The following is a 57671-nucleotide window of genomic DNA, read 5'->3' on the forward strand; positions in this document are numbered from 1 at the left end:
ATTATGAGTTTTAAAGCGAAAGTCTATATTATGCATAAATTCCATCCTCTCTTTATTCTCTTACTTCTATAATAATGGAATTTATGATAGATTTTTATACTTTATATTTGGTAAAATTAGTTATGCGAAATATGAGATATATTTATCAATAATGCTTATATACTACCTTTCTAGTTACTAGAAATTGATGAATGGGCACACCTAAGAGAACCCTCCAACAATTAATTAGTGGAGGGTTTAATCGGTGGAATCAGGTAATGTGAAAAAGTTTGTGTTCTAAAGAAAACAAACTTTTTTACATTACCTATTCTACGTCTATATTAATTCTAGATTTTTCATAACCTCTAACAATTTATCAATATCAATAGGTTTGGCTGCATAGGCATTTGCCCCTTTTTCAAAGGAATCATCAACCACTTCCCTTTCTGATAATGCTGTAGCCATAATTATTTTAGCCTCTTTTTCTACATTAAACTGGATTTCTATATCACGAATTGTTTTTAGTACCTTAATCCCATCCACTTTAGGCATCATAATATCTAAACATATTAAATCATAAGGTTCTTTTTCCTTTAAAGCTATCATATATGCATCAATTGCTTCAATACCATTAACCACCAAATCGCATTCCCCATATTCAGCCAATACTTTCCATAGTAATTTTCTACTAATCATATCATCTTCTGCAATTAATATTTTTAGCATACGTTCTCTCCTTTTCAATAATTTATTATACAATGGATATATGTAGTTATATATTAATATTTTGAATATGACTTTCATTCCAGCACTTTACACATATGGTAAAGAAAAAATCAGAGCCCCTATTTAGTTCACTGATAAATTTAAGTTCTCCACCAAATTTTTCAACAATATTTTTTGATATTGCAAGGCCTAATCCTGCCCCACCCTTTTCCCTTGTAAATGATCCATCTGCCTGAATAAAACTTTCGAACAACTTATGAGTATCTTCCTTATTAATTCCAATACCCGTATCCTTAATGTGGAATTCAATAGTCATTTTTTCACTATCATATTCTTTCACTTTATAATCAAGTAAAACTTCTCCCACATCAGTAAATTTAATGGCATTATCTACTAAATTCGTAAGTAATTGTTTTAATCGAACTTCATCTCCAATGATATACTTCCTCTCTTCAGACCAGAGTTTAACAAATAATTGAACATTCTTTTTTAATGCCTTTGGTTCATTTTCTTTCTTAACTTCATTTAATACCTCTCCTATATGCATTTTTTTGTGATTTAGCTCAAATTTACCTACTTCTATCTTAGATATATCTAAAACACTGTTAATAATTTGTAATAGGTTTAAACTAGAAACTTTTGCTATCTCTAAGTTTTCTCTAAGGTCATCTTCTTTAATCTCTCTTTTAGTTAAATCAATCATACCTATTATGCCATTAAGAGGTGTCCTTATTTCATGACTCATATTTGATAAAAACTCACTTTTAAGTCTATTTCCTTCTTCTGCTTCTTTCTTTGCTTTTTTAATTTTTCTCTCATAATTCATTTGTTCCGTAGTATCTTGAATCATGATTAATATATGTGCCTCAGCATTTCTATATGTTTTAACAAATTCCACTTGATAATCTCTAGGCACATGTTTACCATTAATATAATGTGAAAATTTCACCTTAATTCTATTAAGCCCTTCCTTATTCTCATTGAGTAAACGTATATTCCTTTTAAGTTTGCAATCTTTACATGCATGAGCAGAACCACAAATGGAATCTCTGGCATTACTGCATTTTAACAGGTTTCCAAGGACCTGTGTTCCTTCTTTCATACTTGAAACCCCAAATTTACACATCATAAATGGATTAGTCTTTAATACTTTTCCATTTTTATCTACAATCACGATACCTAATGGTAATGAATTAAATATTGATTCTAAATTATACTTTTGCTCTAGATTGTCCTTTTCTAATTTCTTCAATCTCGTAATGTCCCTAAAGCTAATTACTACATGGTCATTCATTTCCATTCTAATTAATGATACACTTGCTGAAATATATTTCTTTTCTCCTGGGGATATTACAAGATATGAATCTTTTTCTAATCCCCTTCCATTTCCTGTTAAACGGACACTTTTAATTACTTCCATAATGATAGACTCACTATTATCTGTTCTTATATTAAAAACTTGATTTACAGGTATCCTATCTTCTGAAATTATTCTTTTACCAATAATTTCAATTGCCTTTTCATTCATATATTCAATTTCATTTGACTCATTAAGACATATTACCCCATCACCTAGAGCCTCAAGTATCTTATAATAATCCATATTACCCTTCATATAGCATAACTCACCTCAAATACTTAACTATATAATGCCCCATTAACTCTAATGAAGATTGCTTCGTTATTCCATTCAAATCATATGCTGCCTTTGGCATGCCATAAACAACACTTGATTTTTCATCTTGTCCAAGGGTTATGGCTCCTTTTCTTTTCATAAGTTTTATACCTTTAGCTCCATCATACCCCATTCCTGTTAATATTACACCTAATGCCCTTTCTCCTGCTTGTTCGGCAATAGATTTAAATAGCACATCAACGGATGGACAATGACCATTTACCTTTTCCCCTCCAAATACTTTTAAAAAATAACCATCCTTTCTTTTTCTCACTTGTACATGTTTATCTCCTGGTGCAAGATAAATATGATTTCTTTTTATAATATCACCATTTATAGCTTCTTTTACATTAAAATGTGTCTGATTATGAAGGCGTTGTGCAAACATTTTAGAAAAAATTGGTGGAATGTGTTGCACTATTACAATTCCAGGTAAGCCCTTTGGTAATTGCTCCAATAGCTTATAAATTGCGTCTATCCCACCTGTTGAAGCACCAATACCAATAATTTCATGTTGCCTAATCTCCCTTGGCATATTGTGCCTTGCACTTTCCTTAGGCTCACCTATTAAAATATTAGCCTTTGAAGCCCCTTTAATCTTTCTAATAAGTTCTATAATGAATCTTTGAACATCCTTTGGTGAGTTGGCATCTGGTTTTGATACAAAATCAACAGCTCCAGCATCCATAGCATCAAAGACTTTATCACTTATGGAACTCACTACAATCACGGGTATTGGATACTGTGGTATGAGTCTCCTTACAAACTCAATCCCATTCATTTTGGGCATCTCAATGTCACAAGTAACTACATCTGGTTCAAACTCTAGAATTTTATCTCTAGCATGAAAAGGATCAATAGCTGTAGCAACCACTTGAATATTTGAATCCGTAGCTACTCCCTTTGCCAAAATTTGTCGAAAAACAATACTATCATCTACAACTAACACTCGAATAGGCATAATCCCCCCCCTATCACAACTTTCGGTAGACAGCTGGTTTCACATACTTAAACCTTGTCTTATTACGGTCTATAGATTCAGAATGACCAATAAACAGGTATCCTCCATATTCCAGACTATCATACATCTTTTCAACAAGTTCATTTTTTGTATCATTATCAAAATAAATCATAACATTTCTACAAAAAATCACATGTAGTTTTTTCTTAAAAGGAAAAACTGGTTCTAATAGGTTAAATCTTCTAAAGATAACTTCCTTCTTCAAAGTATCCTTTATTTCATATCTATTGTTTCCCACCTTATTAAAATAATTTAACACCCAAATTTTGGGTAATAAACTAATTTTTTCATTATTGTAATTACCCCTTTGAGCTTCTTTCAAAACACTTAATGATAAATCCGTTGCTAACAATTTCTTGTCCCATAGATGTTCTTCATTCTTGAAAAAATCCGCCATCAAAATTGCTAAAGTATAAGGTTCTTCACCTGTGGAACTTGCAGCACACCATATGCGAAGATCTCTGCTTGTTACTGTCTTTTTTAAGTAGGGTAAGACGATTTGACTAAAATAATTAAAATGCTCTGGTTCTCTCATAAAGTATGTATGGTTAGTTGTTACTTTATCTATTAAACGGCTAAGTTCTTTACCCCCTGTATCATTTTTCAGATACTTATAATATGCCATAAAATTATCTATTCCAAGTTCGTTTAATATACTACTGAGTCTACCGACTAGTAGTGTTTTTTTCTCATTTTTTAGATTAATACCACTATGTTCCTTAATATATGATGATAATAATCTAAATTCACCATCTGTAATCTTAATCATTTATACACCTACTTTTTTAAAGGGAGGTTTTACCTCCCTTTATCATTCTATATTTCCTCTTTATCTCTAGTACTTTTCAAAGTCAGAATCGCTTAGTAGTATTTTTTTTGTCTTCTTAAATTCTTCATTTTCCCCATTATTAGATTTCATATTTTCAATCATCCTTAGAACATCTGGATTAATACTTTCTTCACCGTATTCTCTCCCTGATTTCACTTCCTTTAATTTGAATATGGCCACTTGAGATTTCAACATATGTGCTTGACCTGATAATTCTTCACTAGCTGCAGCTGTTTCTTCCGATGTTGCACTGGTTGTTTGGACAACATGAGAAATTTGTGTAATTCCTTGATTTATTTGATCTACTGCTAAGGCTTGTTCACTTGATGCTATAGCAATCTCTCCAACAAGTTCAGTAGCCTTAGATACACCTTCTACAATTTTATTGAGTGCTTGTGCCGTTTCACTAGCTATCTTTGTTCCACATTCTACTTTATTAATAGACCCTTCTATCATTGCTGTTGTTTCCTTAGCTGCATTGGCAGATCTAGCAGCTAAATTTCGTACTTCTTCAGCTACAACTGCAAATCCCTTTCCATGTTGACCTGCTCTAGCTGCTTCAACAGCCGCATTTAATGCTAAGATATTTGTCTGGAATGCAATATCATCAATAACTTTAATGATCTTTGAAATATTGTTGGATGAATCATTAATTTCTCCCATTGCCTTTAACATATCTGTCATCTGCTCATTACCCTGTTGTGCATATTTTTGGGCTGACATGGACATCTCTTTTGCCTTATCCGCATTAGATGCATTTTGTCTTGTTTGAGAAGCAATTTCTTCTATGGAGGCTGTTAATTCCTCTATTGAGCTAGCTTGTTCTGTTGCCCCTTGAGATAAAGACATACTAGAATCAGACACTTGCTTCGAACCTGATGCTACTTGATCAGAGGCAGAATTAATATTTCTCATAACATGATTAATATTATTAGTCATCATTTTAAAGGCTTTAGCCAATGATCCTACTTCATCTTTAGAATCAAGATGAATATGAATGTCTAAGTTACCATCAGCAATACTATTTGCAGCTAGTACCATTTCATTAAGAGGCTTACTGATAATTTTAGCAATGAATATGCCCAGACTAATAGCAACAATCACTGCACTAGCAATTAAAATAGTCATTGTTTTAATAGATTTTTTTGTTAATTCCTCATTTTCTAGTGCCTTTTCTTTAGCATCTTCTACTTTCATAGATACTAACAAATCAATGGCATCTTGTTCTGCATCTGCTGCAATACGCAGATGACCCTTTATGAGTTTATAAGCTTCTTCATCTTTATTCTCAATACACAAATTATAATACTCTTCTAAATAGGAACCGAAATTAGCTCTTGCTTTCATAAATTCTGCAAAAGCCTCTTTCATATCTTCTGATAATGCCTTTTCTTTAAATCGAATAGATAAAGAATTTAGCTCTCCTACAATTACCTTAATATTTTCATATCTCGCATCAATTTTCTCTCGATCATCTTCTAATATCATTTCTCTCATATTCACACGAGCTTTTTGGAACAACTTAGCCATTTCCGCCGATTCACCTAAAGGCACAGTCATATTGGTATATAATATGTAACCATTTTTATCAACTTTTTTAATATTATTCATACCTATTACTCCAACAACCCCTGCCAAAATAGCTACAATAATAAATGCACTAATTAATTTTATTGTTATCTTCATATTTAAAAACCATTTCATCTTCATACCCTCCCTATTCATTTGAACTCTTCAATTCATCCATCTCACTTTCATTTAATAATTTCTCACAGTCTAATATGAGTATTACATTATCATTACATTTCCCTATACTCTTTATATATTTTTGACCGCCAGTATTTAAATTTGGTGGAGGAACAATATCCTCATTCCTAATAGGAAGTACTTCAGATACAGCATCTACAATAATTCCAATGGACAATTCTAAAACATCAATAACAATAATACATGTGCGGTCATTATATTCTTTTGGTTCCTTGTTAAATTTAATCCTTGCATCCATTACAGGTATAATCTTACCCCTAAGATTAATTATTCCTCTTATGAAATTTGGTAACTCTGGTATTAGGGTTATAGGCTGTATTCCTACTATCTCTGTCACATACATAATATCAATTCCATAATATTCATTTCCTAAGGAAAAAGTAAGGAATTTTCCCTTTTGTGTATCCTCTTCCAATTCGTAGAGGACATTATTCATCTCTTCACCCATATGTTCACCTTCCTTTTCTGAGTACAATTTAAAATTTATCTTTTATAAGTATAATTCACCCACATCTAGTATTAGACTAATGCTACCATCACCTAGTAATGTGCACCCTCCTAATCCTTTTATTTTTCGGTACTTTTTTATATAATTGGGTAAGGATTTTACAACCACTTGTTGTTGACCCAAAAGTTCATCTGCAAATATGCAAAAATTACATTCACCATCCTGTACCATAATGAGTATTCCATCATTGAAATCCTTTATTTCTGTAGGAATTTTATAAAAATCGTGGAGTCGTAAAATGGGATAACAACGGCCCCTTACCATAATCATTTCTTGTCCTTGTGTATCACAAATGATTTCATTATTCTCTGGTCTAAAGGATTCTTCTATTGTCATAATTGGAATAGTAAATCTTGTCTCTCCTACTTTTATATTCATCCCTTCAATAATTGCAATGGTCAAGGGGATTTTTAATATGATAGTAGTTCCATGGCCTAGTTCACTATCTACAATAACTGAGCCACCTATACTTTCAATATTCTTTGTGACAACATCCATTCCAACTCCCCTGCCTGAAAATTCAGTCACCTTCTGCTTCGTTGAAAAACCAGGATGTAATATTAAATTGTAAATTTCCCTATTACTCATTTCTTCAAAGGGTCTATTCACTAAACCATTTGAATCTGCTTTTTCATATAAAGCCTTCTTATGAAGACCTTTGCCATCATCTTTAATAATAATGAGAACATCACTTCCTGAATTTTTAGCTTCAAGTACAATTGTTCCTTGTCTATTTTTCCCGTTTTCTACCCGTGTCTGTTCATCTTCTATGCCATGATCAATAGCATTACGAATAATATGCATTAAGGGATCTGCGATTTTTTCAATAATATTCTTATCAACTTCAGTTTCTTCTCCATAAACATCTAGCTCAACGTTTTTTCCTAGTTTTCTTGTCATATCCCTAACAATTCGATGCATTTTCATAAAGGTAGTTGATAGTGGTACCATACGAATTGCCATAACTAGATCTTGCAGTTCTCCAGAAATTTTATGCAATTGCCTTGAGGCCTTATGAAAACTCTCTATTTCCAAACTTGTCACTTCTGGATTTTGAGTTACCATGGCTTGTGCAATAACAAGTTCCCCAACCATATCCATTAATTTATCTAACTTATCAACATTAACACTTATAATATTTTGTTTTGTTGACAAAGATACTTCTTCCTTCTTAGATTTCTTTTCGACATACTTTTTAGATGTTTCTGGTATCTTTATCTCTTCAGATATGTCTTTGTCTTCATATAACTTGGATAATTCTTTATAATCAGAATCATTTATTTCATCAAATTCAAGATTCTCTAGAAAAATAGTACTTTCTAGATACTCCTTAATCTTTTTACTTTCACTTTTAGACTTAATTGCTAATAGGAATCCTTTGGATCTAATCTCTTCTGCTGACTGCTCATTTTCAATAATATCATTTGGTTTATAATGAACTTCCTCAACTAAATCCACAATATTATGAACAACTGTATAAGACCTTATATTCTCCATTTCACAATCTTTTTTAAAATGAATCTTTGCCTTATAATACTTCACATTCTCCTCTTTACTACTTTGCCTTATATAATACTTTTGTTTTTCATCTATAGTTTTCTTATTCCCATTAGAATTTTTCTCTTCAATATGATTTTCCTTTTTTACCCTTTCAAGATATTGTGATACTTTTTCTATTAATTCTAAATTATCACCATCTGGTGTTTCCCCTTCGCTAATCTTCATCAATTCGATTTTAAAAAAATCAATGCTCTCTAATATAATATCTACTAATAAAGTAAAATCATATTTTACTTGTGGATTTTCACGTATGACAAAAAAGATATCTTCCATATGATGTGCTAAAAGACTCATATCATTAAACATCATCATTGCTGAGGACCCTTTTACCGTATGCATGGACCTAAAAATCTCATTAATACACTCTTGTGAAAATTCTCCTGATTTTTCACTGGTAATCATCAACTGTTCTAGGGTTTCTACTATTTGGGAAGTTTCATAGACATAAACTTCTATCATTGGCTCATCAATGTACCAATTGTTCATCTAACCTCCTCCTTTTAATTACTTAGCTACTCCATCCAATACCTTTACTAATTTGTCCCTTTCAAATGGCTTTACAATAAAAGATGACGCACCACTTATAATGGCTTCTTTTACCATGACTTCTTGGCCCAAGGCTGATACCATAATAACTTTTGCGTCTTTATCAATCTCTTTAATCTCTTTTAATGCTTCAATTCCTGTCATATTAGGCATAGTAATATCCATTGTTATAACATCTGGCCTATACTTTTTATATTTTTCTACTGCTTCAGCACCATCACACGCTTCTGCAACAATTTCATAATCATAACTTTCCAACATTTTTCTGATGGACACTCTCATAAATAATGCATCATCCACAATCATCAATCTTCTCACGGATATCCCTCCCATCCAGTTAGTTAGTACTAACTAACTGTATTTTACCATAAAAAAAAACGAACTGTAAAGAAACAATTCGTTTTTTGTCATATTATGGTGAATAAACAGGTAATCTCATAGTAACCATGTGAGCCTACTTGAGAAAAAAAATTTTAATATTTTTTCCTCAAGTAGGCTCACATAAAGCAAGTTTATAAATAATAAATCTATATTAGACATAATTTTTTTAATACCTCATTAAATTTTTCTATATCTATTGGCTTCCAAGCATAAGCTTCACATCCACACTCATATGCCTCTTTAACTGTTTCCTTATCATTTAATGCAGTAGTCATTATAATTTTAGCTGGTTCAAACCCTTCATCTAGGGAAGTCCTTTCTATCTTTCTAATGATTTTTAAAGCTTTAATTCCATCTACTTTAGGCATCATAATGTCCAAACAAATCAAATCATAAGGCTTCTTCATTTCAATAGAATTCATAACTAAATCAATTGCTTCCATCCCATTCATAACCACATCACATGTACCATACTCTGATAAATATTTTTTCATAAACAACCTACTAGTCAAATCATCTTCTGCAATAAGTATTCTCATTATTTACCTCCTTTGGTATTTTAACTATAAAAGTTGTCCCTATTTCCTCTTCAGATACGAAGGTTACATCCCCATTTAGGTACTTGTTTAATAATAGTTTAGAACCATAAATACCAATGCCACGACCTTTTCCTTTAGTTGAATGGCCCTTCCTAAACAATTCTTTTTTCACTTTCTCAGGTATAACTTCAACATTATGAACGTGAATCTCATAAAATCTATCTTCCTGTTTGATCTGTATTTCAATTCCTTGTCCCGTTTCATTGGCTTCAAGGGCATTTTTTAATAGGTTAATAAGGATACGTCTCAAAAGACTTTTATCAGTTTTAATGATTTTTTTTCCTTCAAAAGAATTTAGTTTAATGGGCACTTGATAAAATCTTTCATCTTTATTCATGAAATTAATCACATCTTCACATAATTGGCCTAGGTCAAAATCCTTAATAGAAGGTGATAAATCATCCTTCTCAGCATGGGTAATATTCCTTTGATATTCAATATCATCAATAATATTTTTCACATATACTTCAAGCATTTGAATTTCTTCATTTTCTCTAAATTTATCATTCCCTATACGTAGTAATCTAATCACATTATATAAACTTGAAGCAGTATTTAATATATCATGAAAGAAAACCCTCTCCATGTTATATTTCTCCACTTCTGAGCTCTTTTCTACTAATGCCACCATATAATAATTTTCATTACCTAATTTTAACTGTTTAACCTTTTCACTGAAGGTTGATTTAATTTCAAGGCCTTCTATAAGGGATATGATAGACACATTTCCTTCTTTGGACTCACCTAAATGAATTGCCTCTACCACTAGATTTCTAGCTGCACAGGAATCACATTCTTTTGCATATCCACATCCATATTCTGATATTTTAGAGTATTTACACTTTACTAGTTTTCCTGGTTTAATCCCTAATATTTCATTTGATGATACATTTAACTCCTTACATAAAACTTTATTCATAAATATAATTTGCCTATTTTCATTCAATATAAATACAAAAACATTCATACCATTTAGTACTTGTACTAACAAATCATTCTGTTCAATATTTTTAAGTTGTCTTTCAAGTTCATTGGTAGTTGATATTTTTTTATTTACTAATTTACTCATAATACACCTGATTTCCTCATACTAATTTTCCTATAAATTTAATTAATCTCTCATCAAGGGGATAACTCTTATCCATTATCCTCCACTCATAGACTTGGGAGAATATTGTTCCATTAATCAAACTTGCCATTTCTCTTTCATCATATTGGTTCATACAGCTAAATTCTGTGGAATCTTCTTTTATGATACTTTCTAAGAAGAAAATACGCCTCTTTACAATTTCCTGCATTCTCTCTTTAGTTCTTTCTTTATACTGGTACAGATCCATAGAAAACATAATCGTTGTAAGTTCTGAATAGTTTTGATATAACTCTGCAAATCTTTTTACATAAAACTCAATTGCCTCTTTACCCCTTAATCCTGATTCTTTAATCGTATTGATTATCTTCTCGTCGTAACTGGCATATTCCTCAATAATATGATTAAGAATATCCTGTTTACTTTTAAATTGTCTATATAATGCAGGCTCTGTAACTTTCTGAAGTTTAGCTAATTTCTTAGTAGTAACTCCATTTGTCCCTTCCGCATCTAATAATTCTATGGCACTAATTAATATTTTATCTTTCCTTTTTAACATCTTTCCACCTCGTTAGTCTTTACTAACCTAGTATATCATAAGTAAAAAAATATTACTATATTAAAATCCCCAATAAAAATACTCCTTACTGGCTTTAATTTTATTATTAATTATCGCCAATAAGGAGTATTTATTTCGTTATAGCACAAACTTTTTTACATTTCCTTACCCTACAATATAAAGATAATTATCCAAACTAGCATCTACTGCTTTTTCAATTATTTTTATAAAGTCATCATAATTATCTTCTACACTTGCTTTTTCTAAAGCATTCATATATTCGCCCCTATCTTCCATCTTTATTACACAGATGGGATATCCATTTTTCATTAATATTAAATTTGTAAGAAGTCGTGCACTTCTGCCATTTCCATCTATAAAAGGATGTATATAGGTATACTTATGATGAAATATAAAAAAAGGCCATGGCCATATTCGCAAAGAAATAAGCTCAGTATTTAAATTTATAGATGATAATAAAAGTATCCATGATATCAAATTAATGTGTACGGTGCTTAAAGTTTCACGAAGTTCATATTACAAATATCTTAATAAGGTAAAAAGTAATAGAAGCATTGAAAATAGAAAAAAGAAATAAATTAAAAATCCAGTATACTAATTTTAGAGTTAGTTATACTGAATTTTATATAAGACAAAACCAAATACTCATACAATTTAATTAAACTTATTTATAACTTCTAGTATGAAATTAAAATCTTCAATTTCCCTATTCTGTTTTTATTAATATCTTGAATTATAAATTTAATATTTTCATACTCTATAGTTTCTCCTACATCAGGTAGTCTACCGATTTTATCAATTACTAATCCACCAATAGAATCAAATTTATCTGATTGCAAATTAACTCCAATTAACTCATTGATAACATGAATTTTAGTACTACCATGGACCATAAATTCACCATCTTTTATTATTTGAAATTTCTCTTCATAATCACCATACTCATCTTCAATGTCCCCTACAATTTCTTCAACTAAATCTTCCATTGTTACAATTCCAGCAGTGCCACCATATTCGTCTAATACAATAGCTATAGGAATTCTGTTGTCTTTCATTTCTTCAAAAATTTCAATAGTTTTTTTGAATTCATAAGTGAAATATGGTTTCTTCATGATTTTTTTTATGTCAAACAAAGACTTGTCCTCTAAAAAGATCAAGTCCTTTACATTAAGAACTCCTACAACATTATCTGCACAATCCTTATATACAGGTATTTTAGAATATTGTTCCTTTCTAAATATTTCTATAACTTCATCATAACTAGCAACATCACTTACAAAACATACGTCAGTTCTATGAACCATAACTGTTTTTACATGGGCGTCTGTAAACTTGAAAACATTATGAATCATTTCTCTTTCTTCAATTTCTAAGACACCTTCTTCATGACTAACATTAATCATAGTTTTTAATTCACTTTCAGTAATAAGCACTGATTTTTTTTCAGTTTCTCCACCCAGTAATCGAACCAGAAAATCAGTTATTAAAGTAATTAATTTAGTAATAGGAGTTAACACAATCATGTTCATATACATAACTTTAGATACTTTTAATGCAACCTTTTCTGAATGCTGTGCTGCAAGTGTTTTAGGTGTTATCTCTCCAAAAATTAAAACGAGTAAAGTCATTATAATGGTAGAAATTGTGACACCAATATTTCCAAAATAGGATATAGCCAAAGAAGTAGCTAAAGCTGATGCTGCAATGTTCACAATATTGTTTCCTACTAAAATACTACTTAGAAGTCTATTTGGATTACTAATTAATTTGTGAACTAAATTTGCTTCTTTCATACCTTCTTCAAGCATATGTCTAATTTTAATTTTATTTAGTGACATTAATGCTGTTTCTGAAGATGAAAAGATAGAGGATGCTAATAACAGAATTATTAACAAACTAAAATGCCACATACTGTCTGCTTCCAATACTAACCCACTCCTTCATTTAATTAAATAATTATATAATAAAATGACTACATAATTTCTCCATTAGTATACCCTCCCTTTGTAAGAATATGTCTGATGAATTCCTTATATTTCTTTTCATCTTATGAAATCTTAGCAGTTATGGGTCTAAGCCAAGTATATTCTCCTAATGACCCAGGTGTACTCTTAGCTTCCTATAATTTTACTCAAGATGCTACTCCTTTAGGTAATATGGATATAGAAAAAGCTATCAAAATTGATAGCTCAAAAACTATATATTCAATTGTTTCGACAAAGCCTTCATGGCTAATAGAGTTTCCTCCATTAAGTAATTCATCTCCCAACCTAAATTCTTAGCCCCTTCCTTTATAACATCTCTAGAACAACCTGCTGCAAAGGATTTATCTTTAAACTTTTTCTTTACTGATTTCACTTCCATATCCGAAACACTCTTTGACGGTCTCATTAATGCTGCTGCACCAATTATTCCTGTAAGTTCATCTACAGCAAAAAGAATTTTTTCCATCATATGCTCTGGCTTTACGTCAGTTTTAGTTATACCATATCCATGACTTACTGTAGACCTAATAACAGATTCATCAATACCAAGTTCTTTCATCATATGAACTTGTTTTACACAGTGTTCTTCCGGATATAATCCAAAATCAAGATCATGTAAAAGTCCTACTACTTCCCAAAACTCAACCTTTTCAGGATCATGCTTTTGAGCAAAATACTTCATAACTCCTCCAACTATTTGTCCATGTAAAATATGAAAACTCTCCTTATTGTACTTCCTTAGAATTTCCAATGCCTCTTCATAATTTGGTATATATGCCATTTTTATCTCTCCTCCCTTTTAATCTTCAAAAAAATCTTTTCTCACTTGATCCATTGCCAACTCGTATTTGGTTCTTTCCTTTTGGGAAAGCACATTTGAATATACATTAATCATTAAATCATGTACAATATAATCTTCCATTATATCTATTACCCCAAAATCATTAGTCCAGGTAACTTGACTTTCTTCTCCTCTGGAAATTATACCAGTGATAGCCTCTTTCTTATCAATAATAATAATGATATAACGTTCATCCTTTTCTTTAAGGTATGTTTCTAATCTTCTGTGGATAAGTACATCCTTCAATTTGTTATCATATCCAAAATAAATGCCTTTAATTTTAATTCCACCATCTATGGCCCTATTAAAATATTCTTCCAAATCCTTATACTCTTCCTGCCAAATAGAAATATCAATACGTTCTCTTGCCTTTTCAAGCAACAATCCAATAAATTGGAAGATATTCTTTCTTCCTGTTATAACTTTAGAATCATATTGTTCTTTGCTCTTTACGAATAACTGTTTTGTTTCCTTCTCCACATGTTCAATAATGGATTCGTAGTTCTTCTTTAACTTTTTAACTAGCATATCAGGTTCTAAGGGATAATAGACTGTGCCATTTTCAGTGGTCTTTTCAAAAACTAGTTGTTTTTTTGTGAGACCATCTAGTACTTCATATATTCTAGACCTAGGTACTCCAGAATTTTTACTCAGTGTATAACCATTTACAGGCCACTCCTCTAGAAGTTTCAAATAAGCTTTTGCTTCATATTTGTTAAGTCCAAGTTGTTTCATTTCCTCTATTAAAATCAGCTGATCATCCATAATTTTCCTCCCTTCTAAATAACATAGAAGACCCCTCCTTCTTTTTAGTGTACACTATAGTAACTACTATAATGCACGAAGAATCATTTGTCAACTACTCTATTGTTGCTTCCTAATCTATTCCCATGCATTTCTTCCAGTTTTGTGTTTTAACATTCTGTTTATTTTGTTCATTCTCTTGTACAATAAAAAAGCTTGATCTAGGGCTGGTTTACAACCAACTCTATTATGCAAGGAAACTAACTTGTCAGCCCTATCCCCTAATTCACTCCAAAGTTTTTTCATGTGACTCATATTCATCTTCCTCCATGTAATTTGACAAATTTATCTCTTGAAGTATTATTTACAAAATTATCTTTAGTTGAAAAAAAGATGACTCCTGTCTAATATAGAAATCATCTTCTTAATTTGCATAATTTTTTCACTATTCTTGGAAAAGGAGGCATGTTATCCATCTAAAATTCTCCTTATCACATTTTGCTTTAATATTTTCAATATGTGCTTTTTAAACCAGTTCATCTACACATGTATATTTTTGTAGTTTTAAATATAGCTTATCCACTTCTTCAAAATTCCATATTAATACCACCCCTGATTTTTGCCCTTATGCTCTTTTGTTCTTGGTAAACTTATGTAGATATTTCCTTCGTCCTTTAGTATGGGTTATATAGAATTTAAATATTCTTAAATTTTATATAATATAAATTTCCTACACCATATACAGGAATGCTCCACATTCATCTTTACTAGCCTATCTAATACCCTTTAAAGGATGATGATAATACTATATAAAATTATTATCCCATATAAAATTATACCCCCTTTAGCAATAAAGAGGGTATATTAATTTACTATCTAATTATATAATTTTTCTATTTCTTCCCTAGATAATTTAGTTGCCTCAACTATTTTATCTATATTTAGTCCTAATCCTATTAAATTTTTAGCTATGGCTATTTGCATCTCAATCTTGCCTTTAATAATTCCCTTTTCAATTCCTTTTTCAATTCCCTTTTCAATTCCTTTTTCAATTCCCTTTTCAATCCCGCGTTTTTCTACTTCTGGATCATATAGTGTTTTAGTCATGGCTTTTACCTCCTCATCTAAGTTTTTGTTATTTCCATATTTATCATTTAAATATTCAAACAAATTTCCTATGGCCAGTAATACCTTGTGCAAATCCTCTCCATCCATCTCTTCTTTATCATAAAGTTCTTTGGCCTCTTTTGCTATTATTTCTGCCACTTCTTTAGCTTCTATTACTGTGTCCAACAATTCTTTTGTTATTGTATTTTTATTTTTTCTTTTTATTGAGTCCATCTTATATCTAAGTTTAAATATTTGAAGTGGTAATAAAGGATACATCTTCTCCTCTATTATCTTTTTATCATCATATTCCCAATACTTCATTACAGGTACCACATAACTAACCTCCTGCCCATCTGGGAATACTAATCTCATTTTTAATTCATCTTTTATATTTTTATTTTGTTCTATAAATATAACTAATTGTTTTGGAATATGAATTATCGTTTCACTAGATTGTTCATATTTAGCTAATTCTTTAGCTTTTTTAAATCCATATTCAAACATTCTTATTATCATTGTGCTATCATTTTTAGTTTGCAATTCTATATGATAATGATAAGGTTTTTTATCCTTAGATATTTTTAAAAATAAATCTCCCCTTATAATATCGTACTCATCTGATATGAATTCATTATTTTCAAAGGTTACTTCTGTTTTTTCTACTTCAAACTTCTCATGAAATAAACTATTCATCATTTGAACTAATACTTTTTTTGATACATTAAATAGTGATTTTAATACTTCATCTAATTTTACTCTATCTTCTACTCCATCCTTTGCCACATTATCACCTTCCTATTTATATTATATCAAAGCTAGCTATTTTCCACAATTCACATTCCCTATTATCATTAATATATGAATTGAATTTTTAAAAAAGATGACTCCTGTCTAATGTAGACATCATCATCTTCTTAATATGCATAATTTTTTCACTATCCTTGGAAAAGGACACAGATTATCTAACTGAAATTCTCCTTATTACATTTTTGCTTTAATATTGTCAATGTTTGTGGTAGGAACCTAGTTTTTCAAGATATGAAAAAGTCAAAACTTCTCCATAGTTCCCTTTATCTAATAATGTTTTAAAAAAGCTATTTCCACTAGCTACTTTATAGTCAGAATCCTTATACCTAATATATTTAGGTATCATCATCATTCCAAAGGCTAGTGAGAAATAAAATATCAAAATTCCCATATTAATATCACCCCTAATTTTTCCCCTTATGCTCTTTCATTCTTGGCAAACTTATGTAGATATTTCCTTTGTCCCTTAGTATGGGTTATATAGAATTTAAATATTCTTAAATTTTATGTTATATTAATTTCCTCCACAGTTTGCCTAAATAACTAACCCCTCTAATTTCCTGGTATTTCCTTTTTCACCTGTATTTTTAATTTATCTTTTAATTTCTTAGTACATTGAATAGCTAACATTTAAACAACTCCATTCTTAATTTTTCCATTCCAATGTTCTATATAAACCTCATAACTTTTCACAGAAGTAAGAAACGGAAATTCTTTATTATCCCAAGATCCATTATTCACTTTGTATTCTACTTAACGAAAAGAAAATACTCATTTATAGTTTAAAATATCTTTTATTATTTCTCCACAGTCAAAAGTTATTAAGTTATATCTAAAAAATATCCATATTTATTTTAATACATAAACATTTCACCCCATCTATCTTAACAACCATCTCCACATGTGCCTTGATAGATGATAATACTATGGGAAATTATTATGCCATATAAAAATACACCCCCTTGAGGAATAAAGAGGGTATATTAATTTAATAGCTAATTATATAATTTTTCTATTTCTTCCCTAGATAATTTAGTTGCCTCAACTATTTTATCTATACTGAGCCCTAATCCTATTAAATTTTTAGCTATGGCTATTTGCATCTCAATCTTGCCTTTAATAATTCCTTTTTCAATTCCCTTTTCAATCCCACTTTTTTCTACTTCTAGATCATATAGTGTTTTAGTCATGGCTTTTACCTCCTCATCTAAGTTTTTGTTATTGTATTTTTATATTATATCAAAGGTAGCTATTTTCTACAATTTAGGCTCACATACGGCAAATTTCCCTATATAGATTTCGTAACACTAAGATTTCTTTATACAGTAACTTGCCTATAAGGGAAAATATATTGAAAATCTTTGGAACCCTGGAACGTCACAACATCCTATGCTACTCCGACATGACTCATGAACCTATCTACGGAGATTCACACTTTCGCTTGTGACAAGGACTTGGGTGGAAAAGATTTTCAATATATTTTCCTGAAATAGGCCCGCATAAAGCAAGTTTATACACCAGAAATCTATAATACTTCTATACTTCACTTGTTTTAGAAAAACTAAAGCCCTAGTCAAAAGCTAGGGCTATTCATACTTATTACTTATTTGGTTCATAATTTGGATTAGCTATCATAAATTTACCTATCTCCAATAAATCATCTTCATCAATCGTGTCATTTGCTACAATATCCGTATTATATTTTGTAAGCTCAGCAGATTTTGGATCTTTGTTTAGGTGTCTGGCATCAATGCCTAGATCCAAAAGGGTAAATTCACCACTATTATTTACATCTGTTACTGCTTCTATAATTATGGTAGCTTCATCACATTCTTCATCTTTTAAATCCTTCTCCATTTGGATACCATCAGAAACTCTACCCTTTATAATATCAACAAGGGCTTCTCCTGTACTAATTCCTTTAAATTTCAATTTCAGTAACTTTTTCTTATCATTAATAATATTGCTCTCACCTTTACTTGCTAGAATAAACCTTAGTTCACCATTCTTTTCATCCTTATGTACTAGTTTTATTCCATCTAACTCTTCAGGATGTAAATACTCAAGTTTCTTACTATCATATGTTATTTTAATATCTTCAGCTGCAATCTCATTAATATTATCAATAACTAAATTAGCATACACCTCTTCACTTACTCTTATTTTTTCTTTTTCTGGCTCTATGTCTAATATGCTTTTCTTTTCCTCATGATAAGATTTTAATGTACCATGTATATCTATAGTATCCATCACAATATTTCCATCACTGTAGGGTTTATTTTTTTCTATAGAAACTACATGTTCTCCCTCTGCGAGTTTTGGACTTTGATAATATAATATATATCCATCAATGAGTTGTTGAGGAGCTGAAAAATTGTATAGTTTTCCATCAACATATACATTTACATTCTTATTTCTTCCATCATGGTAACATTGGCTTAATAATCTGAACTGAGTTCCTGTAAATTGGAATTTAACACCTGATTTTTTCGTCGTATCTTTTGAGTAATGGATTCCTCCCTTGGAAAAATACGAGCTGCCATCATCTATATCTCCCATATTTTCATAAACAAGCATAGTATTATCATCGTCATATCTTTTCCAACCCTCTTCTGGTTGTATTAGATTCTCACCCAGACTAGCAGCATAAACTGATACTCCAGAATTTAAAAATACAAATGATAACAGCACTAAAAGAACCAGCATCCTCCTAGAAAGTTTTTTTCTCAAAATAATCATCTCCTCTTCTTCATTTATATCTTAGATTATTGTAATATATTGTCACATAATATATAAGACTGTTTATTTGTGTATTTTGTCGATATAATGGAAATTTTAAGCATTTTTTAGAATTAAATTACATAATTACCAATATATTCTTATATATAAGGCATAAAAAATGAAGGAATTGGGTACCCAATTCCTTCATTTTTTCATTTGTATCATATATGCTTTTACCCAATCTTCTCTTTATTTCTAAAATCATAACCATCCTTAATTAATTCAAAATGGCCTATATCCCTTGTGAATACTCCTATTTCCTAGATAATTTAGCAACCGTCTCCACATGTGATGTGTGCTAGGTGTAGATTCTTTATGTACTAGCTTATATATTAATTCGCTACAATATAAATCAAGGGTCTATAAAAAATAATGTTAATACCAAAATTCTATTATGTCATATTTTAAGAATATTATGTAGCAAGTTTGCTACAAGTTCAGTCTATTTTACGCGTTGAAACATTGGATGACTTTCTTTAAATTGAACTAAGTCCCATAAGTTTCCGTATAAATCTTTGAATACTGCAACAATACCATAGGATTGTTCTTTTGGTTCTCTAACAAATTCAATTCCTTTTGCTATCATATCATTATAGTCTCTCCAAAAATCATCTGTCCCAAGAAATAAAAAAACTCTTCCTCCTGCTTGATTACCAATGAAAGCTATTTGTTCTGGTTTTGAAGCCCTTGCAAGTAATATTGTAGTTCCTGACGAGCCTGGTGGTGATACTACTACCCAACGTTTATCTTGCTCTGGTTGATATGTATCTTCAATTAACGTAAAATGAAGTTTTTTTGTGTAAAACTCAATGGCTTCATCATAATCTTTAACAACCAAAGCAATATGTACAACAGTTTGTATCATTTTATTACCCCTTCTTTCTTTATAGAATACAAAACCTTATGTCACAATATTCTACAAGTGTGTCTTTATCTTCTTTCATCATCTTGTCTATATTATAATAAAAGAGCCTTGTATTTACAAGACCCTTCTTTATTAACCCATTAACTCTTTCATTATCTTTTCTGACCCATTAAATTTATAGTATATCTCTATTTTCCCATTGTCAGCTACAACTATTTTATCAACAAATCTATTTAAAACCTCACGGTTTATAACCTTAAATTCTATTTTTTCCTCTATGGATGCTTTTAATCTATTCAAAAGCACTTCATCAATTTCTTCATCTAGTTCAGCTCTAATACCTATCTGTCTTTCTTTTAATCTGTCTAATTCTTTTTCCTTAGATTGTGTTATTAATTTATACTCTTCCCTTGTTATATCTTCATTAATCAGTTTTTCCAATGCCTTAGATTTAAACTTTTCAATCTTATCTATTTTAGAATCTAATACTTTTAATTCTTTTTTTATCCCTATCTTATTGTTACTAATTCTTTCATTTAATGTTCTAAGTAAGTCTTTATTATTTAAGCTTTTTGATAACTTCTTTAAATCTTTTCTAATAATATCTATCAGTTCATCTTCTATCACTAATTTTGCACTGCACGCTTTACTACCGTGTTTGTCATACTGTCCACATATGTAGCCACGTCTATTCTTTTTAAAATGATACCCCTTCCCACAGTCATCACAATAAATCAATCCTGTAAACAAATTTACATTTTGATGTGGTCTACTACATTTATCACCATCTTCTGTTTTTCGTCTACGTGAAGCTATTAATGATTTTACAGTTTCAAAATCTTCTTTACTAATTATTGGTTCATGAGTATTTGCTACAATACTATGCTTATCTAACGGATTATCAATTCTATTTTTATTTACTGCACTTATAGTTTCTTCTCTATTTTGGTCAAGGCATCCCGTATAGTGAGGATTTTCGAGTATTTTTCTCACAGTTGAACCATGCCAAAGTGGGCTTGCATTACTTTTCCCTAGAACTTCTGATGGAGTTCTAATTCCGTCATTGTATAAGCCTCTTGCAATAGCATCAAAACCTTTTCCACTTAGATATCCCCTAAATATTCTTCTTACAATATCTGCTGTTTCGTCATCTGATACTATTAACTTGCCATCTTCTTTTTTATACCCATATGGAGCACTTCCATTATGTTTTCCATTTTTTGCTCTTGTCTTTAATGTCATCTTAATTCTTTGAGATGTCCTTTGTACTTCCTGTTCGTATACCCACGCATATAATCCAAACATCGTAGTATTACCTTTTAAAGTATCAATAGCACCATCCATAGTAATAAGATGAATGCTATTATTCTCTAATAATTTCTTTAACTCCATAGCCAGTCCTTGATTTCTAGCTAATCTACTTAATTCTTTCGCTAATATAATATCAAACTTGCCCTCTTGAGCATCACTCAGCATAAGTTGATAATTTTTTCTGTTCTCTACTGTACCCGTCTTTGTATCTTCATAATACTTGTATATTTCCCATCCTTTTTCCCTAACATAGTTATCAAAAAACTTCTTTTGATAATCAATTGAATCTTTTTGCCCCTCTTTATCGCTTGATACCCTTGCATATACTGCTACTCTCATTTAAGCTACCTCCTTCTTACTTGAGGCTTTGTCTACATTTTCACTTATTACTTCTTCAATAATAGATTTGTAATATGCTGAAAAAATACCTTCTAAACTACAACTACTATTATCAGTGAAGTATCTTTCTACTTTTTGAATTGTTTTAACTTGTTTTTTCATCCCAGTTTCCCCCTAGATTATGAACTTCATTTTATCTAGGAGAAACTGTCCCTGTTTTTGTTTTAAAAAATAAAAATATGTTCTTCAATACCTACAAGTGCTATTTTTTATAGTCCATTCTTATTTTTTGGTCAAATGCATTATAACCTGTTTTAAACTGTTTGCCAGCCCTATAAATAAATTAGAAACATAACTGAATAAAGATATATGATCGGGGCAAAGCCCCGATCATATATCTCTTACCTGAAAATAAAAACTTCCTAACCTTTTAGCTAGGAAGCTTAATATGTTTCTGAAGTGCTTGCTCTATTTCTGGTAATTGAACTCCCAAGTACCTTTGGGTAATACTAGAATTTGAATGTTGTAGTAAGGTTCTAACCAATTCAATATTATAATTATTATCTTGATAGATGGATGTAGCAAAATATTTCCTAAAAGAATGTGTCGATACCCCTGATAGCTTTAAATATTGAGTAGTAGTACAGTGCAAATGCTTTTGTACTGCTCTAACTGTAATAGGAAACAACCTCTGATTAGGTCTAATTCCTTGTTCTAAGGCATATCCCTGAATAAAGGTAAAAACCTCACTCGGAACTGTAAACTCTCTGCTCTTTCCCGTCTTTTCTTCCTTGATATCTAATCTATATCGGTTACCATCTCTGATAATATCGGATAATCTTAATTTCATGACATCTCCAATACGTAAGCCTAAGTTTGCCATAATAGTCAATATAGTTGCTATACGAGGATTAGGTTTTATTTGTTTACCATCTTTAGTAGTAAATCCTCCCCGTATAGTAGTAATTATCAACTCATATTCTTGGTCCGTTAAAATCTTTGTTTTTATATTAGCCATATATTTCTCCCCCCTTGTCAATGAATTTTCTAGCAAAGTTCCTTTTTATCTATTTGTAAAGTTCCTATTTTTACCATCTTAATTTCAGTATCCTTTTATATAAGCATAGTTCTTATAATGTATATTTTATGAACTTGGATTTATTTTTTATTTATGTTCTTAAGCTCCCTATATAGAGTAGATGTAGAAATTCCTGTTATACGTTTAATATCTTTAATTTTATAACCTAGATTATACAGTTTTATAGCATCTGATATCTTCGTTATATCTTTCTTTCTACCTATTCGTCCTTCTGATTTTGCCTTTTCGATTCCTTTGATTCTTTTTACCCCTTTCCAATAATTGTCTATTTTTATAAAATCATTAAATATCTGATAATAAGCTTTATAAATATAATCTAGTTCTTCTAAGGAAACTAATTCTATTTCATTATCTTCTAGGTAGGTTAGAGTCTTAATAAGGTCTCTGAAATTATCGGATAAATCCGCTATACTTCTAACAATTAATATATCTTTTGCTTTTATAACCTCTTTTATTAATTTTCTTAAATCTGCTCTTTCTTTGCTATCAATAGCATCCACAAATATTTGACTTTCTCTAAGTTGGGATTCATTTAACAATTTTATAAGTGAACTATTATCTATATTAATACCCTTCATTGAATTTTCTTGCATATATGCATATATCATTTTACTCTATACCCCCTGTACAAATATTTTCTAAACCTCTAGAGTATTTGGGAATACTATAATTTCTAAAGCATTTGATATTCCCAGTAATTTTCATAGATTCCAATATTCCCAACTTTCCCACTTTCTTTTTTCAGAAAATATGCTTTAAAAATAGTTTTTCGAGAAAAAGAAAAAACATTAATGGGAATTCCCAAATTCAATTTTGTTTTAATTTCTAGAGATTCTAATGTTCCTATATCCTCTAGAGTTTCTGAAAATATTATTTAAAAAACTCTTACTATCCTTATATCTGCTATATTTACTTCTATTTCTTCTCCTGTCAATTCATTAAACATTAGTAAAATAGCCGGTTCTGTTCTAGCTATTAACTTGAAATTCTTGTATGAAGCTTCTATAACTGTTTTGTCATACAATTCTATTAACAACGTAAATCTCTTTAATAGTAGTGTCAATACCCTTTTACTAATAGCACTATCATTTGTCATAAGTACAAATTCTACTCCTTCTAGTCCACATATCCTATTTTCCTCTATGTTGCTGATTATCTGTTTTTGCATTTGCTGTTACCCCCTCTTTCTTTGATAGTAGGGCAAAATGCCTACTAAAACGCTAATTCATCCTTATCTTCCCAACACTCATTACTTTCTTCTTCATCATTGAGTTCTCTAAAATGTTCTAATAATTCCTCATCATTTTCGTTAAATTTTTGCTCTATCATACTGTTAATAAGTTCTTGTAACGAGTTCAAATCCTCATTTTCAACAACAGTAAGCACATCTTTATATCCCTTTTCCTTACAAGAATTGTCCACCAAAGTAGATAATACCAACTGCGCTCCTTGCTCTTGAATATCTTGTAGACTAATAGTAATACCACCATCGAATCTGTGATTTAACATATATAATACTAATGCTGCGAGTTGCTGATTCAATGGTAATTTAATCGTTACCTGTGGTATATGGTCAAATGGTTTTTGTTGAAACATTTTTTCTGCACCCCTTTCTTTATCATCAATTAATATACATCCAACTGCAGTCTATATATGTGATTGAATACGAATTATTGCTTCTGATTATGTTATATATGCCCATCTATAAAGCTTATAATCCCTTTTACCTTAGTTACTCTTTTTCTCATCTGCTTTACTTTTCTTTCTTGCTTTCTTTGTTTTGTTAACTCCATATATACTAAGTATATTCAATTGATTTACTCCACTTTGTCACAGTTTTTTCTTTTTTCTTCTCTTCTCCTCTTCTTATATTTCATGTCTCATATTTTATGTCCAACTTTTATTTTATCTATAATTTATTTTGTTCAACTGTCCATTTACCGTTGCCGTTACTGAATTATTCTAATTTGAATTTTATTGATGTTTTCTATAACAGAGCATGTTATAAATTGCCTATATTTTCATTTACTTATTTGCTCAATTAAATTCATATTGTCCTGATCTGTTAATTTTGGTAATTGAGATTGGAAAGGATAAAAGGTGAGTGGGTTGTAATTGTAACTACTATTAATGTAACACTAAATACATACTGGATTAATCAACCACACCCAAAGCCATCTATAAAAATAAATATGCAAAAAAATAAGAGCCTTAGCTCTCAAATTCAAAATGTATGCTTTTTCATTATTTGCTCCAGAATCCATACAAACCCTTACAATAACTATATTCTTAGCACCTCAGTTTTTTTATTACCATAATAAGCTCTCAAACTATTGTAATTTCAGTAAATCTTTAATTCTATAATTTAAAACTTTCTATCTAATCATCCTCTAATACATCCTCCACCTCTATCTACTAATACATATTTTCTTAATCCTCAATTAGATAGATTTTAGATTTAGTCAATAGCTTATAACCTAAGAAAGGACTTGCTTTCTAATTAGAAAATAAGCCCTTTCCTTAAAATCGACTTCTCACAACATACATATATAGTTAAAAATTATTAATCAATATTATTTTCTCTTTAACGACACACAGCACTCAACATGCATAGTATGAGGGAACATATCTACTGGCTGAACTTCAACAGTTTCATATCCATGCTCATCTAAGAACTTTAAATCCCTAGCTAATGTAGATGGATTACAAGATACATATACAATCCTCTCTGGATTCATTTTCACTAGTGTATCTAAGACCCTTTCATCACAACCCTTTCTAGGAGGATCTACTACAGCCACATCTGCTAACATTCCATCCTTATACATCTTAGGAACTACTTCCTCTGCCTTACCTACAAAGAAAGCTGCATTATCTATATCATTAATCTTTGCATTAATCTTAGCATCTTCTATGGCAGCATCTATTACCTCTATACCATATACCTGCTTAGCTTTTCCTGCTAAAAATAACGATATGGTTCCTATTCCACAATAAATATCATACACCGTTTCTTTTCCACTTAAATCAGCATAGTCTAATGCTTTAGAATAAAGTACTTCCGTTTGAGTAGGATTTACTTGGAAAAAAGAAAGTGGAGATATTTCAAACTTAAGATTCCCTATGTAGTCTGTTATAGTATTTTTTCCATATAGGGTCTTACACTTCTTACCTAATATTTTGTTGGCCTTATTTCTGTTTATATTTAATACTACACTTTCAAGACCTTCTATATTATCCACTAGGTCTTGTACTATTTCTTCTTCATACATTAATTCATAGCCATTTCCTATTATTACTACCATAATTTCCCCAGTAGCATACCCTACCTTTGTAAGAATGTGTCTAATAAATCCCTTATGCTTCTTTTCATCATATACGGATATTTTCTTTTCATCTATATACTTTCTCATTATCTCTACAACTTTTTCGTTAACTTCTTGTTGAATATGACAAGTTTCTAAGTTCACAATATCATGACTCTTCTTTTTATAGAATCCTATTAGGGATTTAGAATCTATCATTCCCACAGGGAACTGAGCTTTATTTCTGTAGTGATATGGATTAGTCATGCCTATAGTGTCATGGACAGTTACATTTTCAAGCTTACCAATCCTCTCTATACTATCCCTTACTTTTTTAGTCTTTATTTTTAATTGTTCTTCATAATCAATGTGCATAATCTGACATCCACCACATTCATGGGCATGAGCACAGACTGGGTCTTTTCTTATATCCGATTCTTGTACCATTTCTACCATTGTTCCTATGGCATAGTTTTTCTTTAGGGTATGAATCTTGGCCTTTACTATATCTCCTGGCACACAACCTTCTATGAATATGGTCATACCTTCTACCCTACCGATACCTTCTCCACTAGTTCCTAAATCATGTATATTTACTTCATAAATTTCTTCCGTTCTTATTTCAATCATTACATTTCTCCTAACTTTTTCCTAAATTTATTTGAAAAGTGGCTCCACCACTCTCATTATTATAAGCTATAATGGTTCCCTTGTGTCTATTTATTATTACTTTTCCTATATAAAGTCCAAGTCCCGTCTTTCCACCAGTAGACTTATAGAATCTTTCAAAGATTTTACTTTCTTCTCCTGTCTTTATTCCTATGCCATCATCTATTATTAGTATTTTCAAATCTTCATTTCCTACTACTTTTATTATAATATTATTCTTAGCATATCTTAGACTGTTTCCTATAATATTAATAAATACCCTAAGAAGCTTTTCTTCGTCCACATTTCCCATTATTTTATCTTCATATTCAAATGTTATATTTATATCCTTTTCCTTAGCCATGAACTTTAGATTATCTATGGCCCTCTTTATTATATAGGTGATCCTTTTTTACTATTCTTCTATCTACACATATAGTAATATCTTTTACTTTTATGTCTTCACTACTCATATGACTTTTATTAAGTCTTCTTAAAATGGTCTTTATTCTAACTACCAACTCCCTAGGACTAAAGGGCTTTGATAGATAGTCATCGGCTCCAAGTTCTAATCCTAGTATTCTATCAAACTCCTCTCCCCTTGCAGATACAAATCTAATAGGAACTTCACTATTTTTTCTTATTTGCCTACATAGTTCTAATCCATCTAGGCCTTCCATCATTATGTCTAGTACTATTAAATGGGGTTTTAATCTATTCATCTCACTTATTACATTTTCTCCATTTGAAAACATGGTTACTTTGTATCCTTCTTTTTTAAGGTACATATTTATTAGTTCTCTTATATTTTTTTCATCATCCACAACAAATATATGCTTCATACCATATCACCTCTACAAATATTTTATAAGAAATTAGCCTAAATTAACAGTGGGGATAACTAGAAAGTATAGCTATCCCCATTAATCTTATTTTATTCCCTTAAGTATTTCTAAGGCTTCCTTTAATTTTCCTAACTTCGCCTCTCTCTTTGCGGCTATTTCATTTAATATGGACTTGGCACCTTCCACATCTTTATTTTTCTTAGCAGTCTTTAAGCCTTCTCTTAATGTTTTTATTTCTTCTCTTATTGCCCTTATTTCTTCTTTAAGTGATTTTAATTTTGATCTTTCTTCTTTTATTTCTGCTTTTTTATCTTCATTATCTTTAAAGCTTCCCTTTAATTCTTTTATTCTTGATTTTTCTGCTTTCATATGTTCCCTAATATCCTTTGATTCTTTCCTTATTTCTTTCATCTTTTGGATTTCTGTAGATAATTGTTCCTTGACCTTGCCCCTTTCCTTTCTATCCTCTGTTGCAAAGGCTGGCACTGCTGATACTATTAACAATGTCCCTACTAATAAAGCTGTAACAATTTTTTTCATTTTAATTCCTCCTTATTATTTATTTATCTTTAGTATAGGTTCTAAATATGAAATAAAAGTATAGAAATTATGTAAAAAGTATGGAAATTTGTCCTTCATTAGTTTTATAATAATAGTAGAGATATTTAATTTTTAATTTTCTAAACAGTTTTAAAATACTTTACCTATAGATTTATGAACACTAAGCTTTCTTTATACAGTAACTTGCCTATAAGGGAAACTATTGAAAATTTTTGAAACCCTGGAACGTCACAACATCCTATGCTACTCCAACATGACTCATGAACCTATCTACCAAGATTCATACTTTCGCTTGTGACAAGGACTTGGGTGGAAAAGATTTTCAATAGTTTCCTGAAATAGGCCCGCATAAAGTAAGTTTATAATCAAAAAATCTATAATAAAGAGGAGGCTAGAAACATGCTCAATACTTTTTTCAACTTATGTTTAATATGCTTAATTTGTATAGCCAACCTTGCTTATCCAAGTTATATTAACAACATTTCCTTAGATGCTTTTAAGATTGATACAAAAGAATCTACTAAAACTTCCACAGAAATTGTACAACCTAAAGAAGAAACTAGATCGGAAGAAATCTATACTAAAAATTTACCAAATTATATTAAACCCATTTCTATAAATGATGAAACCCAACTACCTATTACACTATTTTTACCAACCATATCTAAGAAACATTTATTTCCCACAACTAAATATATACGGGCTACAAGAACTCCCGTTACATCCACTGTTAATTTTTTAAAGACCTATATGAATATACCTAAAATAAATAGTCTTAAAATAAGGAATAGGGTTTTGTATTTAAATTTTTCATCAAGAAATAACTTTAGTGAATATGATAGTGAAATTTTATATATTCTTGTGAATACTCTAACTTCAATAGATGGGGTAGATGGAGTTTTATTCTTAGTAGATGGTAAAAAAGTAGATAATTTATTAGGTAATGAAAATACTATTAATATTTTCTATAATAATTATTCCTATGCCTATTTAAGTTATGATTATAATGGGCGAAATCTGTTAGTTCCTACCAATGTAGCTCATATGGATAAAGTGATAAAAGTATTAAAATCTGACAAGGACGAATTAAAAGGAGTTATGCCTAAGGGAGTAGAACTATTAGATTACTCTATTACTCAGGATACTATAACACTAAACTTTAATAAAAACTTCTTAAAGGCTTACAATGATAGACCTGATTTAAAGAATATGTTAATAGACAGTTTAAATTATTCTTATACTAGTTTTGAAGAAATAAATAATTTAGAAATAAAAGTAGATGGTAAGAAAATCACTACTTTCGGAGATTATGATTTATCAGTACCTATGAAAGGTTTAAGTATTATTAATCCATAAAATATAATAAATTAGGGACGGTTTTTAAAAACCATCCCTTTAAATTTTTATTCATATCTTAATGCTTCTATTGGATCTAATTTAGATGCCTTGTTAGCTGGATATATTCCTGATATTATACCTATTCCCCCTGAGAAAGTCCAAGCAATCATTATGGTTAATAGGGATACCCTAGGAGGTATCTTAATAAGCTTAGCTATACCAAAGGATATTATCACCCCTATACCCGTACCTATTATTCCACCTATTGCTGATATTATGACCGATTCTACTAGGAATTGTAATAATATATCCCTTCTCTTTGCTCCGATGGCCTTTCTAATACCTATTTCCCTAGTTCGCTCTGTAACAGATACAAGCATTATATTCATAACTCCAATACCACCTACAACTAGGGATATGGCTGCTATGGCCCCTACAACAGCCCTAACTATACCTGTAACCTTGTTTATAGATTCCATTTCTCCTTCTGCCGTATAGGCCCTATATTTTTCATCTCCCATATTAGAATGTCTTCTCTCTAGAAGTTTAATCATTTTATCTGTAGTTTCCCTTGCATTTATGCCACTTTTTATATTTAGCTCAATTCCCCATATGGTCTCGCCCATACCTATCATCTTTTCTAATGTACTTATGGGAACATATATTTTGTAGGCATTATCTCCTCCCCCTAAGTCTCCTAAGGTACTCTTAGGTTCTTCAAACAAGCCTACAATAACAAAAGAGCCACTAGTATATCCCATATCTATATTTACACTTTCTCCTAATACATTAGTTCTTCCAAATACATCAAGGGCTGCCCTTTCATCTATTATGGCAATTGATCTTTTAGATTTAACATCACTTTTGGTTATGTATCTTCCCTTTACTAGTTCATTTTTTTCTATCTTGTCATAATCTTCGTGGGCTCCTACTAACCTTACACTTACTAAATCACTTTTAGATTTCACCTTGCCATCTTCACTCAAACTAGGTATTATGGCCGATAGTTCATCATGAAAGGCTCTATTTAGTGCCTCCACATCACTTTTGGTAAGTCTATCCTTTCTCGTAGGATTTTCTCTCCAATTAGTTCCAATATATGCCCTACCTGCTCCAAACTTTTCAAATTCTTGATCTATGGCACTTTGACTACCTTCTCCTAAGGTTACTACTGTAATTACAGAAGATATTCCTATAATAATACCAAGCATAGTAAGTAATGAACGCAATTTATTTACCCAAATGGCTCCTATGGCCACTTTTATACTCTCTAAAAAGTTCATTTAAACACCCCTATTCCTTTGAAGATTCTAAAGATATTATCCTTCTATCTTCTACCTGTTTATCTTCTATAAGCTCTCCATCTCTAAAAGTTATAACCCTTTTTGTATGTTCAGCAATTTCTGGTTCATGGGTTACCATAACAATGGTTACTCCTTCCTCGTTCAATTGCTGAAATATTCCCATTACTTCATCCCCCGATTTAGTATCTAAATTTCCCGTAGGTTCATCAGCTAGTATTATGGCAGGGTCATTGACTAAAGATCTAGCTATGGCTACACGTTGCCTTTGACCTCCAGATAGTTCATTAGATTTATGATGGACCCTATCTCCAAGACCAACCCTCTCTAGGGCTTTTATGGCCCTTTCTTTCCTTTCCTTTGGAGGAATTCCTGCATACATCATGGGTAATTCCACATTCTTTAGGGCTGATATACGTGGTAACAAATTAAAGGATTGAAATACAAATCCAATTTTTTTATTCCTTATGGTAGCCAAATCCCCCTCATTTAAAGCATCTATTTCATGTCCATCTAATATATATTTTCCGTCACTAGGTTTATCTAAACATCCTAATATATTCATTAAAGTAGATTTTCCAGAGCCTGAAGGGCCCATTATTGATACAAATTCTTCAGGCTTCACATCTATATCTACACATTTTAATGCTTCCACAGAAATGCTTCCCGTATTGTAGATTTTTTTTAAATTTTTAATCTTAATCATACTACATCTCTCCACCCATATTAACTTCTTCACCTACTTTAATATCTTCAGTAGGATTCATAATTACCTTATCTCCTTCTTTTATGGTATCTCCTATGATTTCCACTTCCAGGTCACTTTCAATTCCTGTTTTTATAATATTTTCTTGAACCTTTCCATCCACTACAGTATATACCACTTCACTACCATCTTTCCTTGTAAATATGGTTTCATAGGGAACCACTAGGGCATTTTCCTTTTTCTTAGTCAGTATGTCTAATTTAGCAGAAAATCCAGGTTTTAAGTATTTATCTATATTTTTAATATCTACTTTAATTTCAACTACATTTTCTTTTCCCTGTCCTGTTTGAACTTCTTTTGCAAAGGGTCCCACATATTTTATGACTCCATCATAGGATTTATCTTCAAAGGCATCCCCTTCAATTTTAACCTCATACCCTACATCTATCTTTCCTGCATCATATTCATTAATATCTGTAACAATTTCTAGGTTATCCACATCTTGAATAAACATTAGAGGTATATGGGACTCTACTATTCCACTTTCTGAAATTTTAGTATCTACTATAGTTCCCCTAATAGGGCTTTTTATAGTATGCTTTTTATAATCATCCTCTAATTTTTCAATTTGTACTTGTAGTAATTCTATTTCTTTCTTTTCTTTTAATATATCCCTTCCATTTTCTCCATTTCCATATTTTTCTTTTACCGATACATAGTCATTCTGAGCCGTATCTAGTTCATTTTTAGCCTTATCATATTCTGATTTACTAAGACCTTTAGCTTCGTATAATTTTTTATTTCTCTCATAATTGATTTGAGCATCATTATATTTTATCTCAGCATTTTTAAATCTCACATTCAAATCTGATTTTAATTGTTCTAAATTCCTATATGCTATATCTAGTTTCATATTAGCTTCTTTTAATTTGTAGTTTATATGGGTTTTTTCTAGTTCCATAAGTACTTGACCCTGTTCTACTAGGTCGCCCTTTTTCACATACATTTTCTCCATTTTTTCTTCCACATCAGATACTATATCTCTCTTATCCATAGATTGTATCTTTCCAGTGGCCTGTATCCTGGATTCAATATTTTCTTTTCTTATATCTACTGTTGAAACTCCCATACCCTTTCCCTCATTATTTTTCTTTGTTGCTACTACAGTTCCCATTCCCACCAAACCAACTACTACTGCAATAACTACAATTGTTAGTAGCTTCTTCTTCCTAAACATCCTAAAACCCCTTCCTTTAATTCTACTGCACATTGAATATTTTACCATATTCTTGTACTTTCACTAAATATTTACATGATTTTTAATATAGTTTTAATATTATAGATTTATCAATCTGAAGTTTTCCCTATACAGTAACTTTCCTGAAGTAGGCTCACATAAACTTTGATTCCTATTCTATCAAAAAAAATAAGAACCCCCGGCGGGTCCTTATTTTCTGTGTTGAGAGTAGAATCAGTTACTCATACTTTTCAAAAGCTTATTACAATTATAATACTTTTTTTTTAATTTTATACTGTTTTTGTACATATTACTAATAAAAATTTATTCTTCTGTCATCTATCTTATCTTCAATTTTCTTCTTTAAAGCAATTTTAATCATTTCCCTAGTCATAGGTATGACTAACATAAAACCTAGTCCATCAGTAATTATACCAGGTGTAAGAAGCATGGCCCCTCCCACTAACACACATAAGCCATCCATAAGTTCATTAGTAGGCATTCGTCCTTCATTTATATCAAATCTAATTTTCATAATAATATGACTTCCTTGAGACTTAGCAAGATATGCCCCAACTATTCCCGTTATTAATACTATACTAATAGTTGGAATAAAACCTATCTTAGTATTTAGCCTTAATAACAGGGTAAGTTCTAATAGGGGTATAGTTGTAAATAATATTATTAACCTAAGTAACATATTTATTCTCCCTTTTCTAATTTATCATTTAATAAATTCCAAATTTCTGGATTTGCCTTCTTAAAATTAAGTGGTTTTAAATCCCTACTTACAAAGGCATGGATAGTAAATCCTTTAGCTAAAATCACCCTATCTGCTTTTCTAATTACATTATATTCAAATTTAAGTCTTACACCCTTTAGCATAGTGATTCTAGTTTCTATGCCAAGTTCATCATCATATTTAGCTGCGTGAATATATTTACAATTAGCCTCTATTACAGGTAATATAACTCCTGATATTTCTAAATCCTTATAAGTATATCCTAATGATCTGAAAAATTCATTTCTACCTACCTCAAACCAGGTAAAATAATTTCCGTTATAGCCTACTCCCATTTGATCCGTCTCTTCATATCTAACTCTTACGAAGGCCTCACTTTTGTACATATTTAGGTCCCCTTTCAACTATTACATTAAATTTTACCATATATTATATATAGACTCGTGGACTAAATTTATTGTAACAAAAACAATCTAATAATACAAAATCAATCAGCCAAACTTTAAGTTTAACTGATTGATTATTATTTCATACAGTCTATAATGAACTAGTTCTGTAAACTGCTCCAGTAGCCGTATCTACATTTATCATGTCTCCATCCTTTAAAGTTGTAGTAGCATTAGCTGCACCAACAATTACTGGTTTATTAATGCTTAATCCTACAACTGCTGCATGGGAAGTTAATCCACCTTCTTCTGTAATAATTCCAGAAGATCTTTCCATAAATGCAACCATATCCTTATCAGTAGCAACCGCCACTAAAATATCTCCATCTTGGAATTTATCCTCTGCTTCTTTAAGGTTATTCGCAATACAAACTTTTCCCTTTGCAGACTTTTGCCCAAGTCCAGTTCCTTTAACTACCACATCTCCTACAACGTGTACCTTTATGGTGTTAGTACTTCCTGCAACTCCAACTGGAACTCCTGCAGTGATTACCACTAAATCTCCACTATTTACAAAACCCGTTTCTACAGCCTTCTTCACTGATAAATCAAATACTTCATCAGTAGAATTTCCGTGGCTTGCTATGACTGCATATGCCCCTCTTGTAACGGCCATTTTTCTAGCTACCCTATCAGAAGTAGTTGTAACTACAATAGGTGCCTCTGGTCTAAATTTAGCTACCATTCTTGCCGTATATCCTGAAGAAGTTGCAGTAATAATAGCCTTAGCTCCTAAGTCTTGAGCCGTATTACAAGATGCATGACTCACCGCATCTGTAGTACTCTTTTCTTTTCCTACAGTCTTTTCTCTTAAAATTGCTTCATAATCTAATGAATTTTCTGCACTTTCAGCAATTCTTGCCATAGTTTGTACCGCAACAGCTGGATATTTACCTGCAGCAGTTTCTCCAGATAACATTATTGCATCAGTACCATCAAAGATAGCATTAGCAACATCTGTAACCTCCGCTCTTGTTGGTCTTGGGTTTCTCATCATGGAATCAAGCATTTGTGTTGCAGTTACAACTGGTTTACCTACTACATTGCAAGCTTTAATTATTCTCTTTTGCTCTAGTGGAATTTCCTCCGTTGGAATTTCAACTCCTAAATCTCCTCTAGCTACCATTATTCCATCAGATACTTCAATTATCTTATTAATATTATCCACACCTTCTTGATTTTCAATCTTAGATATGATGTGAATATCTTCTCCACCATGGGCTTCTAGGATTTCTCTAATGGCTAAAACATCTTCTGCCTTTCTCACGAATGATGCGGCAATAAAGTCTATTCCTTGTTCTATACCAAAGATAATATCCTTTCTATCCTTTTCAGTGATAGCAGGTAAATTAATCTTAACTCCTGGTACATTTACCCCCTTATTGTTCTTCACAACTCCAGTGTTTTTAATTAAACATCTAACTTCAGTATCTTCTATACTTAATACTTCTAGTCCAATTAATCCATCATCTATTAATATAGTATCTCCAGGAACCACATCATTGGCAATTCCTTCATATGTAACACTACCAATAGTTTCATTTCCTACTAAATCCCTAGTAGTTATTGTAAACTCTTTTCCCTCTTCTAATAATACTTCTGGCTTATCAAACTTTCTTGTACGTATTTCTGGTCCCTTAGTATCTAATAATATGGCCACATGCTTACCAGTTTCTTCTCTTAATTCCTTTATCATATCCATACGTGCTTTATGCTCTTCATGATTTCCATGGGAGAAGTTTAACCTAGCCACGTTTAATCCGCAGTCAATTAACTCCCTTAATACTTCTTTCTTTTCACTAGCTGGTCCAATTGTACAGATAATTTTAGTTTTTCTCATAAATACTTCCTCCATTATATTTGTATTTGATTATAAACTAGATTGATAATACCTTTGCAAGTTCATATAGTTCCATGTTCATTTCTTTTTTCATGCTTAAAGCTTCTGAAATATCCTGGTCACAAATTTCAGTTCCTGTGATTCCTATTGCTCTACTCTTTTTACCTTCCATAAGAAGCTTAACAGCCCTTTCCCCCATACGACTTGCTAATATTCTGTCATAAGCCACTGGACTTCCTCCCCTTTGAAGATGTCCAAGGGTAGTAAGTCTTGCTTCAAGACCTGATTTTTCTTGGATGTCCTTTGTAATTTCATAAGCATTTCCAATACCTTCTGCCAGCATAATAATGCTATGACGCTTACCTCTATTTTTACTTTGAATTAATCTTTTGCAAATTTCTTCTATTGAAAATTTCACCTCTGGTACTATGATACTTTCTGCCCCACCAGCAATACCAGAATATAGTGCTATATCACCACAATGTCTTCCCATAACTTCAATAATACTTACTCTATCATGGGAAGCAGACGTATCTCTTATATTACTAATGGCTCCAAGTACTGTATTTACAGCTGTTTTAAATCCAATAGTATAATCTGTATAAGCTAAATCATTATCAATAGTTCCTGGTAATCCCATAGTTGCTATTCCGGCCTTGCTTAATTTTTCTGCCCCACGCATAGAACCATCTCCACCAATAACAACAATACCCTCAATCCCAAATATACCTATTACATTAAGGGCTTTTTTAAATCCTTCTTCTTCTTTCATTTCTAAGCATCTTGCACTTCTTAGGATAGTTCCTCCCCTATGGATAATATCAGCCACAGAAGATAAGTCCATATTCTGTATTTCCCCATTTATTAGACCTGCGTATCCCCTTTTGATCCCAACGACTTCTAACCCATTATATATTCCAGCACGAACTACAGCCCTCACAGCCGCATTCATACCTGGAGAGTCGCCACCACTTGTCAAAACTCCTATTTTTTTCATGTTCAATCCTCACTCCTTACATAAAGATCTTTCATTTATCTACAAGTCAACTTTTAATTAATATAAAGTTCACTTCATATGTTTTTTGCAATTTTATAATCGTACACTTTCATATATGATAAAAAAATAAAGGGAAGCTCCATTTAGGCTTCCCTTTAATGTTATTTATTTAACACAAACCCACTATAACCTGATGGGCTTCTTCCACCTCAGTCTTGGGAACCATAAGTTCATATACCTTATTATCTTTTCCGATTGACCTGACTTTTACTAAAAAACCTTCATCCTTTAAGAGTTGAGAAATCCTATCAGAATCCCCCTTGTTATGTGCCATGTATACTGTCATCCACACTGGTATATCCCCCTTTTTCCAATTATGCAATTTCTACTATTTAAATTAATCTACAAACCCTATTATAGTATTTTCTCTGATTATTTTTTATTTCATATTTCATTTGCGAGTTTATATTATACCACAACCTTTTTGTTTTTAAAAAACAATGTGGACCTTTGTCTATCTTATTTTAACAGATTCTTCTCCTAATAATTTCCTTAGTTCTATTAAAAGTTCCTCTTTCATACTTATCCATAGATTTTTATTTGCACGAAGGCTCTTCTTTTCCTTTTCCATATATATAATTACAGGGTCCTCTCCCTTATATTTTCTAAGAACATCCTTTAATTCCTCTATTTTAGGATCATCTTTATCTGATACTTTTAGATATAGTTTCTTTGAACCTATAGTTTCATTAGTAAGAACTCTTATTTTATCTGCTATAAGTTTAGGTTCTTCATCTTCCTTATAATTTAGTCGTCCATCTATTATGACTATATTATCTTCATATATAAGTTCTTCGTACTTGGAATAAACCTTTGGAAAAACTAATACTTCCATACTAGCAGTTAAATCTTCTAATGTTAAAAATGACATTATTTGATTATTTCTTGTTATCTTATTTTGTCTTCCTTGTATTATACCAGCTAATCGGACTTTTTTCCCATCTAATTTTCCATATTCTATAGAATTATTTAGATTTAATATGTTAGAAGAGGTAACTTCCTTTATTTTTTCTTCATAGGTAGACAAGGGATGTCCACTCACATAAAGGCCCACCATTTCCTTTTCCATAGACAACAATACCTTTTGTGGAAATTCAGCCAAGTTAGGATAACTAAAGTTTATACTTTCTTTCATAACATCATCAAAACTTTGAAACATGGAAAACTGCCCTTGTATATTTCTCTTTCTATCCTGTTGGGCAGATTCTATAGCCTTTTCGTAAACAGCAAGGAGTTGGGCCCTATTAGCATCTAAATTATCAAAGGCACCAGCCCTTATTAAACTCTCAATTGCCCTTTTATTAATTTGGGTTATGTCTATTTTATCACAAAAATCATTAAAGCTAATAAATTTTCCTTTTTCTTTTCTTGCATTTACTATTGCCTCTATTACATTTGATCCCACATTTTTCACTGCTAGTAATCCAAATCTTATCTTACCATCTTCCACAGTAAACTTTTCATAACTTTCATTTATGTGAGGTGGTAATATTTTTATATTTTTCTTTCTACAATCTTGTATATATTCGCCTACCTTGTCTGAGTTACCCATTACACTAGTTATTAGGGCAGCCATAAATTCTACTGGATAATAGGTCTTTAAATACGCAGTCTCATAACCTAGTACTGCATAGGCTGCTGCATGGGATTTATTAAAGGCATACTTGGCAAATTCAACCATATCATCAAATATTTTGTTTGCAGCCACTTCTCCTACTCCATTAGCTACACAACCTGCTATTTCCACGTTTCCATCTTCATCTAATTTCCCATGGATAAAGTGCTTTCTTTCCTGTTCCATTACATCCATTTTCTTTTTACCCATGGCACGACGTACTAAATCACTTCGACCATAGGAAAAACCAGCTAAATCCCTTACTACTTGCATAACCTGTTCTTGATAAACCAAACATCCATAGGTCACATCTAATATGGGTTCTAGTTTTTCATGGACATATTCTATTTTACTAGGATTTTTTTTATATTCTATATACTTTGGAATAGAATCCATGGGCCCAGGTCTATAAAGGGATATTCCCGCTATAATATCTTCAAAGCAATCGGGTTTTAAATCCTTCATAAATTGTCTCATACCAGAACTTTCTAGCTGAAATACGCCTAAAGTATCTCCCTTACTAATTAATTCATATACTTTAGAGTCATCATATTCCATACTAGAAAAATCGATTTTAACATTATATTTTTCTTCTATTAAAGTTTTTGCATCCCTAATTACCGTTAGATTCCTAAGTCCTAAAAAATCCATTTTAAGTAGACCTAATTCTTCTAGGGTAGTCATTGTAAACTGAGTTGACATGGCATCATTATGCATATAAAGGGGCACATATTCATCTATGGCCTCTTTGGATATAACCACACCCGCTGCATGGGTTGATGCATGACGAGGCATTCCTTCTAAAGCCAAGGCCACATCTATTAAATATTTTGCTTCCGAATCAGAATCATATATTTCTTTAAATTTAGGATTTATTTTTATGGCCTTTTGTATAGTAATTCCCAGTTGCATAGGAATTTCCTTTGCTATGGAGTCCACCTTAGCATAGGGCACGTTAATTGCTCGTCCCACATCACGAAGGGCAGCCCTTGCTGCCATTGTTCCAAAGGTTATGATTTGAGCAACCTTTTCTTTTCCATATTTTCTTATAACATAATCTATAACTTCTTGCCTTCTCTCATAGCAAAAGTCAATATCTATATCGGGCATGGTTACCCTCTCTGGATTTAGAAAACGTTCAAATATGAGTCCATATTTTATAGGGTCAATATCTGTAATTCCTAAAGTATATGCCACAATACTTCCAGCTGCTGAACCACGTCCTGGTCCTACCATTATATTATTATCCTTAGCATATCTTATAAAGTCCCACACAATGAGGAAATATTCCACATATCCCATATTTTCTATTGTACTTACTTCATACTCTAATCTATCCTTTAACTGGTCATTAATATGTTTATACTTTTGTCTTAATCCATCTTCACAAAGTTTTCTTAGGTATTCCTTTTTAGAATACTCCTCTGGTACTTCATAATTAGGTAAATGAATAGTATTAAAATCGAATTCCACATTACACATATTAGCAATTTTCAATGTATTTTCAATGGCCTCAGGATGATTTGGAAACAACCTTCTCATTTCTTCTTCCGATTTAAAATAAAATTCATCACTAGGAAACTTCATTCTTTCCTCTTCATCTACAGTTTTTCCCGTTTGGATACATATAAGCACATCATGAACATCTGCATCGCTCTTTTTTAAATAGTGCACATCATTAGTTGCTACTAATGGAATATTAGTTTCGCCACTTAATTTAAATAAAAACTCATTAATCTTTTTTTGTTCCTCAATACCATGATCTTGAATTTCTAAATAGAAATTTCCCTTTCCAAATATATTTTCTAATTCTAGTGCTTCTTTCTTTGCACCTTCATAATCATCATTTAATAATTTTGTCTGTACACTTCCTGCAATGCATGCACTTAAACACACAAGACCTTCACTATGTTTTCTTAATATATCTATATCAATTCTAGGTTTATAATAAAATCCTTTAGTATATCCCCTTGATACTAATTTAATTAAATTTTTATATCCCTCATTATTTTTAGCCAGTAAAACTAGATGACCCATTTTTTTATCCTTAACCGGGTCCTTGTCATACATGGTTCTCTTTGCCGTATATACTTCACATCCTATTACAGGATTAATTCCATGTTTTTTTGCCTCCTTATAAAAATCAATTACACCAAACATACTTCCATGGTCTGTAATGGCCACAGCCTTCATTCCCATTTCCTTGGCTTCTTTTATAAGGTCTTTTATTCTAGTTGCTCCATCAAGTAAACTGTACTCTGTATGCAAGTGCAAATGAACAAAATTTGACACAAAATCCCCCCTTTACTTTTGTGAGCTTGTAAAACCAAAAATAGATATGAATAATTCATATCTATTATTATACCAAAAGATATTACATTTTTTCTAATACACCAACTATTTGTATTGAAGGATTATAAATTAGGTTAATTTTGTCCCCATTTGAAATATACTTTACAATAGGTCTATTTGGGTATTCCTTATCAATTTCATAAACTACACCCATCTCATTGGTACTTAGCTTTAACAGAGTTCCTATAGGATAACAAGGTATATGGGTAATAAACTCTTTTACTAACTCATAATCAAATTGATGATATCCCATGGATATTAAATACTCTACTACCACATGGGGAAATTCCTTACTCTTATAGGCCCTATCGGAAGTTAAGGCATCATAAACATCACATATGGCCACTATCCTAGCATATTCCCTTATTTCATCTCCCTTTAGTTTAAAGGGATAACCTTCTCCGTCAAATCTCTCATGATGGGTTAATATTATTTTGGCGCTTGCTTCACTTATATTCTTATTATTCTTAACTATTTCATAACCAAGTTTACTGTGACTTTTTATGTACTCATACTCATCTTTAGTTAATTTACCTGGTTTATTCAGTACCTTAGGGTCTATGAGCATTTTTCCTATATCATGTAAGATTGCCCCCACTCCTAAGTCCATCAACTTCTCTTTTTTATATCCTATACCTATACCAATTATCAAAGCATATATACATACATTTACCGAATGGGTAAAGGTATAATCATCTATGGACCTTACTAGGGATAAATTCACTATTATACTATCACTACTTAAAAGATTTTCAATAATCTTATCCACAATTTTCCATATCTTCTTCATTCTAATATCTTCATTATAAGAAATTCTTTTCATAGTATCTCTTATTATATTGTGAGCTTCTTTTCTATTTTCTTCCTTAATGACATCTGGTACTATTATATCTTCCGTACTAGGAATGTTTACATATACTTCACTTATACCTAACTCCAAAAGTTTATCTATATAAACTTGATTTAGGTGTATACCTTCACCTAGGAGTATTTCATCATTTTCAGTATATATATTATTGGCTAAAATCATATCTTCTTTTAAAAACCTGGTCTTTAGCTTTATCATGTATACCTCCAAAACAAAAGTCTTTCCCTCGCTGCGCATCAACTAATAATTTGTCTAATCATAGTATTAACTATTCTTCAAAACAGATTAAACTCCTCTATTTAGTGAAAATTTTAGTATATATGGATTATTTTTTTTGAAAAACATCCTATATTCTAAGGATTTATTTATACTTGTTATGAGGCATATGAATGAGTCCTAAGTTTTCAAAGTGCTGATTTGCCAATATAGATTTATGAACCTAAATCTTTATTTATGCTGTAACTTTCCTGAAATAGGCTCATATAAAGCTGGTTTATGAATGGGAAATCTATAGATTTCGTAACACTAAGCTTTCTCTATACAGTAACTTGCCTATAAGGAAAAATATATTGAAAATCTTTGGAACCCTGAAACGTCACAACATCCTATGCTCCTTGAACATGACACATGAACCTATCTACGAAGATTCTCACTTTCGCTTGTGACAAGGACTTGGGTAGAAAAGATTTTCAATATATTTTCCTGAAATAGGCCCACATAAAGCAAGTTTATACACCAGAAATCTATATATCTCATGTATGATGTGTACAATTGCCTTATACATATTTATCTAAAATTCTATTTACAAGTTTCAAACTAACGGTACCATAAATTCCCATCATGAATAAACCACAGGGTGGAAAAAGAACCACCATATAAATGATTCCTAAAAAAGTAATTGTACATAATATGGTTGTAGGAAAGTGTCTTATGGATAAAAAATAAGCTGTTTTAAAATACCTCAAGATATCCATCTCAAATCTGGTCATTAAAATAAATATATATAATGAAATCCATAACACCTGAAGATAAATAGCAAGAGAAATGATCTTGTTAATTTCTATTTCTAAAAAGATTAGATTTGTATTCATCCAGATAGCTGATAATATTAATCCAAATATTAAGAAGGCTTCAATAACTATACTTTGTTTTAGACTTTCTTTAAATGTCTTTATAAAGATTTTTATATACTCATGGCTTTCTTCATGGTCTATTCTTTTTAAAACCGTATAAACTGCAACACTAGCTGAACCTATTGTAATAATTGGTAGGCTCAATATAAGCCAAATCAGGTTGATTACAAACATATCTACAATCTTTTTCGAAATTTTTCCTAAGAATCCATTTTGCTTATATATGTCAATCATCATACCACCTCTTTACTTAGCTTCATCTACCCAAACCTTCATCTTGCCAGCCTTTCGGTTATCCCAAGCATAATATGGAACTGCCATGGCCTTAAATTCATCCTTCTCATAAAGAGAAATCTTTACAATGCCTCCAACTAGCTCTTCATCAAATTCCAATTTAAATTCTTCACTACCACTGATAGTTAGCTTATCATAATCTATCTGATCTACTGATTCAAAACAATAAACTAAGGGTCCCCTCATTAAAGCTACTTTGCCTTTATTGTTTAAAACCCTAGGATGTGGTTTCACTATTTCAGTTTCCATATCCATGTTAAGAATTATCTGTGTGGACTTTTCCCAAATCCTATAAATTTTAATATATCCTTTTTCAACATAATAATCTTTAAAGGGCCTACCATTTATCATGAGTTGAAAATCCTTACACCAACTAGGACATCGTAAATTAATATTAAATTCCTCTTCTATACTTTGTTCAATATTAATAAGAACCCTGCCATCCCAAGGATAGTCTGTACTTTGAGTTATTCTTATATTGTCAGAAGCAAAGTTAAATCTACTATCACTTTTTATAAATAGATTTACATATATATTGTCTTCATCTACCGCATACATATACTGACCAATAGAAGGTACAAATCTTGTAATCTGAGTAGGACAACAGGATACATCAAACCAAGGCTCTCTATGATGGGTTCCATCCGATTCTAATGGATTTACGTAAAAATACACATCTCCCTGTTCTCCCATTCCAGATAAGGCTCCATTATATATGCTTCTCTCCATTATATCAGCATATTTACTCTCACCAAAAATAAGATTCATTCTATGATTCCACATGACCATGCCAACGGATGCACAAGTTTCACAATAGGCTGTATCATTAGGAAGATCATAATCTCTAGTGAAGCCTTCATTCTCCTTTGATGATCCTATTCCACCAGTTAAATACATATTTCTAAGTACAGTGCTATCCCATAGTTTTACAAGTGCATGAAGATAATCATAATTTCCATCAGTAATTAAAAGATCCGCCATTGCACAATACATATACATGGCTCTAACAGCATGACCAGATATATCTGTCATTTCTTTAATAGGTTTTTCATCCTGTGCATATACAGCTCCCCATTTTTCTACACCCCAAAGATTTTCTCCAACTCCATGGCCGTGGCCTCTTTGTTCTAGTAGCCATTTTGAAAATTCTAAGTACTTTCTGTCTTTAGTTTCATCATAAAGCTTAATTAATGCCAGTTCAATTTCTTGGTGTCCTGGAACCCAGTTTCTACCACCTGTTATCATCTCTGTGTAAAATTCATCCACTGCCCTTATAACAGCCTTAAGTAATCTATCCTTACCAGTAGCCTTATAGTATGAAATAGCAGCTTCAATTAAGTGTCCTATACAATAGTCCTCATGACGCTCCATATCTGTCCATTTTTCCTCGTTTTTTACTAGGGTAAAGTAGGTATTTAGATACCCATCCTTCTGCTGGGCATCTACAATTGTATGAATTAGATCATCAGTATACTCCTCTAACTCTCTATCTTCTACCTGAGAAAGTACATAACCTACCCCTTCAATAATCTTATAGACATCTGAATCATTAAAATATACCCCTTCAAATCCACCCTCTATCTTTTTCGCTGCCTTGTGAAAATTACTAATTCTGCCAGTCTCTTCACATCTCTTAAAGCATCCTGGTATTGTTACATCTCTTATAGTCTCTATTCTCTTTTTCCACAATTTATCATTTATCTTAGTACAATTAAAATCAATAGCTTTTAAGTATTTATCTCCTTTATTATCCATATCTATTTCACCTCATTATCCTTTTAATCCGCTCATTGATATTCCCTCTATAAAATGTTTCTGGGCAAAGAGGAAAATAATTAATGAAGGTATTACTATTATACTTGTGGCTGCCATCATATAATTCCATTGGGCTGAATAAGAACCAAGGAATAGGTTTAGTCCTAACATTAGGGTGTAATTTTCCTGTGAAGACAAATAAATCATAGGTGCTAAATAATCGTTCCAGCTCACTAGATAGGTTAACAATCCTACTACAATCAAGGCTTGCTTACTTAAGGGCATAATGATTTGCCAGTAAATTCTAAAATAACTTGCACCGTCTACTCTTGCAGCTTCATCTAACTCCTTGGGAACCCCTAAGAAAAATTGTCTTAATAGGAAGATATTAAAAACTCCCCCTCCAAACCATGCTGGAGCAATAAGAGGTATAAAGCTATCTATCTGCCCCAAAGCATTCCAACCCATAAATTGAGGAATCATGACAACAAAGAATGGTAGCATTAATCCTGATAAGATCAAATAAAAAATTTGATCTCTCCATTTCCATTCTAATCGGGAAAAAGCAAAGGCACACATTGAACTTGTAATAACTGCTCCTAAAACTGTTAATCCTGTTATGATGCAGCTATTCCAAAAGAACTTGTGAAAAGGGTATTGACTTAAGGCCGTAACATAATTACTCAAATGAACCTTTGTAGGTAATATTTTAGGCGGCATTTGAAAAATATCTGCAAGTCCAATTAATGATGACTTAATCATCCAATAAAAGGGAAATAAACTGCAAAATGTGCCAAATATCAATAAAATATACACAAATACTTTTTTTATACTGAATCTACTTTTTATCATTTACTTGTCTCCCCCTCATAATAAACATATCTTCTAGAAATTTTAAATAATATGAATGTTATTCCTAAAATTACAATAAATAGAAGTACAGCTTGAGCACTAGCATTACCAAAATTAGAAAACCTAAAAGCTTCTCTATAAAGATTTAAAACGTATAATAAACTGGCATTGTTGGGGGCTCCCATATTGATGCTTTGCCCCCCACTAGTCATTATATATGGCTGTACAAAGGTCTGAAATGCATTAATAAATGCCATTACTGTATTAAAAAAAATAATGGGAGAGGTCATTGGAATCGTTATATGAATCAGCTTATGCCAAGCATTTCCTCCATCTACTTCAACTGCCTCATATAGCTGAGTTGGTACCTCTTGAAGTCCTGCAAGGAAAATAACAATTGTATTTCCTGATAGCCACAAACTAAATAAAACAAGAGTTGGAATTACAGTCTGTTCAGATGCTAGCCAGGGTGAAGGTGGTAAATGTAGAGTCTTTAAGAAATAATTAACTATCCCAAAATCTGGCTGCAATATCCATAACCAAACCATTGATGAAGCCGCCAGTGGAATAACTACGGGCAAATAGAAAACCCCTCTAAAAAAGCTTCTTCCCTTTATCTTTTGATTTAGTAATAATGCTACAGCATAAGAAAATATAATTCCCAGTGGGACACTTAAAAATACATAATAAAAGGTCGCTTTTATTGATGGATAAAAAAATGGATCTTTCCCAGATAACAAATATTCATAGTTCTTAAATCCAATAAATTCTGGTTTGCTTCCAATAACATATTTACTCATACTCAATAGGACTGTAACTAGAATTGGCCCTAAAACAAAGACTAAAAACCCTAATATTACTGGCATAGCAAAAAACCACCCTGCAAATTCTTGATTTGACGATATTTCACTTAATCTTTTCCTGATTTTTTTTATATTATCAAATATTCTATTCATACTTATTAGCCCCAATCTATTTTTTTAAGAAATAACCATGATTTAACTTAAATATCATGGTTATTTCTTATTGATTATATTAACTTTTACTTATCATATCTTCCTTTGATTTCAGGCTGTATCTTAGTCTCTAATTCTTCCATTGCTTCCTTAGCAGTTTTTTCTCCCATCCATACAGGATCTAAGGCTGCACTAATCATAGCATCAATTTTAGATTGATTTTTAATCGTATATACCATTGCTGGTTTACTATGGTTCATTACCATGTCAAGCATGGCATCTTTAAATCCTTCTGGATGTGCAGGGTTAGGTCCAACCCATTTCTTTAATAATTCTTGATCTGTATAATACTTTTTCATAGTTGGCATCCATAAACCATTTTCATATAAACTTTCTACACCTTCACCGCACATAAATTTAGCCAATTCCCAAGTTTCTTCAAAGTGTTTTGTATCTTTAAAAATGGAGATAGCTCCACTGATTTTCAAAGTACCTGATTCCTTATCCATTTTAGGAAGTACTCCGATTCCATAGTTAACATTATTTGCTCCTAAGTCAAGGTTAATCCATTGTCCGTGCATTGACATGGCAGCAAGCTTAGATTCTATAGCTGCAGCTTGACCTGGTATAGCCCTTGCTTGAATTGGAGATGGAGCAACATGGTGTACATTTATTAAATCTGATAATCTTTGTATTGCTTCATATGCTTCTGGCTTTGAATATCCAAAGGTTTTCCCATCTTCTAAAACAAAATCTCCACCGTTGTTTATAACATGAACAGACACTGGCCCAAACCAATTTTCAAAGGAAATACCATATTGTTTAATATTATTTGGATCAAATTTTGGACTATTTGCATTATTGCCATTTGTATCAATTGTAAGGTTTTTAGCAACGTTTACAAACTCATCCCAAGTCCATGAATTTTCAAACTTACTTGGAGGATAATCAAGACCCGCTTCATTAAAGGCGTCCTTATTATAGAACAATCCAAAGCATTCTACTGCTCCACTAATTGCCCAAGCATTATCCCGATTCAGTCTAAACCATATATCATCTACAAAATCTTCTTTACTTATTTCAGGATCTTTTTCCATAAGCTCAAACCAGTTATAAAACTTACCTTCTTTAGCAAATTGCTCTCCTTGCTGACCATGTATGTATGCATAGTCTGGTGCTTGACCACTTGCCACCATAGCCGCTATTTTTGCATCATAATCTGACTCTGGTATATGGATTGCTTTAACGGTTACATTTGGAAATTTATCGGAAAATTTCTTAGCAGCTTCTTCTACTGCTTTCTTTTCCTGGGGACTTCCCCAGAAAGTCATAGTCAAGGTAACTGGTTCTTTCTCACTTACAGTAGGTTCTTCAGTTTTTTGGGATGTAGCATTCTCCTTTTCACATCCACTCATAAACATTGTTCCCACTAATATGAGTATAATTACAAATACCATTGATTTTGAAAACCTTTTCATTGAAATTCCTCCTCACCATTATCTATTTATTTTATTTCTTACTTACACTTTAATTTTATAATTTAGTGAATCATTTTAAAATTCCATTCTTTTTAGATTAGTGGATTATTTTTGTATATTAGGAATTTTTATTTCTATGCGGGTACCCTTTGGTTGTAAATTGTGGACAGTAACACTTGAATCGGCTCCAAATATCAAATTTATTCTTTTTTGAATATTATTAATACCAATATGATCTTTTGAGTCATCTAGCATAATACTTCTTTTATCATCATTGAAGCCACACCCATTGTCTTCAACAAAAAAGAAGATGTTGCCTTCATCTGTAATTCCATAGATCTTGATCATACCACCATCAATCATTTTATTAAATCCATGTATTATTGCATTCTCTACAAAGGGCTGCAAAAACATCTGTGGTACCCTGCAGTTTAAAATTTCATTGGAAAATTTATAAACTACATCAAATTTGTCTTCATACCTAACTTTCATTATATATATGTAGCTTTTAAGCCACTCTAAATCCGATTCAAAATCAATCAATTCTCCTTTAGTTTTAATGGCATACTGGAACATATTGGATAAATTCACAATCATCTTGCTAATCTCACTTTCATTATGTTCAATAGCCATCCAATTAATGACATTTAAGGTGTTAGATAAAAAATGTGGATTCAGCTGATGTTTCAAAGAAATAATCTGGGCTTCCTTTTCTCGAAGTCTCGAAGCATAATTTTCTTCTATAAGTGTATGGATTTTTGCATTCATATCATTAAAGTTATGAATTAGCTCCCCAAATTCATCCTCCCTTTCTACATGAAGCTTAACATTAAGCTCTCCCCTCCCCATCCTTCTAATACCGTCCAATAATGTTTTTACTGGCTTTACAATGATTTTTGATATAAAAAACGCAATAATGATGGACAAGATAGCCATAACAATAGCTTCAAGTACTATCATATAACGGCTCACATTTGGCAGTTCCATTAGTATTTCATTAGCTGGAACTAATATAATAGAATACCAACCACTAGCATGGATCATATCATAACATATGAGATATCTTTCATTATCTATATAAATAAATTTCACTCCGCTTTTATCCCTTTTAACATCCTTAAACCAACTAGGGTTTATTACTTTTCCAACCAATTGTGAATCTGTCTGACTAATAATATGACCATTTTCATCCATGACATAATATTCATAGCCTGGTGTTTTTATTAGCCCATTAAACTTTTCATCTATAAGGTCTACCTTCATATTTACAACTAATACAGGTCTCTCAATTGATGGGTCTAAGGATGTCATCACCATGGAACCTTGATTATAAAAATTATCCCTTGTGATTTTTGTCAAGTTCAGCTTCTTAACTGCCGCAAATAGATTAGGATAATATAACCCTAATGAACTTAATTCATTTAATTCATACTCATCACTCACATGGTAACTAGGTACCCAATTTGTTCTCCCATGAGCTTCAATGGCACGCTTATATAGTACAGTATCTTTAAAGGCATCCTTTTTTGCTACTGTTATATCATAGGTCCCAAACTGAAACCTATCTGTTACTAAAAATATTGAATAAATACTTTCATACTGTGCTAAGTATTTATTCAATATCCTATTAATTTCTCTATCCACCTTTAAAAGCTTTAGTTTTTCCTCTGGAAGGGGTTTTGCAAAAATATCAAATAGCTCTTCATCTAAGATTAAACTCATTATGCTGTCTTGAATATGGTTAAATTTAATATCGATAATTTCATTGTTTTTTTTTAGAATCTGAAAGATATTCTCTTTAGCACCTTCTTGAATAATTTTAGAACTAGTATTATAATAAACCATCCCAATAACTAGAAGTGGCACTAATATTAATAATGCATAGGATAGTATTAGCTTTTCTCTGAATTTCAGATTTGCCAAATAGTTAAACAATTTTCTAAACATATGATTTTCACCTCTATTTGCCGATTTCGCATTGCCTTCTATATTCATCAGGGGTCATATTCATTTTCTTCTTAAAGATTCTATTGAAATATTTAGCATCTTTATACCCTATCATTTCAGCAATTTCATATATCCTATGATCTGTATTTTTCAAAAGTTCTTTGCTCTTTTCTATTCTTAAACCTATTAAAAATTTGGAAAATGTCGTTCCTGAAAAATTTTTAAACTGACTACTAAAATAACTTGGATTGTAATAAAATTTTTCTGCTATACTTTCTAATGATAGGGGTTCATTATAATGGGTCATTATATAATCTATACATTTATGAAAAAGACTATTTTGAATTTTTTCCTTCTGATTCATCATAATATTAATGATTCTTTCAATAATATCATTTATCTGTACCTTCATCATTTTTAAACTTGCACATTGATTAATTAACACAGCTATTTCAGACTGGACTTCATCAAAAGCTTTTTCATTGATATTATTCCTTAGCTTTCTAATCTGCTCCATTAAAAGATTAATCATTATATCTTTTAGTTTCTGTGGCATAATAAGTCTCTCCCCTAACAAGGTTTTTAAAAACTTATCTATATATTCCATACTCTTTTTACAATCTAGTTGGGTTAAGACCTTTAGGAATTCTTCATTGTATTTTTTATTTAAGTATATTTTTCCTTGATTATATTTAAAGATTGTATCATAATCAATGCTCTTATTAGGCAAATCATAAAAGCTATAGGTTAGAGCTTTTTTAGCCATCTCATATGCCTTTGATGCCTCTGTAGAAATATCATCAACAAGAGTACTGATTGCAACTACAACTTTTTCATTATATATTTTTTCAATAGTCTGTTTTATTTCAATAATTATATAGTAAAAATCATGATTTTTCATAGCTATATTTTCATGGAGATACATAATAACAATTATCCTAAGTTTGTCCTCATTAAGAATAATAGGAATTATACCAAAATCTCTATAGTCTGGTTTATTTATTAACTTTTGGAGATGCTCCCTAGTTGTATTAATATCTTTGCTCATCTTCTCTGAAGGTGTATCTATTTCAAATAAAAACACTTTTCCTTTATTTGAGCATATCTTATTCTTCTTAATTAATTCGTTTATTTCCATTTGCTTCAAATGATTATTCAACCATTTATAAACTTGCAATTCATTATAAAAGGCTTCCTTCTTTTCTAATTGATCTATCATGTTTTGTTTTTCAATAATAGCATTTTGTTCTAATTGTATTTCATATTCTATTTTATTTAATACATGGACGATTTGCGTTTCATTTACTGGTTTCAGAAGATAGTTGGAAACCCCATAGGCAATAGCTTTTTGAGCATATTCAAATTCACCATAGGCACTTAAAATTATAACCTTTATCTTTCCATGGCTCTCATAAATTTCTTTAGATAATTCAATTCCATTTAATATAGGCATCATAATATCGGATATGACTATATCTATTTTATCTTTATGAATTATCTCAAGGGCAGCTTTTCCATTGGATGCAGTCATTATATTATAATGGGGCCTTAATTTAACTATCATGTTTTTTAATCCCCTTAAATGTCTTGATTCATCATCAACCAGTAATATATTAAGCATTTAACCATCTCCCTCATTTCTTATAATATGTAGAAATTATAAATTTTTCTAATATTCATAGCTTTAAAGATTTTATTTCATCCTTGTACAAACCCTTCTCATAGTAATCCATATTCTAATTCTATTATAGTGCTAATAAGATTAATTGAACATACACTAAATAATAAGGTTATATAGATCATATATGTCCTCATAAACATAAAAATAAGGCTACTTTTATAGTAGCCTTATCCCTTTATCTTGTTTAGTAAAAAATCTTCAATTTCAGCCATTGCTTCTTTTTCATCTACACCGGTCACTTTAACAGTTATAGTTTCACCATTTGATACGCCTAGAGCCATGATACCCATTATACTCTTTCCATTAATTATTTTGTTTTCTTTACCTACAATTATGTCTGATGAAAACTTATTTGTCAATTGAACAAATAATGCTGCTGGTCTAGCATGTAATCCAAGCTTACTCTCTACTTTAAAGTCCTTTTGTATCATTTTGCTCCCCCTTTCCCATTTCTAATTCTCTCTGCTATTTTTTCTATCTTTCGTAATCTGTGATTGACTCCCGATTTTCCCACGGGAGGATCTAACATTTGACCAAGTTCCTTTAAACTTGCTTCTCTATAATTCAATCTAACTTCAGCAATTTCCCTTAGATTATCAGGCAATATTTTAAAACCTTCAGTTTTTTGTATATATTCAATATTATTTATTTGACGAATGGACGCATTAACTATTTTATTCAAATTGGCCGTTTCACAATTTACTATTCTATTTACGTTGTTTCTCATTTCCTTTACGATTCTTATATTTTCTAATTTTAGTAAGGCAGCATGGGCCCCCATTATATTTAGTAGATCTACTATACAGTCTCCCTCTTTTACATATACTATATGACTGTTTTTTCTAATGATAGTCTTAGCACTTAAATCATATTGCCATAAAAGTTCCTTTAAATCTTCACTATGTTTTTCACTATTATTTACAAATTCTAAATGATATGTTTTTTCTGGGTCACTTACAGAACCAGCTCCTAAGAATGCTCCCCTCACATAGGATCGTTTACAACAATCCTTCCCGATTAAATTTTGAGGAATAGAATAATCTAAGGAAAACGTATTCTCTTTGCAACGGAGTATTCCCACATCTGTTAAAATTTCATTAGCTCCTGCTTCACTACTAATAATGATAACATAATGATTATTCTTTTTCAGTAGCTTATTTTTTCTCACCCTCAGTTCCGTATGTATGCCAAAACATTTTTTAATAAGGGTAAATATCTTTCTGGCTATGGCAGCATTTTCAGTTACTATTTTAATATTTACCTTTTGAAATCCAGCTAATTGAATAGTTCCACTCATTCTTATCAATGCAGATAATTCTCCTAATTGACAACATTTATTCTCTGGCATTTCTCTAGACAATTCATTTTTAGTTCTCATGGAAAATGACATTATTAACACCTGCTTTATTCCTGTTAGAAACAAATAATCCGACTCTACACCATTATAGCATAAAAGTCAATTTTTTTCTGTTGAAAATTGTTCCTCTCAATCTATTTTTTTATTGTAATATATAATTTCTTATTATTAATACTATATTTAAAAGGAGGTTTTATTATGCATCCACATAACATGGTAGTAGAATGCCACGTTTCTAATTGTAAACACAATTATGATAATTATTGTCAAGCAGAAAAAATAGAAGTTATTACCCAAACTGGTAGAATAACTAATTGTAGTGATGATACCTATTGTTCATCATTTATTCCAAAGAATTCATAAGATTAATTGAAGAATTAAGGGGTAGATTTTATAATTTCCCCCTTGATTCTAATATATCTAAAACCTTTTTAACTATAAGTCTTTCATCATCGTACTTGATCATACTTAAAGCCCTATTCATATGAACAAATCTAGCTTCTATAAAACCTTCTTCTTTAAGTGGTGCACAATTCATAGACTTAGTCTTCATCAAATACCAATGAACGGTCTTCTCTACTACTTCATGATTATTCCAACAATTTTTGAAGGAATATTTTATATTATCTATATAATCTATGATCTCACCTTTTACTCTTCCTTCTTCATATACTTCACGTAGGGCTGCTTGCCATTTATTTTCATCCTTTTTTATTTTCCCCTTTGGTAATACCCAATCTCCATTATACTTTTTTAAAAGTAATATGGCATTTCCAAATAGGACTACTCCTCCAGAACTCACTTCCTCTCTCACTATGCACACCTCCTATTAATATTCTTATAGGATGTTGAATAATTAGAGTTTTTTATTAATAGAAAAGTTTTAGACTTATCCAACAACCTGCCTATTATAACTATTTATTCATGTATATAAATCTTGAATAGATTTTATACTTCATTAAATAAATAGATCCTTTAACTTTTCTCACTTTGAAAAATATGGATTAATTTTTCTGAAATCCTATGGGCATCATGTCTTATATAGTTTTTCTTTATATTTACAAACTTCCCTTCTATTACCTTTATATTATGATCTTTTAATCTTTCTTTTTCACCTACTTCTAATAATAAGGGCTTAGCCCCATCCTTATGATATTTTTCTAGAACTTCTGTAGGTATATTTTCATCATTTGCAAATACATAATCTATATCTATACCCTTTAAGTACTTATTTATCTCATTCACATGATCCTCCACCGTATATCCACCCGTTTCTCCTGGTTGAGTCATGACATTACTGATGTATACAATACTAGCACTAGATCTTTTCATAGCTTTTATCATATCTTTCACTAAAAGATTTGGAATTATACTAGTATAGAGACTTCCTGGTCCTAAAAGGATAATATCCGCATCATAAATTGACAAAATACATTCTTCTGCTGCTTTTGCGTTACTAGGTTTCATAAAAACTTCATCTATTCGAGATTCTAACTCCTTTACCTTAACTGGTATTTGTGATTCACCCTTTATAACACTTCCGTTTTTTAGTTTTGCAAATAAAGTAACATCTTCTAGGGTAACGGGAAGTACTTGCCCTGTTACTGCAAATACCTTATTTATCTTTTTTATGGCCTCTTCAAAATTTTCTGATATGCCATTCATGGCAGCTATTAGTAAATTACCAAAGGACTGACCCTTTAACATGCCTTCTGTAAATCTATATTGTAATAGTTTTTCCATAGTAGGTTCCGTATCTGCTAAGGCTAATATACAGTTTCTTATATCTCCAGGTGGTAACATGCCCAAGTCTTCTCTCAATATACCTGAGCCTCCACCATCATCAGCCACAGTCACTATGGCCGTAATATTTGAAGTAAAATTCTTAAGACCACGAAGAAGTACAGAAAGACCCGTTCCTCCTCCAATAACTACTATTTTAGGAGCTTTTCCTAGATCCTTCTTGTTTTTTTTACTCTTTCTTATAATTTTTCTAATATATCTAATATAACCTACTCCTAAAGATATGCCTAGGAATATTCCAATTGCTAAAGTAAGACCTAAAACCATAATTAATCTGAACTTATTCCCTATTCCAAACATGTATTTTCTCCCTTATAATGGTTTTATATCCCTATGATTTATAATAGTTCTATGACCCTTTTCCTTTAATGTCTCATAAAGTATATTAGCTACTGTTACAGATCTATGTTTTCCACCTGTACAGCCTATGGCTATTACTAGTTGATTTTTTCCTTCTTTTACATAATATGGAATCAAGAAATCTATCATATCATTTAATTTATTTACAAACTCAATACTCTCAGGCCATTTCATCACATATTCCCTAATGGATTTGTCATTTCCTGTAAACTCCCTTAATTCATCTATATAATGGGGGTTTGGTAAAAATCTCACATCAAATACCAAGTCTGCATCTAATAGTATTCCCTTTTTAAATCCAAAGGATTGAATAGATATGGTTATATTCTTACTTTCAATTCCCTTTACAAATATATCTTTAATCTCGTTTTTCAATTGTCCAGTAGTCAAATTAGATGTATTAATTATGTAGTTTGCCATTTCCTTTAAATAGGCTATTTTCTCCCTTTCTAGCTCAATTCCCTCTGTAATTGATCCTGTAGGGTTTAAAGGGTGGGTTCTTCTAGTTTCTTTAAATCTTTTAATCAACACTTCATTTGATGCGTCTAAAAATAGTATTTCACACTCATATCCTTCATTTTTTAAATGTTCTATACTCTTTTTTAAATCATTAAAAAACATTCCTCCCCTAATGTCTATAACTAATGCAATTTTTTCTACTTCTCCTTGAGCATGAAAGCAAAGATCTGCAAATTTAGGAATTAAAGCAGACGGAAGATTATCTACACAATAAAATCCTAAATCCTCCATACACTTCATAGCTTGACTCTTTCCGGCACCTGATAGGCCTGTAATAATAACAAATTTCATACTTATCTCCTCCTATCCATTACTCCATATTAACAATTCTGTCTATGGGAAGTTTTGCTTCTATAGCCCTTTTAATTCCACGTTCCACTACTCCCACATGTTCTGGTCTATGGGCATCACTATTTATGACAAACATGGCTCCTTCTTCCATTGCAATCTTTATATCTTCTACTCTCAAATAGGAATGACTACTATTTATTTCAAGTAAGGTATTAGTCTCAGCTGCTGCCTTTGCCACTTCCTTCATATATACACACCCCTTATCCCCTGGATGGGTAAGTATGTCTATATTATAATTATACATGGCTTTTATAACCGTGTCTGTATTTATAATTTTATTTTTCTTATCCATATGAGTTAGATATTTACCTAAAAAATTCCTCCCATGAATTATACTATCATGGATAAACTTATTAGATAGGGCACCAAAGTGATACCCTGCTAAGACTATATCTATATTATCTAATATTTCTCTTTCCACATCTAATCGTCCATCAAAACCTAATATATTACATTCTATTCCAAATTTTACTTTTATCTTATCTTGTTTTTCATTTATATTTCTAATCTTTTCCTTCATTTCAGCTATACGACTTTTTTTTATTCCATATAGAAAATGACCATATCCATGATCTGTTATGGCAATTTCTTTAAGGCCTCTTCCTATGGCCACATTAACATTGTCCTCTATAGTTCCCTTTCCATGACTATATATGGTATGTGTATGATAATCACCTATAAGTTTCATATATATTCCTCTTTTCCTAGGTATTTTGAAGGGACAGTCAAAAACTGTCCCTGCCTTAGGCATATTCAAAAAATAAATTAATCATTTTACTGGTTATTTGAATTATTTTCTTCATTATGGAATCGCTTACATATGTTTAATATGCTCGCTCACCATGCCTTGAAAACAATCCAAATTCCTCAGAAAATTGACTAGTTTATTTTTTTCATATGCCTTACTCTATTTCACCAATGATTTTCACTTCTGGATTTAAGCATACTCCAAATTTATCTTTTACAGTTTTTTGAACTAATCTTATTAAGTCTAATACATCCTTAGCAGTGGCATTATCCACATTAACAATAAACCCACTATGCAATTCTGACACTTGGGCTCCCCCTACTTTTACACCTTTTAATCCTGCGTCTTGGATTAGCTTACCAGCAAAATGATCAGGTGGTCTTTTAAAAGTACTTCCTGCACTAGGTAGACTTAAGGGTTGCTTTGTAGTTCTTTT

General features: G+C 31.2%; 57 protein-coding genes and 1 pseudogene (1 of these 58 running past the window's edge). 2 read left to right on the plus strand and 56 right to left on the minus strand.

What is annotated here, in order from left to right:
- Positions 1–315: 315 nt before the first annotated feature.
- The 32 genes and pseudogenes from N4A57_RS05300 to N4A57_RS05455 form a co-directional block, all read right to left on the minus strand.
- Positions 316–705, minus strand: coding sequence for a response regulator (locus N4A57_RS05300; RefSeq protein ID WP_293656600.1), 390 nt, complete (start codon positions 703–705; stop codon positions 316–318).
- A 46-nt stretch (positions 706–751) separates the two neighbouring features.
- Positions 752–2320: a PAS domain-containing sensor histidine kinase gene (locus N4A57_RS05305; protein WP_293656601.1), complete on the minus strand. Its 1569-nt coding sequence runs from the start codon at positions 2318–2320 to the stop codon at positions 752–754.
- Between the two features lie 10 nt (positions 2321–2330).
- Complete coding sequence (locus N4A57_RS05310; RefSeq protein ID WP_330671454.1) at positions 2331–3341, minus strand: protein-glutamate methylesterase/protein-glutamine glutaminase; 1011 nt, start codon at positions 3339–3341, stop codon at positions 2331–2333.
- Positions 3342–3354: 13 nt separating this feature from the next.
- Complete coding sequence (locus N4A57_RS05315; protein ID WP_293656603.1) at positions 3355–4170, minus strand: CheR family methyltransferase; 816 nt, start codon at positions 4168–4170, stop codon at positions 3355–3357.
- Positions 4171–4236: 66 nt separating this feature from the next.
- Entirely contained in the window at positions 4237–5934 is a 1698-nt protein-coding gene (locus N4A57_RS05320; RefSeq protein WP_293656604.1) for a methyl-accepting chemotaxis protein, read from the minus strand.
- Between the two features lie 13 nt (positions 5935–5947).
- Entirely contained in the window at positions 5948–6472 is a 525-nt protein-coding gene (locus tag N4A57_RS05325) for a chemotaxis protein CheW (protein ID WP_330671455.1), read from the minus strand.
- 15 nt (positions 6473–6487) lie between these two features.
- Positions 6488–8551 carry a chemotaxis protein CheA gene (locus tag N4A57_RS05330; RefSeq protein WP_293656605.1) on the minus strand — a complete coding sequence of 688 codons (2064 nt, stop codon included), beginning with the start codon at positions 8549–8551 and terminating at the stop codon, positions 6488–6490.
- Positions 8552–8569: 18 nt separating this feature from the next.
- Complete coding sequence (locus tag N4A57_RS05335) at positions 8570–8929, minus strand: response regulator (RefSeq protein WP_293656607.1); 360 nt, start codon at positions 8927–8929, stop codon at positions 8570–8572.
- A gap of 209 nt (positions 8930–9138) precedes the next feature.
- A complete protein-coding gene (locus tag N4A57_RS05340) occupies positions 9139–9531 on the minus strand; it encodes a response regulator (protein ID WP_293656609.1) in 393 nt (130 codons plus the stop codon).
- The gene (locus N4A57_RS05345; RefSeq protein WP_293656611.1) at positions 9506–10660 is read right to left on the minus strand and encodes an ATP-binding protein; all 1155 of its coding nucleotides are present in this window, start codon (positions 10658–10660) and stop codon (positions 9506–9508) included. The genes N4A57_RS05340 and N4A57_RS05345 overlap by 26 nt, the downstream gene beginning before the upstream one ends.
- A 16-nt stretch (positions 10661–10676) precedes the next feature.
- Positions 10677–11237 (minus strand): TetR/AcrR family transcriptional regulator, encoded by a 561-nt coding sequence (locus N4A57_RS05350; protein WP_293656612.1) that lies wholly within the window; start codon positions 11235–11237, stop codon positions 10677–10679.
- A 165-nt stretch (positions 11238–11402) separates the two neighbouring features.
- Positions 11403–11567 (minus strand): hypothetical protein, encoded by a 165-nt coding sequence (locus N4A57_RS05355; protein WP_293656748.1) that lies wholly within the window; start codon positions 11565–11567, stop codon positions 11403–11405.
- A gap of 39 nt (positions 11568–11606) precedes the next feature.
- Positions 11607–11735 (minus strand): annotated as a pseudogene (locus tag N4A57_RS18500) (hypothetical protein); the annotation flags it as partial.
- Positions 11736–11935: 200 nt separating this feature from the next.
- The gene (locus N4A57_RS05365) at positions 11936–13183 is read right to left on the minus strand and encodes an HlyC/CorC family transporter (RefSeq protein ID WP_330671456.1); all 1248 of its coding nucleotides are present in this window, start codon (positions 13181–13183) and stop codon (positions 11936–11938) included.
- Between the two features lie 271 nt (positions 13184–13454).
- The gene (locus N4A57_RS05370; protein WP_330671457.1) at positions 13455–14024 is read right to left on the minus strand and encodes a hydrolase; all 570 of its coding nucleotides are present in this window, start codon (positions 14022–14024) and stop codon (positions 13455–13457) included.
- 18 nt (positions 14025–14042) lie between these two features.
- A complete protein-coding gene (locus tag N4A57_RS05375) occupies positions 14043–14849 on the minus strand; it encodes a TrmB family transcriptional regulator (RefSeq protein WP_293656614.1) in 807 nt (268 codons plus the stop codon).
- A 117-nt stretch (positions 14850–14966) separates the two neighbouring features.
- Complete coding sequence (locus N4A57_RS05380; RefSeq protein ID WP_293656616.1) at positions 14967–15143, minus strand: hypothetical protein; 177 nt, start codon at positions 15141–15143, stop codon at positions 14967–14969.
- Positions 15144–15704: 561 nt separating this feature from the next.
- Positions 15705–16721: an Rpn family recombination-promoting nuclease/putative transposase gene (locus N4A57_RS05385; protein WP_293656618.1), complete on the minus strand. Its 1017-nt coding sequence runs from the start codon at positions 16719–16721 to the stop codon at positions 15705–15707.
- 220 nt (positions 16722–16941) lie between these two features.
- Positions 16942–17136, minus strand: a complete 195-nt coding sequence (locus N4A57_RS05390) for a hypothetical protein (RefSeq protein WP_293656620.1) — start codon at positions 17134–17136, stop codon at positions 16942–16944.
- Between the two features lie 604 nt (positions 17137–17740).
- Positions 17741–17935 carry a hypothetical protein gene (locus tag N4A57_RS05395; protein ID WP_293656621.1) on the minus strand — a complete coding sequence of 65 codons (195 nt, stop codon included), beginning with the start codon at positions 17933–17935 and terminating at the stop codon, positions 17741–17743.
- A 409-nt stretch (positions 17936–18344) separates the two neighbouring features.
- Positions 18345–19475: a cohesin domain-containing protein gene (locus N4A57_RS05400; RefSeq protein WP_293656623.1), complete on the minus strand. Its 1131-nt coding sequence runs from the start codon at positions 19473–19475 to the stop codon at positions 18345–18347.
- Positions 19476–19968: 493 nt separating this feature from the next.
- Positions 19969–20391 (minus strand): VOC family protein, encoded by a 423-nt coding sequence (locus tag N4A57_RS05405; protein WP_293656624.1) that lies wholly within the window; start codon positions 20389–20391, stop codon positions 19969–19971.
- A 132-nt stretch (positions 20392–20523) separates the two neighbouring features.
- The gene (locus N4A57_RS05410) at positions 20524–22041 is read right to left on the minus strand and encodes a recombinase family protein (RefSeq protein WP_293656626.1); all 1518 of its coding nucleotides are present in this window, start codon (positions 22039–22041) and stop codon (positions 20524–20526) included.
- On the minus strand, positions 22042–22203 hold the full coding sequence (locus tag N4A57_RS05415) for a hypothetical protein (protein ID WP_293656627.1): 162 nt from the start codon (positions 22201–22203) through the stop codon (positions 22042–22044). It abuts the gene before it with no gap.
- Positions 22204–22471: 268 nt separating this feature from the next.
- Complete coding sequence (locus tag N4A57_RS05420) at positions 22472–23059, minus strand: tyrosine-type recombinase/integrase (RefSeq protein WP_293656628.1); 588 nt, start codon at positions 23057–23059, stop codon at positions 22472–22474.
- Between the two features lie 140 nt (positions 23060–23199).
- Positions 23200–23748, minus strand: a complete 549-nt coding sequence (locus N4A57_RS05425) for a recombinase family protein (protein ID WP_293656630.1) — start codon at positions 23746–23748, stop codon at positions 23200–23202.
- A gap of 266 nt (positions 23749–24014) precedes the next feature.
- A complete protein-coding gene (locus N4A57_RS05430; protein WP_293656632.1) occupies positions 24015–24308 on the minus strand; it encodes a hypothetical protein in 294 nt (97 codons plus the stop codon).
- A 44-nt stretch (positions 24309–24352) separates the two neighbouring features.
- The gene (locus N4A57_RS05435) at positions 24353–24736 is read right to left on the minus strand and encodes a hypothetical protein (RefSeq protein ID WP_293656633.1); all 384 of its coding nucleotides are present in this window, start codon (positions 24734–24736) and stop codon (positions 24353–24355) included.
- Positions 24737–25713: 977 nt separating this feature from the next.
- Positions 25714–27075 (minus strand): 23S rRNA (uracil(1939)-C(5))-methyltransferase RlmD, encoded by a 1362-nt coding sequence (gene rlmD, locus N4A57_RS05440; RefSeq protein ID WP_293656634.1) that lies wholly within the window; start codon positions 27073–27075, stop codon positions 25714–25716.
- Positions 27076–27085: 10 nt separating this feature from the next.
- Positions 27086–27457 (minus strand): ATP-binding protein, encoded by a 372-nt coding sequence (locus tag N4A57_RS05445; RefSeq protein WP_293656635.1) that lies wholly within the window; start codon positions 27455–27457, stop codon positions 27086–27088.
- 10 nt (positions 27458–27467) lie between these two features.
- Positions 27468–27935, minus strand: coding sequence for a response regulator (locus N4A57_RS05450; protein WP_293656637.1), 468 nt, complete (start codon positions 27933–27935; stop codon positions 27468–27470).
- 87 nt (positions 27936–28022) lie between these two features.
- Positions 28023–28478, minus strand: a complete 456-nt coding sequence (locus tag N4A57_RS05455; RefSeq protein ID WP_293656639.1) for a hypothetical protein — start codon at positions 28476–28478, stop codon at positions 28023–28025.
- 420 nt (positions 28479–28898) lie between these two features.
- Between N4A57_RS05455 and N4A57_RS05460 the strand changes: the two genes are divergently transcribed.
- Positions 28899–29855 carry a GerMN domain-containing protein gene (locus N4A57_RS05460; protein ID WP_293656640.1) on the plus strand — a complete coding sequence of 319 codons (957 nt, stop codon included), beginning with the start codon at positions 28899–28901 and terminating at the stop codon, positions 29853–29855.
- 47 nt (positions 29856–29902) lie between these two features.
- On the opposite strand, the gene N4A57_RS05465 is transcribed toward N4A57_RS05460, so the two are convergent.
- The 19 genes from N4A57_RS05465 to whiA form a co-directional block, all read right to left on the minus strand.
- On the minus strand, positions 29903–31120 hold the full coding sequence (locus N4A57_RS05465; RefSeq protein ID WP_293656641.1) for an ABC transporter permease: 1218 nt from the start codon (positions 31118–31120) through the stop codon (positions 29903–29905).
- A gap of 10 nt (positions 31121–31130) precedes the next feature.
- On the minus strand, positions 31131–31844 hold the full coding sequence (locus N4A57_RS05470; protein ID WP_293656643.1) for an ABC transporter ATP-binding protein: 714 nt from the start codon (positions 31842–31844) through the stop codon (positions 31131–31133).
- A gap of 1 nt (position 31845) precedes the next feature.
- On the minus strand, positions 31846–33081 hold the full coding sequence (locus N4A57_RS05475) for an efflux RND transporter periplasmic adaptor subunit (RefSeq protein ID WP_293656645.1): 1236 nt from the start codon (positions 33079–33081) through the stop codon (positions 31846–31848).
- Between the two features lie 313 nt (positions 33082–33394).
- A complete protein-coding gene (locus N4A57_RS05480; protein WP_293656646.1) occupies positions 33395–33781 on the minus strand; it encodes an FxsA family protein in 387 nt (128 codons plus the stop codon).
- A 2-nt stretch (positions 33782–33783) separates the two neighbouring features.
- Positions 33784–34209 carry an acyl-CoA thioesterase gene (locus tag N4A57_RS05485; RefSeq protein WP_293656648.1) on the minus strand — a complete coding sequence of 142 codons (426 nt, stop codon included), beginning with the start codon at positions 34207–34209 and terminating at the stop codon, positions 33784–33786.
- 151 nt (positions 34210–34360) lie between these two features.
- Positions 34361–36109 (minus strand): pyruvate kinase, encoded by a 1749-nt coding sequence (gene pyk / locus N4A57_RS05490; RefSeq protein ID WP_293656650.1) that lies wholly within the window; start codon positions 36107–36109, stop codon positions 34361–34363.
- Between the two features lie 37 nt (positions 36110–36146).
- Positions 36147–37106 carry a 6-phosphofructokinase gene (gene pfkA / locus N4A57_RS05495; RefSeq protein ID WP_293656652.1) on the minus strand — a complete coding sequence of 320 codons (960 nt, stop codon included), beginning with the start codon at positions 37104–37106 and terminating at the stop codon, positions 36147–36149.
- A 169-nt stretch (positions 37107–37275) separates the two neighbouring features.
- Entirely contained in the window at positions 37276–37458 is a 183-nt protein-coding gene (locus N4A57_RS05500) for a hypothetical protein (RefSeq protein ID WP_293656749.1), read from the minus strand.
- A 162-nt stretch (positions 37459–37620) separates the two neighbouring features.
- Positions 37621–41073, minus strand: a complete 3453-nt coding sequence (locus N4A57_RS05505; protein ID WP_293656653.1) for a DNA polymerase III subunit alpha — start codon at positions 41071–41073, stop codon at positions 37621–37623.
- Between the two features lie 82 nt (positions 41074–41155).
- On the minus strand, positions 41156–42199 hold the full coding sequence (locus tag N4A57_RS05510; RefSeq protein WP_293656654.1) for an HD-GYP domain-containing protein: 1044 nt from the start codon (positions 42197–42199) through the stop codon (positions 41156–41158).
- A gap of 578 nt (positions 42200–42777) precedes the next feature.
- The gene (locus N4A57_RS05515) at positions 42778–43368 is read right to left on the minus strand and encodes a DUF624 domain-containing protein (protein WP_293656655.1); all 591 of its coding nucleotides are present in this window, start codon (positions 43366–43368) and stop codon (positions 42778–42780) included.
- Between the two features lie 12 nt (positions 43369–43380).
- On the minus strand, positions 43381–45183 hold the full coding sequence (locus N4A57_RS05520) for a glycoside hydrolase family 127 protein (RefSeq protein WP_293656656.1): 1803 nt from the start codon (positions 45181–45183) through the stop codon (positions 43381–43383).
- 15 nt (positions 45184–45198) lie between these two features.
- Positions 45199–46035 (minus strand): carbohydrate ABC transporter permease, encoded by an 837-nt coding sequence (locus tag N4A57_RS05525; RefSeq protein WP_293656658.1) that lies wholly within the window; start codon positions 46033–46035, stop codon positions 45199–45201.
- Positions 46032–46991, minus strand: a complete 960-nt coding sequence (locus tag N4A57_RS05530; RefSeq protein WP_293656659.1) for a carbohydrate ABC transporter permease — start codon at positions 46989–46991, stop codon at positions 46032–46034. Before N4A57_RS05530 ends, N4A57_RS05525 begins: the two co-directional genes overlap by 4 nt.
- Positions 46992–47077: 86 nt before the next feature.
- Positions 47078–48469 (minus strand): ABC transporter substrate-binding protein, encoded by a 1392-nt coding sequence (locus tag N4A57_RS05535; protein ID WP_293656661.1) that lies wholly within the window; start codon positions 48467–48469, stop codon positions 47078–47080.
- A 105-nt stretch (positions 48470–48574) separates the two neighbouring features.
- A complete protein-coding gene (locus N4A57_RS05540; RefSeq protein WP_293656663.1) occupies positions 48575–50416 on the minus strand; it encodes a sensor histidine kinase in 1842 nt (613 codons plus the stop codon).
- Positions 50417–50429: 13 nt separating this feature from the next.
- Positions 50430–52037: a response regulator transcription factor gene (locus N4A57_RS05545; RefSeq protein WP_293656665.1), complete on the minus strand. Its 1608-nt coding sequence runs from the start codon at positions 52035–52037 to the stop codon at positions 50430–50432.
- Between the two features lie 227 nt (positions 52038–52264).
- On the minus strand, positions 52265–52528 hold the full coding sequence (locus N4A57_RS05550; RefSeq protein ID WP_293656667.1) for an HPr family phosphocarrier protein: 264 nt from the start codon (positions 52526–52528) through the stop codon (positions 52265–52267).
- Positions 52525–53487, minus strand: a complete 963-nt coding sequence (whiA, locus tag N4A57_RS05555; protein WP_293656668.1) for a DNA-binding protein WhiA — start codon at positions 53485–53487, stop codon at positions 52525–52527. Before whiA ends, N4A57_RS05550 begins: the two co-directional genes overlap by 4 nt.
- 165 nt (positions 53488–53652) lie before the next feature.
- On the opposite strand from whiA, the gene N4A57_RS05560 reads away from it, so the two are divergent.
- Positions 53653–53817: a DUF1540 domain-containing protein gene (locus N4A57_RS05560; RefSeq protein ID WP_293656669.1), complete on the plus strand. Its 165-nt coding sequence runs from the start codon at positions 53653–53655 to the stop codon at positions 53815–53817.
- 28 nt (positions 53818–53845) lie between these two features.
- Here the strand turns inward: N4A57_RS05560 and N4A57_RS05565 are convergent, their stop codons facing one another.
- The 5 genes from N4A57_RS05565 to murB form a co-directional block, all read right to left on the minus strand.
- Positions 53846–54268, minus strand: coding sequence for an NUDIX domain-containing protein (locus N4A57_RS05565; protein ID WP_293656670.1), 423 nt, complete (start codon positions 54266–54268; stop codon positions 53846–53848).
- A gap of 161 nt (positions 54269–54429) precedes the next feature.
- Positions 54430–55557 carry a gluconeogenesis factor YvcK family protein gene (locus N4A57_RS05570; RefSeq protein WP_293656672.1) on the minus strand — a complete coding sequence of 376 codons (1128 nt, stop codon included), beginning with the start codon at positions 55555–55557 and terminating at the stop codon, positions 54430–54432.
- Positions 55558–55569: 12 nt separating this feature from the next.
- Positions 55570–56427 (minus strand): RNase adapter RapZ, encoded by an 858-nt coding sequence (rapZ, locus tag N4A57_RS05575; protein ID WP_293656674.1) that lies wholly within the window; start codon positions 56425–56427, stop codon positions 55570–55572.
- 19 nt (positions 56428–56446) lie between these two features.
- The gene (locus N4A57_RS05580; RefSeq protein WP_293656676.1) at positions 56447–57175 is read right to left on the minus strand and encodes a PHP domain-containing protein; all 729 of its coding nucleotides are present in this window, start codon (positions 57173–57175) and stop codon (positions 56447–56449) included.
- A 214-nt stretch (positions 57176–57389) separates the two neighbouring features.
- On the minus strand, positions 57390–57671 hold the 3' end of the coding sequence (murB, locus tag N4A57_RS05585) for a UDP-N-acetylmuramate dehydrogenase (RefSeq protein WP_293656677.1). 636 nt of this gene lie beyond the right edge of the window; the window shows 282 of its 918 coding nt (coding positions 637–918); its start codon lies beyond the right edge, outside the window; it ends in the stop codon at positions 57390–57392.

It is taken from the genome of Anaeromicrobium sp. (assembly GCF_025210435.1).
Taxonomy (GTDB): domain Bacteria; phylum Bacillota; class Clostridia; order Peptostreptococcales; family Thermotaleaceae; genus Anaeromicrobium.

Bases quoted from the DNA above. Each gene is read 5' to 3' on its own strand.
- N4A57_RS05370 (WP_330671457.1), bottom strand. From the start codon at position 14,024: ATGGCATATATACCAAATTATGAAGAGGCATTGGAAATTCTAAGGAAG.
- N4A57_RS05310 (WP_330671454.1), bottom strand. From the start codon at position 3,341: ATGCCTATTCGAGTGTTAGTTGTAGATGATAGTATTGTTTTTCGACAA.
- pfkA (WP_293656652.1), bottom strand. From the start codon at position 37,106: ATGAAAAAAATAGGAGTTTTGACAAGTGGTGGCGACTCTCCAGGTATG.
- N4A57_RS05570 (WP_293656672.1), bottom strand. From the start codon at position 55,557: ATGTTTGGAATAGGGAATAAGTTCAGATTAATTATGGTTTTAGGTCTT.
- N4A57_RS05430 (WP_293656632.1), bottom strand. From the start codon at position 24,308: ATGCAAAAACAGATAATCAGCAACATAGAGGAAAATAGGATATGTGGA.
- N4A57_RS05395 (WP_293656621.1), bottom strand. From the start codon at position 17,935: ATGACTAAAACACTATATGATCTAGAAGTAGAAAAAAGTGGGATTGAA.
- N4A57_RS05520 (WP_293656656.1), bottom strand. From the start codon at position 45,183: ATGGATAATAAAGGAGATAAATACTTAAAAGCTATTGATTTTAATTGT.
- N4A57_RS05455 (WP_293656639.1), bottom strand. From the start codon at position 28,478: ATGAAAAAAATTGTTACAGCTTTATTAGTAGGGACATTGTTAATAGTA.
- N4A57_RS05405 (WP_293656624.1), bottom strand. From the start codon at position 20,391: ATGATACAAACTGTTGTACATATTGCTTTGGTTGTTAAAGATTATGAT.
- N4A57_RS05525 (WP_293656658.1), bottom strand. From the start codon at position 46,035: ATGATAAAAAGTAGATTCAGTATAAAAAAAGTATTTGTGTATATTTTA.
- N4A57_RS05535 (WP_293656661.1), bottom strand. From the start codon at position 48,469: ATGAAAAGGTTTTCAAAATCAATGGTATTTGTAATTATACTCATATTA.
- N4A57_RS05515 (WP_293656655.1), bottom strand. From the start codon at position 43,368: ATGATTGACATATATAAGCAAAATGGATTCTTAGGAAAAATTTCGAAA.
- N4A57_RS05300 (WP_293656600.1), bottom strand. From the start codon at position 705: ATGCTAAAAATATTAATTGCAGAAGATGATATGATTAGTAGAAAATTA.
- N4A57_RS05340 (WP_293656609.1), bottom strand. From the start codon at position 9,531: ATGAGAATACTTATTGCAGAAGATGATTTGACTAGTAGGTTGTTTATG.
- N4A57_RS05510 (WP_293656654.1), bottom strand. From the start codon at position 42,199: ATGATAAAGCTAAAGACCAGGTTTTTAAAAGAAGATATGATTTTAGCC.
- N4A57_RS05485 (WP_293656648.1), bottom strand. From the start codon at position 34,209: ATGTACAAAAGTGAGGCCTTCGTAAGAGTTAGATATGAAGAGACGGAT.
- N4A57_RS05450 (WP_293656637.1), bottom strand. From the start codon at position 27,935: ATGAAGCATATATTTGTTGTGGATGATGAAAAAAATATAAGAGAACTA.
- N4A57_RS05345 (WP_293656611.1), bottom strand. From the start codon at position 10,660: ATGAGTAAATTAGTAAATAAAAAAATATCAACTACCAATGAACTTGAA.
- rlmD (WP_293656634.1), bottom strand. From the start codon at position 27,075: ATGATTGAAATAAGAACGGAAGAAATTTATGAAGTAAATATACATGAT.
- N4A57_RS05550 (WP_293656667.1), bottom strand. From the start codon at position 52,528: ATGATACAAAAGGACTTTAAAGTAGAGAGTAAGCTTGGATTACATGCT.
- N4A57_RS05390 (WP_293656620.1), bottom strand. From the start codon at position 17,136: ATGGGAATTTTGATATTTTATTTCTCACTAGCCTTTGGAATGATGATG.
- rapZ (WP_293656674.1), bottom strand. From the start codon at position 56,427: ATGAAATTTGTTATTATTACAGGCCTATCAGGTGCCGGAAAGAGTCAA.
- N4A57_RS05415 (WP_293656627.1), bottom strand. From the start codon at position 22,203: ATGAAAAAACAAGTTAAAACAATTCAAAAAGTAGAAAGATACTTCACT.
- N4A57_RS05580 (WP_293656676.1), bottom strand. From the start codon at position 57,175: ATGAAACTTATAGGTGATTATCATACACATACCATATATAGTCATGGA.
- pyk (WP_293656650.1), bottom strand. From the start codon at position 36,109: ATGAGAAAAACTAAAATTATCTGTACAATTGGACCAGCTAGTGAAAAG.
- N4A57_RS05530 (WP_293656659.1), bottom strand. From the start codon at position 46,991: ATGAATAGAATATTTGATAATATAAAAAAAATCAGGAAAAGATTAAGT.
- N4A57_RS05420 (WP_293656628.1), bottom strand. From the start codon at position 23,059: ATGGCTAATATAAAAACAAAGATTTTAACGGACCAAGAATATGAGTTG.
- N4A57_RS05305 (WP_293656601.1), bottom strand. From the start codon at position 2,320: ATGAAGGGTAATATGGATTATTATAAGATACTTGAGGCTCTAGGTGAT.
- N4A57_RS05320 (WP_293656604.1), bottom strand. From the start codon at position 5,934: ATGAAATGGTTTTTAAATATGAAGATAACAATAAAATTAATTAGTGCA.
- N4A57_RS05560 (WP_293656669.1), top strand. From the start codon at position 53,653: ATGCATCCACATAACATGGTAGTAGAATGCCACGTTTCTAATTGTAAA.
- N4A57_RS05315 (WP_293656603.1), bottom strand. From the start codon at position 4,170: ATGATTAAGATTACAGATGGTGAATTTAGATTATTATCATCATATATT.
- N4A57_RS05445 (WP_293656635.1), bottom strand. From the start codon at position 27,457: ATGGCTAAGGAAAAGGATATAAATATAACATTTGAATATGAAGATAAA.
- N4A57_RS05355 (WP_293656748.1), bottom strand. From the start codon at position 11,567: ATGAAAAATGGATATCCCATCTGTGTAATAAAGATGGAAGATAGGGGC.
- N4A57_RS05330 (WP_293656605.1), bottom strand. From the start codon at position 8,551: ATGAACAATTGGTACATTGATGAGCCAATGATAGAAGTTTATGTCTAT.
- N4A57_RS05545 (WP_293656665.1), bottom strand. From the start codon at position 52,037: ATGCTTAATATATTACTGGTTGATGATGAATCAAGACATTTAAGGGGA.
- N4A57_RS05470 (WP_293656643.1), bottom strand. From the start codon at position 31,844: ATGATTAAGATTAAAAATTTAAAAAAAATCTACAATACGGGAAGCATT.
- N4A57_RS05540 (WP_293656663.1), bottom strand. From the start codon at position 50,416: ATGTTTAGAAAATTGTTTAACTATTTGGCAAATCTGAAATTCAGAGAA.
- N4A57_RS05475 (WP_293656645.1), bottom strand. From the start codon at position 33,081: ATGTTTAGGAAGAAGAAGCTACTAACAATTGTAGTTATTGCAGTAGTA.
- N4A57_RS05410 (WP_293656626.1), bottom strand. From the start codon at position 22,041: ATGAGAGTAGCAGTATATGCAAGGGTATCAAGCGATAAAGAGGGGCAA.
- N4A57_RS05480 (WP_293656646.1), bottom strand. From the start codon at position 33,781: ATGTTACTTAGGTTAATAATATTATTTACAACTATACCCCTATTAGAA.
- N4A57_RS05465 (WP_293656641.1), bottom strand. From the start codon at position 31,120: ATGAACTTTTTAGAGAGTATAAAAGTGGCCATAGGAGCCATTTGGGTA.
- N4A57_RS05350 (WP_293656612.1), bottom strand. From the start codon at position 11,237: ATGTTAAAAAGGAAAGATAAAATATTAATTAGTGCCATAGAATTATTA.
- N4A57_RS05435 (WP_293656633.1), bottom strand. From the start codon at position 24,736: ATGTTTCAACAAAAACCATTTGACCATATACCACAGGTAACGATTAAA.
- N4A57_RS05425 (WP_293656630.1), bottom strand. From the start codon at position 23,748: ATGATATATGCATATATGCAAGAAAATTCAATGAAGGGTATTAATATA.
- N4A57_RS05380 (WP_293656616.1), bottom strand. From the start codon at position 15,143: ATGAGTCACATGAAAAAACTTTGGAGTGAATTAGGGGATAGGGCTGAC.
- N4A57_RS05460 (WP_293656640.1), top strand. From the start codon at position 28,899: ATGCTCAATACTTTTTTCAACTTATGTTTAATATGCTTAATTTGTATA.
- whiA (WP_293656668.1), bottom strand. From the start codon at position 53,487: ATGTCATTTTCCATGAGAACTAAAAATGAATTGTCTAGAGAAATGCCA.
- N4A57_RS05375 (WP_293656614.1), bottom strand. From the start codon at position 14,849: ATGGATGATCAGCTGATTTTAATAGAGGAAATGAAACAACTTGGACTT.